55 protein-coding genes and 1 pseudogene (2 of these 56 cut by a window edge) are annotated in these 56577 nt (G+C 71.6%); 37 read left to right on the forward strand and 19 right to left on the reverse strand.

Annotated elements, in window-relative coordinates; genetic code table 11:
* The 5 genes from ACFZCP_RS26915 to ACFZCP_RS26935 all read right to left on the reverse strand — a co-directional run.
* Positions 1-697: the start of a hypothetical protein gene (locus ACFZCP_RS26915; RefSeq protein WP_391431583.1), read on the reverse strand. Its footprint begins 851 nt before the window's first position; only the first 697 of its 1548 coding nucleotides appear in the window; the start codon lies at positions 695-697; its stop codon lies beyond the left edge, outside the window.
* On the reverse strand, positions 697-2790 hold the full coding sequence (locus ACFZCP_RS26920; RefSeq protein WP_391431139.1) for a hypothetical protein: 2094 nt from the start codon (positions 2788-2790) through the stop codon (positions 697-699). Before ACFZCP_RS26920 ends, ACFZCP_RS26915 begins: the two co-directional genes overlap by 1 nt.
* Positions 2791-2878: 88 nt before the next feature.
* Positions 2879-4273 carry a condensation domain-containing protein gene (locus tag ACFZCP_RS26925; protein ID WP_391431144.1) on the reverse strand — a complete coding sequence of 465 codons (1395 nt, stop codon included), beginning with the start codon at positions 4271-4273 and terminating at the stop codon, positions 2879-2881.
* A gap of 130 nt (positions 4274-4403) precedes the next feature.
* Complete coding sequence (locus tag ACFZCP_RS26930) at positions 4404-5426, reverse strand: 2-oxoglutarate and iron-dependent oxygenase domain-containing protein (RefSeq protein ID WP_391431147.1); 1023 nt, start codon at positions 5424-5426, stop codon at positions 4404-4406.
* The gene (locus ACFZCP_RS26935; protein ID WP_362689533.1) at positions 5374-5823 is read right to left on the reverse strand and encodes a nucleoside deaminase; all 450 of its coding nucleotides are present in this window, start codon (positions 5821-5823) and stop codon (positions 5374-5376) included. The genes ACFZCP_RS26930 and ACFZCP_RS26935 overlap by 53 nt, the downstream gene beginning before the upstream one ends.
* A gap of 113 nt (positions 5824-5936) precedes the next feature.
* On the opposite strand from ACFZCP_RS26935, the gene ACFZCP_RS26940 reads away from it, so the two are divergent.
* Both ACFZCP_RS26940 and ACFZCP_RS26945 read left to right on the forward strand, forming a co-directional pair.
* Positions 5937-6704 (forward strand): CDP-alcohol phosphatidyltransferase family protein, encoded by a 768-nt coding sequence (locus tag ACFZCP_RS26940; protein ID WP_391431153.1) that lies wholly within the window; start codon positions 5937-5939, stop codon positions 6702-6704.
* A 255-nt stretch (positions 6705-6959) separates the two neighbouring features.
* Positions 6960-7406: an RICIN domain-containing protein gene (locus ACFZCP_RS26945; protein WP_391431156.1), complete on the forward strand. Its 447-nt coding sequence runs from the start codon at positions 6960-6962 to the stop codon at positions 7404-7406.
* Between the two features lie 130 nt (positions 7407-7536).
* Here the strand turns inward: ACFZCP_RS26945 and ACFZCP_RS26950 are convergent, their stop codons facing one another.
* Positions 7537-8139 (reverse strand): TetR family transcriptional regulator, encoded by a 603-nt coding sequence (locus ACFZCP_RS26950; RefSeq protein WP_391431159.1) that lies wholly within the window; start codon positions 8137-8139, stop codon positions 7537-7539.
* Positions 8140-8224: 85 nt separating this feature from the next.
* Between ACFZCP_RS26950 and ACFZCP_RS26955 the strand changes: the two genes are divergently transcribed.
* Both ACFZCP_RS26955 and ACFZCP_RS26960 read left to right on the forward strand, forming a co-directional pair.
* Positions 8225-8998: a hypothetical protein gene (locus ACFZCP_RS26955; RefSeq protein ID WP_391431162.1), complete on the forward strand. Its 774-nt coding sequence runs from the start codon at positions 8225-8227 to the stop codon at positions 8996-8998.
* A 268-nt stretch (positions 8999-9266) separates the two neighbouring features.
* The gene (locus ACFZCP_RS26960) at positions 9267-10214 is read left to right on the forward strand and encodes a DMT family transporter (protein WP_362689551.1); all 948 of its coding nucleotides are present in this window, start codon (positions 9267-9269) and stop codon (positions 10212-10214) included.
* Here the strand turns inward: ACFZCP_RS26960 and ACFZCP_RS26965 are convergent.
* The gene (locus tag ACFZCP_RS26965) at positions 10111-10992 is read right to left on the reverse strand and encodes a LysR substrate-binding domain-containing protein (RefSeq protein WP_391431169.1); all 882 of its coding nucleotides are present in this window, start codon (positions 10990-10992) and stop codon (positions 10111-10113) included. The genes ACFZCP_RS26960 and ACFZCP_RS26965 overlap by 104 nt on opposite strands.
* 30 nt (positions 10993-11022) lie before the next feature.
* Positions 11023-11337: pseudogene (locus ACFZCP_RS26970) on the reverse strand (PLD nuclease N-terminal domain-containing protein); the annotation flags it as partial.
* Between the two features lie 177 nt (positions 11338-11514).
* Between ACFZCP_RS26970 and ACFZCP_RS26975 the strand changes: the two are divergent.
* The 8 genes from ACFZCP_RS26975 (at position 11515) to ACFZCP_RS27010 (ending at position 18035) form a co-directional block, all read left to right on the forward strand.
* Entirely contained in the window at positions 11515-12966 is a 1452-nt protein-coding gene (locus ACFZCP_RS26975) for a menaquinone biosynthesis decarboxylase (RefSeq protein WP_391431173.1), read from the forward strand.
* Complete coding sequence (gene mqnP / locus ACFZCP_RS26980) at positions 12963-13865, forward strand: menaquinone biosynthesis prenyltransferase MqnP (RefSeq protein ID WP_391431176.1); 903 nt, start codon at positions 12963-12965, stop codon at positions 13863-13865. Before ACFZCP_RS26975 ends, mqnP begins: the two co-directional genes overlap by 4 nt.
* A 69-nt stretch (positions 13866-13934) precedes the next feature.
* Positions 13935-14609: a UbiX family flavin prenyltransferase gene (locus tag ACFZCP_RS26985; protein WP_362689563.1), complete on the forward strand. Its 675-nt coding sequence runs from the start codon at positions 13935-13937 to the stop codon at positions 14607-14609.
* Between the two features lie 70 nt (positions 14610-14679).
* The gene (locus tag ACFZCP_RS26990) at positions 14680-15135 is read left to right on the forward strand and encodes an Lrp/AsnC family transcriptional regulator (RefSeq protein WP_362689566.1); all 456 of its coding nucleotides are present in this window, start codon (positions 14680-14682) and stop codon (positions 15133-15135) included.
* An 83-nt stretch (positions 15136-15218) separates the two neighbouring features.
* Positions 15219-16382, forward strand: a complete 1164-nt coding sequence (gene mqnE / locus ACFZCP_RS26995) for an aminofutalosine synthase MqnE (RefSeq protein ID WP_362689569.1) — start codon at positions 15219-15221, stop codon at positions 16380-16382.
* A gap of 83 nt (positions 16383-16465) precedes the next feature.
* Positions 16466-16990: a GNAT family N-acetyltransferase gene (locus tag ACFZCP_RS27000; protein ID WP_391431182.1), complete on the forward strand. Its 525-nt coding sequence runs from the start codon at positions 16466-16468 to the stop codon at positions 16988-16990.
* Between the two features lie 75 nt (positions 16991-17065).
* The gene (locus ACFZCP_RS27005; protein WP_362689575.1) at positions 17066-17374 is read left to right on the forward strand and encodes a DUF4229 domain-containing protein; all 309 of its coding nucleotides are present in this window, start codon (positions 17066-17068) and stop codon (positions 17372-17374) included.
* Between the two features lie 10 nt (positions 17375-17384).
* Complete coding sequence (locus tag ACFZCP_RS27010) at positions 17385-18035, forward strand: TetR family transcriptional regulator (protein ID WP_391431187.1); 651 nt, start codon at positions 17385-17387, stop codon at positions 18033-18035.
* 301 nt (positions 18036-18336) lie between these two features.
* On the opposite strand, the gene ACFZCP_RS27015 is transcribed toward ACFZCP_RS27010, so the two are convergent.
* Both ACFZCP_RS27015 and ACFZCP_RS27020 read right to left on the reverse strand, forming a co-directional pair.
* Positions 18337-19209 carry a MaoC/PaaZ C-terminal domain-containing protein gene (locus ACFZCP_RS27015; protein WP_391431190.1) on the reverse strand — a complete coding sequence of 291 codons (873 nt, stop codon included), beginning with the start codon at positions 19207-19209 and terminating at the stop codon, positions 18337-18339.
* Between the two features lie 276 nt (positions 19210-19485).
* Positions 19486-19638: a hypothetical protein gene (locus tag ACFZCP_RS27020; RefSeq protein ID WP_391431194.1), complete on the reverse strand. Its 153-nt coding sequence runs from the start codon at positions 19636-19638 to the stop codon at positions 19486-19488.
* Between the two features lie 195 nt (positions 19639-19833).
* On the opposite strand from ACFZCP_RS27020, the gene ACFZCP_RS27025 reads away from it, so the two are divergent.
* The 5 genes from ACFZCP_RS27025 to ACFZCP_RS27045 all read left to right on the forward strand — a co-directional run bounded on the left by ACFZCP_RS27025 (position 19834) and on the right by ACFZCP_RS27045 (position 28011).
* On the forward strand, positions 19834-21762 hold the full coding sequence (locus ACFZCP_RS27025; protein WP_391431198.1) for an AMP-binding protein: 1929 nt from the start codon (positions 19834-19836) through the stop codon (positions 21760-21762).
* A 180-nt stretch (positions 21763-21942) separates the two neighbouring features.
* A complete protein-coding gene (locus tag ACFZCP_RS27030) occupies positions 21943-22878 on the forward strand; it encodes a LysR substrate-binding domain-containing protein (protein WP_391431201.1) in 936 nt (311 codons plus the stop codon).
* Between the two features lie 219 nt (positions 22879-23097).
* A complete protein-coding gene (locus tag ACFZCP_RS27035) occupies positions 23098-23916 on the forward strand; it encodes a hypothetical protein (protein ID WP_391431205.1) in 819 nt (272 codons plus the stop codon).
* A 112-nt stretch (positions 23917-24028) separates the two neighbouring features.
* Positions 24029-24823, forward strand: a complete 795-nt coding sequence (locus ACFZCP_RS27040; RefSeq protein ID WP_391431208.1) for a BTAD domain-containing putative transcriptional regulator — start codon at positions 24029-24031, stop codon at positions 24821-24823.
* A 143-nt stretch (positions 24824-24966) separates the two neighbouring features.
* Positions 24967-28011 (forward strand): BTAD domain-containing putative transcriptional regulator, encoded by a 3045-nt coding sequence (locus tag ACFZCP_RS27045; RefSeq protein ID WP_391431211.1) that lies wholly within the window; start codon positions 24967-24969, stop codon positions 28009-28011.
* A 123-nt stretch (positions 28012-28134) separates the two neighbouring features.
* Here the strand turns inward: ACFZCP_RS27045 and ACFZCP_RS27050 are convergent, their stop codons facing one another.
* From ACFZCP_RS27050 to ACFZCP_RS27065, 4 genes are all read right to left on the reverse strand, one after another.
* The gene (locus tag ACFZCP_RS27050) at positions 28135-28338 is read right to left on the reverse strand and encodes a hypothetical protein (protein WP_391431214.1); all 204 of its coding nucleotides are present in this window, start codon (positions 28336-28338) and stop codon (positions 28135-28137) included.
* Positions 28339-28514: 176 nt separating this feature from the next.
* On the reverse strand, positions 28515-29168 hold the full coding sequence (locus tag ACFZCP_RS27055) for a methyltransferase domain-containing protein (protein WP_391431218.1): 654 nt from the start codon (positions 29166-29168) through the stop codon (positions 28515-28517).
* Between the two features lie 140 nt (positions 29169-29308).
* Positions 29309-29623 (reverse strand): AzlD domain-containing protein, encoded by a 315-nt coding sequence (locus ACFZCP_RS27060; protein ID WP_391431223.1) that lies wholly within the window; start codon positions 29621-29623, stop codon positions 29309-29311.
* On the reverse strand, positions 29620-30270 hold the full coding sequence (locus tag ACFZCP_RS27065) for an AzlC family ABC transporter permease (RefSeq protein WP_391431586.1): 651 nt from the start codon (positions 30268-30270) through the stop codon (positions 29620-29622). The genes ACFZCP_RS27060 and ACFZCP_RS27065 overlap by 4 nt, the downstream gene beginning before the upstream one ends.
* Before the next feature lie 203 nt (positions 30271-30473).
* Between ACFZCP_RS27065 and ACFZCP_RS27070 the strand changes: the two genes are divergently transcribed.
* On the forward strand, positions 30474-31037 hold the full coding sequence (locus tag ACFZCP_RS27070; RefSeq protein ID WP_391431226.1) for a helix-turn-helix domain-containing protein: 564 nt from the start codon (positions 30474-30476) through the stop codon (positions 31035-31037).
* A 92-nt stretch (positions 31038-31129) separates the two neighbouring features.
* Here the strand turns inward: ACFZCP_RS27070 and ACFZCP_RS27075 are convergent, their stop codons facing one another.
* Positions 31130-31333, reverse strand: a complete 204-nt coding sequence (locus ACFZCP_RS27075) for a cold-shock protein (RefSeq protein WP_007490911.1) — start codon at positions 31331-31333, stop codon at positions 31130-31132.
* Positions 31334-31620: 287 nt separating this feature from the next.
* Here ACFZCP_RS27075 and ACFZCP_RS27080 point away from each other — a divergent pair, with 287 nt between their 5' ends.
* The 7 genes from ACFZCP_RS27080 (at position 31621) to ACFZCP_RS27110 (ending at position 41253) form a co-directional block, all read left to right on the forward strand.
* Entirely contained in the window at positions 31621-32469 is an 849-nt protein-coding gene (locus tag ACFZCP_RS27080; protein WP_391431230.1) for an MqnA/MqnD/SBP family protein, read from the forward strand.
* 56 nt (positions 32470-32525) lie between these two features.
* Positions 32526-34532 (forward strand): protein kinase, encoded by a 2007-nt coding sequence (locus ACFZCP_RS27085; RefSeq protein ID WP_391431234.1) that lies wholly within the window; start codon positions 32526-32528, stop codon positions 34530-34532.
* A gap of 532 nt (positions 34533-35064) precedes the next feature.
* Positions 35065-37437, forward strand: a complete 2373-nt coding sequence (locus ACFZCP_RS27090; protein WP_391431237.1) for a PQQ-binding-like beta-propeller repeat protein — start codon at positions 35065-35067, stop codon at positions 37435-37437.
* Positions 37438-37571: 134 nt separating this feature from the next.
* On the forward strand, positions 37572-38441 hold the full coding sequence (locus tag ACFZCP_RS27095) for a prepilin peptidase (protein ID WP_391431240.1): 870 nt from the start codon (positions 37572-37574) through the stop codon (positions 38439-38441).
* A gap of 72 nt (positions 38442-38513) precedes the next feature.
* Entirely contained in the window at positions 38514-39713 is a 1200-nt protein-coding gene (gene mqnC / locus ACFZCP_RS27100) for a cyclic dehypoxanthinyl futalosine synthase (protein ID WP_391431243.1), read from the forward strand.
* Positions 39714-39730: 17 nt separating this feature from the next.
* On the forward strand, positions 39731-40330 hold the full coding sequence (locus tag ACFZCP_RS27105) for a hypothetical protein (RefSeq protein WP_391431246.1): 600 nt from the start codon (positions 39731-39733) through the stop codon (positions 40328-40330).
* A gap of 227 nt (positions 40331-40557) precedes the next feature.
* Positions 40558-41253 (forward strand): demethylmenaquinone methyltransferase, encoded by a 696-nt coding sequence (locus tag ACFZCP_RS27110; protein WP_362689630.1) that lies wholly within the window; start codon positions 40558-40560, stop codon positions 41251-41253.
* A gap of 24 nt (positions 41254-41277) precedes the next feature.
* On the opposite strand, the gene ACFZCP_RS27115 is transcribed toward ACFZCP_RS27110, so the two are convergent.
* Both ACFZCP_RS27115 and ACFZCP_RS27120 read right to left on the reverse strand, forming a co-directional pair.
* The gene (locus ACFZCP_RS27115; protein ID WP_391431589.1) at positions 41278-41559 is read right to left on the reverse strand and encodes a PASTA domain protein; all 282 of its coding nucleotides are present in this window, start codon (positions 41557-41559) and stop codon (positions 41278-41280) included.
* 146 nt (positions 41560-41705) lie between these two features.
* The gene (locus ACFZCP_RS27120; RefSeq protein ID WP_391431250.1) at positions 41706-42212 is read right to left on the reverse strand and encodes a GNAT family N-acetyltransferase; all 507 of its coding nucleotides are present in this window, start codon (positions 42210-42212) and stop codon (positions 41706-41708) included.
* A gap of 47 nt (positions 42213-42259) precedes the next feature.
* On the opposite strand from ACFZCP_RS27120, the gene ACFZCP_RS27125 reads away from it, so the two are divergent.
* A complete protein-coding gene (locus ACFZCP_RS27125) occupies positions 42260-43594 on the forward strand; it encodes a geranylgeranyl reductase family protein (protein ID WP_391431253.1) in 1335 nt (444 codons plus the stop codon).
* 106 nt (positions 43595-43700) lie between these two features.
* On the opposite strand, the gene def is transcribed toward ACFZCP_RS27125, so the two are convergent.
* Both def and ACFZCP_RS27135 read right to left on the reverse strand, forming a co-directional pair.
* Positions 43701-44363 (reverse strand): peptide deformylase, encoded by a 663-nt coding sequence (gene def / locus ACFZCP_RS27130; protein WP_391431256.1) that lies wholly within the window; start codon positions 44361-44363, stop codon positions 43701-43703.
* Between the two features lie 128 nt (positions 44364-44491).
* Positions 44492-45313, reverse strand: coding sequence for a C40 family peptidase (locus ACFZCP_RS27135; RefSeq protein ID WP_362689645.1), 822 nt, complete (start codon positions 45311-45313; stop codon positions 44492-44494).
* A gap of 745 nt (positions 45314-46058) precedes the next feature.
* Here ACFZCP_RS27135 and ACFZCP_RS27140 point away from each other — a divergent pair.
* The 11 genes in view from ACFZCP_RS27140 to nuoK are tightly spaced (at most 15 nt apart) and all read left to right on the forward strand, a layout consistent with a single transcriptional unit that may run on beyond the window.
* Positions 46059-46418 (forward strand): NADH-quinone oxidoreductase subunit A, encoded by a 360-nt coding sequence (locus ACFZCP_RS27140; protein WP_003992243.1) that lies wholly within the window; start codon positions 46059-46061, stop codon positions 46416-46418.
* Positions 46419-46433: 15 nt separating this feature from the next.
* The gene (locus ACFZCP_RS27145; RefSeq protein ID WP_391431261.1) at positions 46434-46988 is read left to right on the forward strand and encodes an NADH-quinone oxidoreductase subunit NuoB; all 555 of its coding nucleotides are present in this window, start codon (positions 46434-46436) and stop codon (positions 46986-46988) included.
* Positions 46985-47749 carry an NADH-quinone oxidoreductase subunit C gene (locus ACFZCP_RS27150; RefSeq protein WP_391431264.1) on the forward strand — a complete coding sequence of 255 codons (765 nt, stop codon included), beginning with the start codon at positions 46985-46987 and terminating at the stop codon, positions 47747-47749. The genes ACFZCP_RS27145 and ACFZCP_RS27150 overlap by 4 nt, the downstream gene beginning before the upstream one ends.
* Complete coding sequence (locus tag ACFZCP_RS27155) at positions 47746-49086, forward strand: NADH-quinone oxidoreductase subunit D (RefSeq protein ID WP_391431267.1); 1341 nt, start codon at positions 47746-47748, stop codon at positions 49084-49086. The genes ACFZCP_RS27150 and ACFZCP_RS27155 overlap by 4 nt, the downstream gene beginning before the upstream one ends.
* Positions 49083-49865, forward strand: coding sequence for an NADH-quinone oxidoreductase subunit NuoE (nuoE, locus tag ACFZCP_RS27160; RefSeq protein WP_391431270.1), 783 nt, complete (start codon positions 49083-49085; stop codon positions 49863-49865). Before ACFZCP_RS27155 ends, nuoE begins: the two co-directional genes overlap by 4 nt.
* Entirely contained in the window at positions 49865-51211 is a 1347-nt protein-coding gene (gene nuoF / locus ACFZCP_RS27165) for an NADH-quinone oxidoreductase subunit NuoF (protein ID WP_391431274.1), read from the forward strand. The genes nuoE and nuoF overlap by 1 nt, the downstream gene beginning before the upstream one ends.
* Complete coding sequence (locus ACFZCP_RS27170; protein WP_391431278.1) at positions 51208-53736, forward strand: NADH-quinone oxidoreductase subunit G; 2529 nt, start codon at positions 51208-51210, stop codon at positions 53734-53736. The genes nuoF and ACFZCP_RS27170 overlap by 4 nt, the downstream gene beginning before the upstream one ends.
* Entirely contained in the window at positions 53733-55097 is a 1365-nt protein-coding gene (gene nuoH / locus ACFZCP_RS27175; protein WP_391431281.1) for an NADH-quinone oxidoreductase subunit NuoH, read from the forward strand. Before ACFZCP_RS27170 ends, nuoH begins: the two co-directional genes overlap by 4 nt.
* Positions 55090-55719 carry an NADH-quinone oxidoreductase subunit NuoI gene (gene nuoI, locus ACFZCP_RS27180; protein WP_391431284.1) on the forward strand — a complete coding sequence of 210 codons (630 nt, stop codon included), beginning with the start codon at positions 55090-55092 and terminating at the stop codon, positions 55717-55719. The genes nuoH and nuoI overlap by 8 nt, the downstream gene beginning before the upstream one ends.
* Positions 55716-56558 (forward strand): NADH-quinone oxidoreductase subunit J, encoded by an 843-nt coding sequence (locus tag ACFZCP_RS27185; RefSeq protein ID WP_391431287.1) that lies wholly within the window; start codon positions 55716-55718, stop codon positions 56556-56558. The genes nuoI and ACFZCP_RS27185 overlap by 4 nt, the downstream gene beginning before the upstream one ends.
* Positions 56555-56577 carry the beginning of an NADH-quinone oxidoreductase subunit NuoK gene (nuoK, locus tag ACFZCP_RS27190; RefSeq protein ID WP_073901863.1) on the forward strand. It continues 277 nt past the right edge of the window, so the window shows 23 of its 300 coding nt (coding positions 1-23); the start codon lies at positions 56555-56557; its stop codon lies off the right edge, out of view. Before ACFZCP_RS27185 ends, nuoK begins: the two co-directional genes overlap by 4 nt.

The following is a 56577-nucleotide window of genomic DNA, read 5'->3' on the forward strand; positions in this document are numbered from 1 at the left end:
CCTCGTCGGTGTTGGTCGGCGAGACCCGGGCGAGCCCCGGATAGGGGTCCTTGCCGCCCTGCCCGTTGGCCAGGTCGTCGGCGGTGATCGAGGAGCCGACCACCGGGATGCCGTGCCGGGTCAGTGCCCCGACGGCCTTCTTGTTGTTGTCGGTGCTCTGCCCGATGCCCGCCACGGCCCGCAGCCGGTCCGCACCCGCCGTCATCCGCACCAGCTGGTCCACGGTCTGCTGCCAGTGGTCCCCGGTCGCGCCCGGGTTGGCGAGCACCAGCCGGATCGCGGGCGCCTGCCCGTTGGAGTCGTGGTTGGCCTGGTACTGCGCCATGTAGGCGCCCTGCAGCTGGTGCTGGATGTCGTTCAGGCTGGTGCGGGAGGTGGACGAGTACGGCAGCATCAGCGCCACCGTCACCCAGGTGCCCGGCTTGAGCCGGTCGTTCTCCCGCGCGATCGCGCCGACGACGTCCCGCAGCTGGGTGTGGCCGAAGTCGTACGGCCCCGTCGCCACGCCCACGCACTGAGTGCTGTCCGGCGGCCGGGCCACCCCGGGCGCGCAGGAACGGTTCACGTGGGTGAGCGCCCGCACCCCGAACACCAGCCCCGCGATCAGGGCCGCCGTGACCAGCAGGGCCAGGTAGCGGCGCAGCGGGATCTCCCACACGCTCTCGCGCACCCATGCGCCCGCGCCTCTGCGTGCCATCATGCCTCCCCGCTGTGGTCGTCCGGGTCGTCGTCCGCATCCTCGGGGTCTTCCAACGGGCGCCCGGCGAGCGCCGCCGCCGGCCAGTCCCGGGAGGCCCGCCACAGCAGCGCGTTGCCCGCGGGCCGCAGGTTGGACAGCTGCTCCAGCTCGAAGCGGAGCCGCTGGCCCACCGTCGCGTCGGGCAGCGCCAGCGGGTCGGTGAGCTGCCACACCGCCTGCAGCAACCGCTGTATGCGCAGGTGCAGTACGGCGTCCACGCCGTCCGGCGGCTGCCGGCCGGCGTCCGTGTGCCCGAGCGCGACCGCGGTGCGCCGGTCGCTCCGGCCGCCGAAGTCGCGGCCCTCGTCGTCGTGCGCGTGGAAGTACGGCGCGGACGCGACGAAGCGCAGGGTGCGCAGCCAGGTGCCGGTCCCCAGGGTGGGGAAGGTGTCGCGCAGATGGGCGACCGCCGACTCCGTTATGCCGAGGGCGAGTTCGTGGTGGAGCCGGTAGCGGGCGTGCTCCGGGTCCGGGTAGTGCGCGATCAGCGTCTCGTGAGCGGTGCGCCAGGACGCGTGGTCGGCGTCCCGCAGGTGCAGCCGGAGCAGCAGCAGGGTGCGGACGAAGGGGTCGCCGACGAACTGGCCCGGCACGGTCGCCAGCCCCTCCCCGGCCAGCCGCATCTGCAGGGCCCGTACGTCCGCCGGGCCGAAGGTGTCCGGCAGCAGGGCCGCGGCCAGCGCGCAGGCCGAGTCGTGGTCGTGGGCGGCGGCCAGCACGGTCAGCTCGTCCAGGTGCTCGGCGGGCACCAGCCGGTCCAGCAGCGCCCGGTAGGCGGGCACGGCGGGCTGGTCCTCGGCGGGCCGCACGTCCGCGGTGAGCAGTTCGCCGAGCGAGGCCGACTCCGGCAGGTTCTGCGCGGCGGACTCGGCGAGCAGGACGATGCCCAGGGGGTTGCCCGCCGTCAACCGGTGAGTGGCGTGCGGCAGTTGGGGCGGGACGGGGGTGTCCTCGCAGACGGCGCCGATGATGTGCAGGGTGTCGTCCGGGCTCAGCGCGGGCAGCGCGACCAGCAGCGCCCGCGAGGAGGGGGCCGCGTCGGGGGTCCAGTCGCTGCGCCGGGCCACCTCGGGCAGCTCCCGCCGCACCGCGTTGCGCAGTTCCTCGCGGCCCTCACCGCGCCGGGCCGCGATGAACGCCACCTGGTCCGCGACGCCCTCGGCGCGGTCGCGCAGCACGGCCTCCACAAGTCCGGGGCCGGGGGAGGACTGGGTGTTGTCGAGGAGCACCAGCGGCCGGCCGAGGCGCTGCATGCGCGGCAGCACCCCGGTGTACGCCTCCGTCAGATCGGCCAGCAGCGCCCGCACCAGATACCGCTCCGCGTGGTCGCGGGAGGTGCCGCCCGCCCGGAAGTGCCCGGACAGCAGGATGAGTCCGCGCTGGGCGTGGCCGCCCGCGTTCGGGTACGTCCGGTACCACACCGACGCCTTGTGGTGCCGGCGGCTGGTGAAGCCCTCGGCGACGGACTCCAGGGTCGCCTCGATCGCGCCCGACACCAGCGGCCCGGTGCCGGTGGCCGCGGCGACCACCTTCGCCGCCACCTTTCCGGCCCAGCGCCCCGCGAACCCGCTGATCCACGAGCCGCTCTCGTTCAGCAGCAGGATCCGCTCGACCTCCCGGCGGATCCGCTCCGAGTCGGCGTCGCCCCAGCCGCCCGCGGCCACCGCCACCAGGCCCGACATCAGCCGCGGAAAGGTGATCCGCCCGGCCCCCGTCACCGGCTCCGCCAGCTGCTCGGCGATCACCAGCAGTGCCTGGGCCACCGGCGACCACGACTCGGCCGGCCGTCCCTCGGGCGGCCCTGCGAACTGCTCCTCGTCGCAGTCGACCAGCGCGACCGGCGTGTGGCCCTTGTAGGCGTCCCGTAGCTCGGTGAGCACCGCGCTCTTGCCCAGGCCGCGGGCGCCCGTGAGCACCACGAAGGGCAGTTCGCCCGGGTGCTCGAACGGATGACCGCGATGCTGGTGGGGGCGCAGGCCCACGAGGCGCGGCGCGAGACCGGCCGGATCGACGTCGAACAGCGCTGCGCGCCCGTGCAACCGTCTGTGCACCGCATCTCCCCCTCAACAGCAGTGTAAGAAGGGGGAGTTGCTCCGGACCAGAGTCAGTGATGTCCGTTGGGTTACGAAATTGCCCGGGTCACGTATGCGGCGAAAGGACCAGATCCCGCAGTCGCTCGACGTACAGCCGCATGTTCTTCGCCGCCGTGTCGGTGTCGGGGTGCCGGCTCGCCAGCCACAGGCCGTCGTGCAGCCGGTTGACCCACACGCACACCTGGTCCCCGTACGACACCCGCAGCAGTCCGTACGCCTTCTGCCCGGCCCACTGCCCGGCGCCGGGGATGCCGCGGGCGTCCACGAACGAGACGATGGAGTACAGGTCGGGCGAGACCGGCCGGAAGTCCGCGCCGAGCAGGCTCAGTACCCGGGCGAGCGGCATCCGGGCGAGGGGCCTGTTCGCCTGCAGTTCGGCGCGCACGGCCCGCAGGGCGCTCGGCAGATCGGGGGTGCGGGCCACCGGCACCTCGATCGGTGCACCGCCCACGAACCAGCCCACGGACCCGGACCACCGTGACTTCAGCCGGGTGTGGAACGGCACCACCGTCCGGTACACGGACTGCCCGCCGAGTTCGTGGACGATCAGGCCGGTCGCTGCCAGCAGCCCCACCAGGCTGCCGCCGTACGGCCGGCAGTACGCCTCGAACGCGGCTGCCGCATCCGCGTCCACGAGCGGCTCGCAGATCATCGACTGCCGCGGCAGCGGGCCGCCCGGTTCGATGCCCAGGCCGACCGGGAAGCCGGGCAGCGTCCCGCCGCACCGCCGGATGAACTCCCGCCAGCGGGCCACGATGTCGTGACGGTCGTCGAGGCGGTCCGCGTCCGACCGCTCCAGCTCGCAGAAGTCGACGTAACTGGCGGGCGGGGTCCGCACCACGGCCGGTCGCCCCTGGAGGCCCGCCGTGTACAGCTCGTGGATCTCGGCGGGGATGCCGTGCAGGGAGTAGGCGTCCACGTTGCTGTGGTCGAAGGCCATGTACACGCTGGTCGAGTCGGGCCGTACGACCGCCGAGTAGATCAGGTTCGGCCAGCGCAGGGCGTCCGCGACGGCGTCGAAACGGTCCTGGAGCCGCCCGGCCAGGGAGGCGGCGTCGACGAAGTCGCCGACGGTCTCCTGGTGCAGGTGGACATCACCGGCGTCCAGCGTGAACCGGTGCAGCCGGTCCTCCTCCCCGCCCGCCCAGCGGAAGCCGCTGCGCAGCGTCTCGTGCCGCACCGTCCAGGCGCGCAGGGCCTCCTGGAGCACACCGAGGTCGGCGGGGCCCGGGAGGTCGAAGGCGGTACCCAGCCAGGTCGGCACGAACAGCCCGCCGTCGCGCACGGACCTGGCGGTCCTGATGTGCGCCTCCTGGATGTACGCGGGTGGCCGGGAGTCCTCCGGCAGCCCGGCCGCCGCCGCGACGGTCGCCGGACTCAGCGTCCATTCGACGAGCCGTCCCGGTCGTACCTCGCAACGCTGGATGTCAGTGATTCGCACGCGTCTCCGATCGCAGAAAGGGGCCCCCGATGGCGGGCCCCCTTCCAAGGGCAATCCCGTCGGACGCGGCCGGGACATGCCCGCCCGGAGCATTTCAACGGAACGGGTGGCGGACCGAACGCGGAACTGATTAACCGACGGTGATCGAGTCGAGCTTCTCCCGCAGGTAGACGTGCGAGTCGACGGGCGGGTACGCCACCCTGCCCACCGGCGCCGGCACGGACTCCACCAGGGTGCCCGGGGTGCACTCGCCGAAGTACACGAGGGACATCAGCTCCTCGGCGGGCGCGTCGGAGGGCGGCGGCAGCACCCGGTGGCGGCCCGACCGCCACCGGTCCCCGGTCCAACGGGCCATCAGATCCCCGATGTTGACGGTGAGGGCGGCCGGGTCGAAGGGCGCGTCCCGCCACCCGTCACCTCCGTCCGCAGGGTCCGTGTACACCTGCAGGCCGCCCTTGCCCGCCTGCCGGTCCAGGACGGTGACGGTCCCGAAGTCGGTGTGCGGGCCGATCCGGAACTGCCCGGGCGCCGGCTCGCCGACGACCTCGGTCCCCGGGTACCAGTTGATGTTGAAGCCGTACGTCGGGTGGTCCATGTGCCGGGAGAAGAAGTCGGGTTCGAGGCCGAGGGCGTACCCGAGGAGGGTCAGCAGCTCCTTCTCCAGCGCGGCCATCCTCGCGAGGTACTCCTCGCACAGCGGGCGCAGCGCGGGAACCTCCGCCGGCCACACGTTGGGCCCGTACCACTCGGCGTTGACGACCGGGTCGTCGAAGGGTTCGTGCGTGGCGAAGGTCAGCGACTCCTTGAGGTCGGGCGGCGTCTCGGTGCCCTCCGCGTACCCGTTGGCCTCGGCGCCCGGCCCCAGCCACCCGCGCCCTCCCACCCTCGCCCCGTAGCGCCGCTTGACCTCCTCGGGCAGCAGGAAGAAGTCCCGGGCGGCCGCACGGATCCGGGCGCGCAGCCCCGGGTCGACGCCGTGCCCGGTGACGAGCAGGAATCCGGCGCGGCGCAGGGCCTCGTCGACGGTGCGGGCGAGGGCGGCGCGGGCCTCGGCGCCGCCCTCCAGCCAGGGCCCGAGATCGATGGTCGGAATGCTCGTGCTACTCACCGATGTCCTCGTTCCACAGAGCCGGGTTGTCGCGGATGAAGGCATGCATCAGGCCGGCGCACCCGGGGTCGTCCAGGAGCACGATCTCCACGCCGTGGGCGGCGAGCCAGTCCTGCCCGCCGCGGAAGGTGGCCGCCTCGCCGACCACCACCCGCGAGATCCCGAACTGGCGGACCAGACCGCTGCAGTACCAGCAGGGGGAGAGGGTGGTCACCATGGTCGTGCCGCGATAGCTGCGCCGCCGTCCCGCCGCGCGGAACGCGGCGGTCTCCGCGTGCGCCGAGGGGTCGCCGTCCTGGACGCGGCGGTTGCGGCCGCGCCCCAGCAGCGCGCCGTCGGCACCGTAGAGGGCGGCCCCGATCGGGATGCCACCCTCGGCGAGCCCGCCGCGGGCCTCGGCGACGGCGGTGGCGAGCCAGGCGCGGGCCAGTGCCTGATCCATACCCTCACTGTCCCCCGGCGAGGGCCCCGGAGCAACGTGCCGCGCCCCCGTGCGGGCGGTCCGGACCGCGTCGGTACCCTGGCCCGATCACATCGCGCGGGAGGGAAACGCCCATGGTCGCTGCCCCGGTTCTTCAGGACCTGCGGGAGGTCTGCCAGCCGCATGCCAAGCTGGCGAGCCGCAACGGGGAGCACTGGGCGGGGCGGCTGTACATGCGCAGGATCTCGCTGCGGTGCACCCGGCAGCTGGTGCGTACGCCCGTCACGCCGGACCAGCTGACCTGGACGATGGTCGGGTGCGGCATCGCCTCCGGTGCGGCCCTCCTGGTGCCCGGTCCCACGGGTGCCGTGCTGGCCGTCGTCCTCATGCAGCTGTTCCTGCTCTTCGACTGCGTGGACGGCGAAGTCGCGCGCTGGAAGGGGCAGAACAGCGCGACGGGGATCTACGTGGACCGGCTGGGGGCGTATCTGGCGGACGCGGCGCTGATGGCGGGGATCGGGTTCCGGGCGGCCCACGACGGGTTCGGCGGCTGGCTCTCGCTCGGTATCGCGACCGCGCTCGGGGTCGTCCTGCTGAAGGCCTCGACCGACCTGGTGGACGTGGCCCGGGCCCGGCGCGGACTCGGGGTGGCCGACGACGAGTCGACCCGGCCGCGGTCGCAGGGCGTGGCCACGGTGCGGCGGCTGGCGGCCGCCTTCCGGATCCACCGGGTGACCAACGGCATCGAGGCGTCCCTGGTCCTGCTCGTGGCCGCCGCCGGGGACACGGTCACCGGCGGCGTCGAGGTGACCCGCTGGGCGCTGGTCGCCCTGGCCGCGATCACCTGGCTGATGGTCCCGGCCCACCTGCTGTCGATCCTCGCGTCGTCGCGCCTGCGCTGACCGCTCGGCTCCGCCGTCGAAGGGCGGACGGCGGGCGGCGGTTGCGGGCGGAAACGGCGTTGCACGCGAAGATCGGGCCGCAGTAGCGTGCACCGACCTTGATGCTCGATCCGGTACGTCGACACCGCTGTCACCACTGCGTGAACTCGGCCACGGGGGCCATGAACACGCATGCCGCGCACGGGGTGCTGCGGCGAGGGGGCGCCGGGCTCGTCGTCGCCGGACAGGGCATTCGATCTTCGAAGGGGGAACTTCATGAAGACACGCCTGATGGGTACGTTCGCCGCCGCAGCCGTTCTCGCCCCGGTGCTGGCCCTCGCGGGTACGGGCCAGGCATTCGCCGCAAGCAGTGCCGTCACCTGGAAGAACAAGCAGAACCACCAGTACCTGGCGTACTTCAACTACAAGGTGCGTACGACGTCCGCCACCGGCGCGTCCATGAAGTGGGACGAGAACAAGCAGTCCGACGGCACCTACACCATGAAGCACCACGGCACCGGGAAGTGCCTCGACAGCAACGCCAACGGCGACGTCTATCTGCTCGCGTGCAACGGCGGCAACTACCAGAAGTGGTACGAGATCAACGACTCCTCGGGCTGGCGGCTGAAGAACAAGGCCACCGGGCGGGTCCTCGGGGTGGCGATCAGCGGACAGGTCCGCACCGACGGCGACGCGGGCGCCGCGCGGCAGCGCTGGAGCTGATCCCCGGCTCGCACGCGCAGCGGCACTGCCTCTTCTGCTCGTGCCGGCACTGCAACTCCTGCCCGGGCCGGTGCCGCACCCGTTTCACGCGGGTGCGGTGCCGGCCCGCCGCTGTGCGTGGGCCGCTGCCTCAGGCCGGATCAGCGCGCACCGACCGCCAGATCCTCTCCGGCAGGATCAGCGCCGCCTCGTCGAGGTCGACGTCGTCGATGCCGGAGAGCCAGCGGCGGGAGACGCCGACCACCGGGCCGAGGATGAGCGATTCGAGCAACGGGTCGGGCAGCGGCGCGAGTTCACCGGACTCGACGTACGCCCGGGCCCACTGGGCGAGGGGCGACAGCCGGGCCTCCTGGGCGTCGCGCAGCCGCTTGCCGTCGGCCATGCCCTGGCGGTCGGCGTAGGAGGAGTGCAGGAGCCGGGAGGCCACCGGGTGCTTCTGGAGGAAGTCCAGATAGGCGCCGACCAGGGCCCGGATCCCGGTGTGGGCGGTCCGGGTGCCCTGCACGGCCGTGAGCAGCTCGCCCAGCAGCCGCTCCAGCCAGCGCATCAGCAGCGCGTTCAGCAGGCCGTCGATGCTGCCGAAGTGGTGGTAGAGGCTGCCCAGGCTCACCCCGCTCGCCTTCGTGACGGCGCTGACCGTCAGGCCCTGGTCGCCCGCCTCCTCGTACACGCGCAGCGCGGCGTCCAGGAGCTGCTCGACGGTTGCTTCGCCCCGCTGTTGTTTCCGACTCATTCTGGAATACTTTTCTAGAAATATTTTTTAGAACAGTGGTCTGCTGCACCAGACTGGTACCCATCCTCACACCCAGGAGCCGCCGGTGTCGTCGCCCGAGTCGTCCGAGATCCACATCTCCCTCACGCCGCAGCAGGCCGCCTCCGGGACGGTCCTCAGGCTGCCGTCGGCGGCCGGGGTGCCGCCGGTCCGCATCCCGCCCGTCCGCGACGGGGATCTCTTACGGCTGCGGGCGGGCGAGCGGGAGCTGCTGATAAGGGTCCACGTCACCGCGTCGGGCACGCCCGCCGTGGCCCGGGGCGGCGCGAAGGGCGGCGTGGCCTGCCTGGGCGTGCTCGGTGTCGCCGTCGTGATCGTGCTGCTGCTGGTCCTGACCAACAGGGGCGGGGTCGGCGACAGTTCGTCCGACGACTACGCGGGCGGCTCCTCGTACTCCCCGTCCGCGCCCGCCACCACCTACGACCCGTACACCCAGGATCCGGCCACCGGCTCTCCGTACGAGAGCAGCGATCCGTACCGGAGCAGCAATCCCTACGAGAGCAGTGATCCCTACGGGAGCAGTGATCCCTACGGTGGCGCGAGCGCGGAGCCGAGCCCGTTCACGTCCGGCACCTGCCTCAACGGGACCCTGCCGAACTCCACGACCGCACAGGAGGTCAGCGGGGTCGAGGAGGTGTCCTGCTCGGCCTCCGACGCGCACTACAAGGTGATCCAGACCTTCCCGTTCAGCTCGGACATGAGCCGCTGCAACAGCAACCCCCGTACGCAGTACGCCTTTTCGTACCGCTACACCCTCAACGGTGCGGCCGTGAACGAGTACGTGTACTGCCTGGTGGGCCTCGGCTCGTACGCGCGCTGATGCGGGGGAGAGAGTTGAACGGGGGACACGGGGAACACAACGGGGTCGAGCCGCTGGAGGACGACGACCCGCGCCGGATCGGTCCGGCCCCGAGGACCCGCGACGGACCACCGGACCAGAACCTGCCTCAGGCTCCGAGACCGGCCACTGGGCCGGGACCTGCCGCAGGGCCGGGACCTGGGCTCATCGGCACCGCCGATGAGCCCATCGGCAGGACGCCCCACCAGCCCGTGGACCAGGGCACACGCCGGTTCGTAGCGTCGTCGGCATGAACCCGGAGCACAAGGGCACGGCCCAGCTGACCACCGCGATGATGCTGTCCGGCACCCTCGGCGTCTTCGTCGTCGAGTCCGGCGCCCCGCCCTTCGACGTCGTCTTCTTCCGCGTCCTGTTCGGCGCCCTCGCGCTCGGCGGCTACGTCGCCGCCCGCGGCTGGCTGCGCGAGCACGGCTTCACCCCGCGCACCCTCGCGCTCGCCGTCCTCGGCGGGGTGTTCATCGTCTTCAACTGGGTGCTGCTGTTCCAGTCGTACCGGAACACGTCCATCTCGGTCGCCACGGTGGTCTACCACACGCAGCCCTTCTACGTGGTCCTCCTGGGGGCCCTGCTGTTCCGCGAACGGCTCACCGCGGCCCGGGTCGGCTGGATCGCCGTCGCCTTCGCGGGCCTGATCCTCGTCTCCGGGGTGACCCCCGCCGACTTCACCGGCGGCGGCGCCTATCTCACCGGCATCGGCCAGGCCCTGCTCGCCGCGCTCCTGTACGGCCTGTCGACCCTGGTCACCAAGCGGATCACCGGTGTGCGCCCGCACCTGATCGCCCTCGTCCAGGTCCTGGTCGGCATCCCACTGCTGCTCCCGTTCACCGACTTCGGCGCGATGCGGGGCACCGGCTGGGGCTGGGGCTGGCTGGCGGGCCTCGGCCTCCTGCACACCGGGGTGATGTACGTCCTCATGTACGCCGCCTACGCGCAGCTGCCCACCGCGAAGATCGCCGTCCTCGCCTTCGTCTACCCGGCGGTCGCCATGGTCATGGACTGGGCGGTGTACGGCCACCACATCGGGCTGGTCCAGACGCTCGGTGTCCCGCTGATCGTGACGGCGAGCCTGAAGGTCACGCTTGCTCGGCCACGAGCCGCCGCGCCTGCTCCACGAACAGCAGGGCATGGGCGGGAAGCCGCTTCCCGGCCCGCCACGCCAGCTGCGTGCGAAGCGTGAACGGGGGCTCCCAGGCGAGTCGCACCAGGGAGCCCGCGGCGAGTTCGGCGGCGACGGTCACCTCGGGCAGCAGCGCGATCCCGAGGCCGGCCGCCGCCGCGCGCTTGGTCGCCTCGATCGTGCCGAACTCCATGAACTCCACCGGCTTCAGCGCCGTCAGCTCCCGCTCGAACAGGTCCCGGTAGGCACAGCCCGGCTCGGTGGCCAGCAGGGACTGCCCGGTCAGGTCGGCCGTGACCACGGGCCCCGCGGCGAGCGCGTGACCGGGGGCCGCGACCAGCGCCAGCGGTTCCACCGCCAGCACCACGCTCTGCAGCCCCGGGTGCTCGGTCTCCTCCTCCATCAGGAACCCGACGTCGTACGTCCCCTGCCGCAGCGCCTGCCGGGTCTCGTCGCCGATGGTGGTGCGCAGGGCGAGCCGCACCTTCGGGTGGCGGTGGTGGACGTACTCCAGCAGCGGCGGCAGCCGATAGGAGGTCAGGGACTCCATGGTGCCCACGGTGAGGGTGCCGGAGGGCTCCTCGGTGCCGGTGACCGCCGCCCGGGCCTCCTCGGCCAGCTCGATGATCTGCCGGGCGTAGGGCAGCAGCCGCTCGCCCGCCCCGGTGAGCCGGATGCGGCTGCCGAGCCGGTCGAACAGCTCGACGCCCAGGGAGGACTCCAGGGCGCGGATCTGGCTCGTCACACTGGACTGCGCGTACGACAGTTCGGCCGCCGCCCGGGTGAAGCTGAGCACCGTCGCGACCTTCTCGAAGGTGACGAGCAGTCTGAGTTCCACGGGTCAGCCGCTCTTCGGGTCGTCCGTGTCGTCGTCCCTCTTGCCGAGGGACTTCAGGAACTCGGGGTTGTCGTCGGGGGCGACCCAGTTCGCGGCGGTGGTGCGGTGCCACCCGGAGGGCGTGGAGCCTCCCCCGGAGGGGGTGCCCCCGGCCGGCGCGCGCCGCACCTTTCCGGTGATCAGCCAGGCGATCGGGCCCACCAGGACCCAGCCGAAGACCAGCACGATGATCACCCACACCACCTTCGGCAGGTGGCGAACCTCTTCCTCGGGGGTGTTCAGACAGTCCACGAACGCGTAGATCCACAGCGCCAGGACCAGCAGGGTCGGCAGATACCTGAGCATGGCCGTGCGAGCTCCCGAAGGTGTGAGTCGGCCCCGGTGACGGGGTCAGGCTATCGGGTGGCCGCCGTGCCCTCCCGGGGGACGCCGCATCCCGCAGCCGCTCCGCGACGGGCCGGAGCCCCGGACGCGCAGGGGTGGGCGCTCGGACAAAGCGGCCCGTCGGCGATACTTGGCCCCATGGCTTACGACGATCTTCGCTCCCTGCTGCGCGCGCTGGAGCGCGAGGGGGACCTCAAGCGCATCAAGGCCGAGGTGGACCCTTACCTGGAGGTCGGGGAGATCGTCGACCGGGTGCAGAAGTCCGGCGGTCCGGCGCTGCTCTTCGAGAACGTGAAGGGCTCGGCGATGCCCCTCGCCATGAACGTCTTCGGCACCGACCGGCGGCTGCTGAAGGCGCTCGGCCTGAAGTCGTACGGCGAGATCTCCGAGAAGATCGGCGGGCTGCTGCGGCCCGAGCTGCCGCACGGCTTCGTGGGCGTGCGCGAGGCGTTCGGCAAGCTGGGCGCGATGGCGCACGTGCCGCCGAAGAAGGTCAAGGAAGCCCCGGTGCAGGAGGTCGTGCTGCACGGGGACGACGTCGACCTCGACCGGCTGCCGGCGCTGTTCACCTGGCCGAAGGACGGCGGCTCCTTCTTCAACCTCGGGCTCACCCACACCAAGGACCCCGAGACCGGCATCCGCAACCTGGGCCTGTACCGCCTGCAGCGCCACGACAAGCGCACCATCGGCATGCACTGGCAGATCCACAAGGACAGCCGCAACCACTACCAGGTGGCCGCCAGGCGCGGCGAGCGGCTGCCCGTCGCCATCGCCTTCGGCTGCCCGCCCGCCGTCACCTACGCCTCCACCGCCCCCCTCCCCGGCGACATCGACGAGTACCTCTTCGCCGGGTTCGTCGCGGGCCGGCGCACCGAGATGGTCGACTGCAAGACGGTCCCGCTCCAGGTCCCCGCGAACGCCGAGGTCGTCCTGGAGGGCTGGCTGGAGCCCGGCGAGATGCTCCCGGAGGGACCCTTCGGCGACCACACGGGCTTCTACACCCCGCAGGAGCCGTTCCCGGCACTGAAGATCGACTGCGTGACGATGCGCAAGCGCCCGCTCCTCCAGTCGATCGTGGTGGGCAGGCCGCCCACGGAGGACGGCCCCCTCGGCCGCGCCACGGAGCGCTTCTTCCTCCCGCTGCTGAAGATCATCGTCCCGGACATCGTGGACTACCACCTCCCCGAGGCCGGCGGCTTCCACAACTGTGCGATCGTCTCGATCGACAAGAAGTACCCGAAGCACGCGCAGAAGGTCATGCACGCGATCTGGGGGGCCCACATGATGTCCCTCACCAAGCTGATCGTGGTCGTGGACTCCGACTGCGACGTCCACGACCTGCACGAGGTCGCCTGGCGTGCCCTCGGCAACACCGACTACGCCCGCGACCTCACGGTCGTGGAAGGCCCCGTCGACCACCTCGACCACGCCTCCTACCAGCAGTTCTGGGGCGGCAAGGCGGGCATCGACGCGACCAGGAAGTGGCCCGAGGAGGGCTACACGCGCGACGGCGGATGGCCGGACATGGTGGAGTCCGACCCGGATACGGCGGCCCTGGTGGACCGCCGCTGGAAGGAGTACGGCCTGTGAGCAGCGCCTCCGCGGCACTCCCGCGGCCGGGACGCACCAAGGCGTTCCTGCGCCTGGTGATGATCGAGCACTCGGTCTTCGCGCTCCCCTTCGCCTACATCGCCGCACTCACCGCGATGTACCAGTGGGACCACAACATCCACTGGGGCCGCCTGCTGCTGGTCACGGTCTGCATGGTCGGCCTGCGCACCTTCGCCATGGCGGTGAACCGGATCATCGACCGCGAGATCGACGCCCGCAACCCCCGCACGGCCCACCGTGAACTCGTGACCGGCGCGATGTCGGTGAAGCACGCCTGGACCGGCGCCCTGATCGCGCTGGCGGTCTTCCTGGGCGCGGCGGCCCTGCTGAACCCCCTGTGCCTGGCCCTGGCCCCCATCGCGGTGATCCCGATGGTGGTCTACCCCTACGGCAAGCGGTTCACGAACTTCCCGCAGGCCATCCTGGGACTGGCCCAGGCGATGGGCCCGGTCGGCGGCTGGCTCGCCATCTCGGGCTCCTGGTCCTGGGACGCGGTGATCCTGGGCCTGGCCGTCGGCATCTGGATCGGCGGCTTCGACCTGATCTACGCCTGCCAGGACGTCGAGACCGACCGCGAGATCGGCGTCATGTCGGTCCCGGCCCGCTTCGGCATCCCGGCGGCGATCTGGGGCGCACGGGCCTGCCACACGGTCACGACGGCCCTGTTCGTCTGGTACGGCCTGCTCACCCACGCCGGCGCGTTCTTCTGGCTCGGTCTGGTGATCGTCGCGGGCGCCTTCGTCTACGAGCACCGCATCGTCCGGCCCCACGACCTTTCCCGCCTGAACAGGGCGTTCTTCAGCGTCAACGGATTCATCGGCATTGCCCTGTTCGTGTGCGCCCTGCTCGATCTCCTGGTCCGCGGTCTGACGGTCTGAGTACGGTGCGGTACCGCGCGTGGCCGGGCCCGGCCTGAGCACCTTTTCGGCCGCCGGTACGCTCAAGGTGTGAACGCAGGAGAAACGCAGCGCGCGCCTTGGATCGTGGGGGTGTCCGGAGCTTCCGGTACGCCGTATGCGGCGGCCGTGCTGCGGGGGCTGCTGGACGCGGGGGAGGCGGTCGACCTGGTCGTCAGCCGGGCCTCGCGACTGACCCTGCTGGACGAGACGGGCATCTCGTTCCGGGACGCGCACTGGCAGGAGGACCTGCGGGAATGGCTGGCGCTCGGCGCCGACGGAAAGCCCGGGACCTTCGACGTGGACATCAGCGGCGTGCGGTACTGGAGCGCGGGGGACCTCGCCGCTGGGCCGTCCTCGGGGTCGTACCCGGCGCGGGGGATGCTCATCGTCCCGGCCTCCACGGCCTGTGTCGCCGGTGTCGCCCTCGGCCTGTCCAAGGACCTGCTCCAGCGAGCGGCGAGCGTCACACTGAAGGAGCGGCGGCCGCTCGTCGTGTCCGTACGGGAGACCCCCCTGAACGGCCAGACCCTGCGGCACCTCGTCGCGCTGGACGACGCGGGGGCGAGCGTGGTGCCGGCCTCACCCGCCTTCTACGCCGGCGCGACCCACATCCAGCATCTGGTGGACTTCGTCGCGGGCCGCGTGCTGGACGCGGCGGGCGTCGGGCACGGGCTGTACCGGCGCTGGAAGGGCGAACTGGGCAGCGGCTCAGCGGCCCGGTAGCCGAGCACGTCGCAGTACCTCTCATCACTTCGGGAACTTTCAGAACTTTCCAGGGGAAGGCTTCGATCGCATGGACGCGGTGGACAGGCAGCTCATCCAGGCCCTGAGGGAGAACGGCCGGGCCTCCTACGCGGAGCTGGGACGCCTCGTCGGCCTGTCGGGACCCAGCGTCACCGACCGCATCAACCGGCTGGAGGCGGCCGGTGTCATCACCGGCTACCGCGCCACCGTGAACGCCGCCTCCCTCGGACTCGGCGTGACCGCGCTGATCGGCATCTCGCTGTCGGACGCGGCCGACCACGAGGACGTGGCCCAGCGGGTGAAGGAGCTCAACGAGATCGAGGACTGCTGGTTCATCGCCGGTGACGACTCCTACATGCTCAAGGTGCGGGCGACGGACGTGGACGGGCTGGAGCGGATCATCCGGCGGCTGAGCGGGACCAAGGGCGTGTCCCGGACCCGCACCACCATCGTGCTCTCCACGAAGTGGGAGAACCGGGTCGGGGAACTCCCCGAGGAGGTCTAGGCGCGACAGCGCCGCATGGGGGCTCCGCCCGCCACGAAGGCGGGGGAGTAAGTTTGGTCGGGCTGTCGTAGAAAGGTGTTGGCATGGACGTCGGGCTCAAGCGCGAGCTGGAGGAGAAGGTCCGCTCCGGTGAGCGGCTGACCCGCGAGGACGGCATCGCGCTGTACGAGTCGGACGACCTGGCCTGGCTGGGCGGTCTCGCGCACGAGGTGCGGACGCGCAAGAACGGTGACGTCGTGCACTTCAACGTCAACCGGCACCTGAACATGACCAACGTGTGCACGGCCTCCTGCGCCTACTGCTCCTTCCAGCGCAAGCCGGGCGAGAAGGACGCGTACACGATGCGCATCGAGGAGGCCGTCAAGCTCGCCAAGGCGATGGAGTCGGAGAGCCTCACCGAGCTGCACATCGTCAACGGCCTGCACCCGAACCTGCCGTGGCGGTACTACCCGCGCTCCCTGCGCGAGCTGAAGGCAGCCCTGCCGAACGTGTCGCTGAAGGCCTTCACGGCGACCGAGATCCACCACTTCGAGACGATCTCCGGGCTGTCGGCCTCGGAGATCCTCGACGAGCTGATCGACGCCGGTCTGGAGTCGCTGACCGGCGGCGGCGCCGAGATCTTCGACTGGGAGGTCCGCCAGCACATCGTGGACCACCGCACGCACTGGGAGGACTGGTCCCGCATCCACCGCCTGGCGCACGAGAAGGGGCTCAAGACCCCCTGCACGATGCTCTACGGGCACATCGAGGAGCCCCGCCACCGCGTGGACCACGTCCTGCGGCTGCGTGAGCTGCAGGACGAGACCGGCGGCTTCCAGGTCTTCATCCCGCTGCGCTACCAGCACGACTTCGTGGACATGAAGGACGGCAAGGTGCGCAACCGCCTCCAGGCGCGCACGCAGATGGCGACCGGCGCCGAGGCCCTGAAGACGTTCGCCGTCTCCCGTCTGCTGTTCGACAACGTCCCGCACGTGAAGGTCTTCTGGGTGATGCACGGCGTGCAGACCGCCCAGCTCGCCCTCCAGCACGGTGCCGACGACATGGACGGCTCGGTGGTCGAGTACAAGATCACGCACGACGCGGACAACTACGGCACCCCGAACAAGCTGACCCGCGAGGACCTGCTGGACCTGATCCGGGACGCGGGCTTCCGGCCGGTGGAGCGCAACACCCGCTACGAGATCATCCGCGAGTACGACGGCCCGGACCCGATGCGCCGGGAGTCGCCACAGCCGATGCGAGTCTGAGGCCCCTCCCGCCCCGCACCGGGCCCGCCCCATACCGGCGAAGGCAGCTGCACGAGCGTGTAGGTAATGGATAGCATCCCACCATGCCCCTTACCTTCACGCTCGACCCGACCGTCGACCGGCCCCTGCGCGACGGCATCCTCGACCTGTGGACGGACGTCTCCAACGCGGGCGGAGCCGTGGGCTTCGTGCCCCCGGTGACGCGGGAGGAGGTCCGGCCGGAGCTGGTGCGGCACTTCGCGCAGATGGCCGAGGGGCACACCCGGCTGCTCGTCGGGCACGACGAGGACGGGCGGGTGGCCGCGACGGCGTTCTTCGCCTTCAACACCCACCGGCTGATGGTGCACTGGCTGTGGCTGTACACGGTGATGGTCCACCCCAAGCACCAGGGCCAGGGCTGCGGCCGCGCGCTGCTGACCGCCGCCGCCGACGCGGCCCGCACCTTCGAGGGCATCGACGCGATACGCCTCACCTGCCGGGGCGGCCAGGGCCTGGAACGGTTCTACGGCTCCTGCGGCTACCAGGAGGTCGGCCGGGTGCCCGGTGCGATCCGCGTGGCCCCCGGCGACGACCGGGACGACATCTTCATGCTGCTACCACTGGCCTGACCCGCCTGCAAGATCGGGGCCGCACCGTGCTTCACTGGACGATGCCCCCTTTTGGAATCGGAAGAGTGGATTGAGATGCTCCGCTACACGCTGATGCGCCTCGGTGTCTTCGCCGGCTGCCTCGTCGTCGTCTGGGGTGCCGTCTACTCCGGCATCTTCCCGCGCGGCTTCGGCGACTCCAACTTCCTGTGGGTCCTCCTGCTCGCGCTGGTGCTCTCGGCGCCGCTCAGCTGGGTGCTGCTGAAGGGGGAGCGGGACCGGGCCTCCGTGCAGATCGTCGGCAAGGTCGACCGGATGAAGGCCAACCTGGAGGCCAACCGCAGCCAGGAGGACGCCGTGGACGACTCCGTGCGGACGCAGGGCGGGGCAGCCGCGCCCAACTAGTCTTGCCCTCATGGGTGCCGTGAAGACCAAACGGATGCCGAGGGCCGTGCGTGAGCAGCAGATGCTCGATGCCGCCGTGCAGATCTTCGGACAGCGCGGCTACATGGCCGCCTCGATGGACGAGATAGCCGAACTCGCCGGTGTCTCCAAGCCGTTGGTCTACCTGTACCTGAACTCCAAGGACGACCTCTTCACCGCCTGCATCCGCCGGGAGGCCGACGCTCTCACCGCGGCCGTCCGCGCCGGCGTGAGCCCGGGGCTGCCCGCCGACCGCCAGCTGTGGGACGGACTGTGCGCGTTCTTCGCGCACACCGCCGAGCACCCCGACGGCTGGTCGGTGCTGCACCTGCAGGCCCGCACCCATGGCGACACCTTCGCCGCCGAGGTCACCGCGATGCGCGAGGAGATCGTGGCCTTCGTCACCCAGCTGATCGTGGTCGCGGCCCGGGAGGCGCACCGCGATCCCGACCTCCCCGAGCGTGAGGTGGCCGGGCTGGCCGAGGCGCTGGTCGGCGCCGCCGAGGCCCTTGCCGTGTGGGCCAACACCACCCCCGGCGTCACGGCCCGCCAGGCCGCGGCCACCCTGATGAACTTCGCCTGGTCCGGCCTGGGTGCCCTGATGGGCGGCCGGGTGTGGACCCCACCACCGGCAGAGACCTAGGTCGCAGAGGCCCAGGCCGCAGGGGGGGTGCCTCGCCGTTGCCGGGTGCGGCTGGGTGGGGGTGCGCCGCGCAGTTCCCCGCGCCCCTTGGGCAGGCGGGCTGCAGTGTGCTCCGCCGTTGCCGGGTGCGGCTGGGTGAGGGTGTGCCGCGTAGTTCCCCGCGCCCTTTGAGTGGGCGGGCTGCAGCATGCTCCAGGGGCGCGGGGAACTGCGCGATCAGCCCCGAACTACCCGCACCCGGCAACGGCGAGGCCCCCGAACGGCGAAGCCCTTGGCAGCGGCGCGGCTCCCCCAACGGCTCCTAGCCCCGAACCGTGCCGGACAGCGGAAGCACCTCCCCGGACAGGTGCAGCCTCCCGCCCGGGCCCCGCAGGGAGAATCGGCCGGTGCCGTCCGCCCCGTACGCCACCGTCCCCGGCAGCAGCACCGGCGCGCGGAACCGGGCCCGGACCACCGCCGCGCCGGGCGTGCCGTGGGCGGCCAGGCAGCGGGCCACGGTCCACATGCCGTGTGCGACGGCCCGCGGGAAGCCGAAGAGGCGCGCGGTGAACGGGTGCAGATGGATGGGGTTGCGGTCGCCGGAAGCCGCCCCGTACCGGCGTCCCACGTCCCCGGCCGGCCGCCACTCGGCGACGGTGGGCAGAACCGTGTCGTCCGAGGGCGCCCCGGGTGTCGTGGCGCCCTCGGTGCGATGCCGTGCCAGATAGGTGCTGCTGGACTGCCAGACGAGGTCGCCGCCGGAGCGCAGCCCGGTCACCACGGTGGCCTCGGTCCCGCGCCGGTGCGGGGCGAGGCCGTCGACATGGACGGTGAGTTCGTACGTGCCGGAGGCGGGCAGGTCGGTGTGGCGGACGATCTCGATGGACGTGTGGACGAGTCCCAGCAGCGGCAGCGGGAAGTCCCGGCCGCTCATCAGCCGCATGGCCAGCGGGAAGCCGAGGACGTGCGGGTAGGTGACGGGCAGCGCGTCCTCGGCGTCGGCCGTGCCGGCGGCGAACCCGCACACCCGCTCGTAGGCGGCCAGTCCCGCGACGTCGACGCGCAGGCCCGGCAGTACCAGCCGGGTGCGCGGGAAGTCCGCCTGCGGGTAAGGCCGCTTGAAGAGGGAGCGCAGGGCGCCACGGGCCAGCAGCGGGCCCAGCGCGGGGGCGGCGGCCAGCGTGACGGCGGTCATCGCACCCCCCGCAGGCTCTGGCCGCAGACGCGGACGGCCTGGCCGCCGGCCGTGCCGGAGAAGCTCGGATAGCGGTCGGCCATGTCCCACTCCCACGGTCCCAGTTGCTTACTCTGGAGTAAGGTTACCGGAGGTAAGGCGTCGCGGGTGAGGAACAGGTCGAGATGAGCCCTCTTGAGCCACCCCGGGCCCGGCGGGTCGCGGTGATCGGCGGCGCGCGCATCCCCTTGGCCCGCTCCGGTGCCCCCTGCATCACCGAGGACGGCCGGAAGATGCTCACGCCGGACCCTCGGCGCCCTCGCCGGGCGGTTCGCGCTCCAGGGGTCGGGCGCCGTCTTCGAGTTCGGTGCCGGCGCCGTACCCGGGCACGGCCGGGACTCCAGCCCGGGCGGGTGGCCGGGTGGCCTCGGGAAGCTGAAGGGATGTCACGGAATTTCCCGGGCTGCACACCCCTGGCCCCGGACCACCCCCGAACCCGCACAAGCCCCCCACAGCCGCCCCGTACGATCGCCTCCCTAACTGGCGGTAACCCCCTTTCGCGGTCCACGCCGGTGAACGCCTCGCCGCACGAGGCACGTACGTCATGCAGCAAGCAGTCACCGCTGCACGCCCCAGGAGCCGCCCGTGTCCTCTGCTCAGGTAGTCCACCCCACCGACTACGACGGCGTCCCGGTCCTCGTGGAACCCGAGGTCCGGCGGCTGGACGGCGCCGTACGGGAGGCGTACGTCCCGCCGTTCGCGCCGACCGTGCGTCACGGCTCGCTCGCGGACCTGCCGTTCGACAACGCCGAGGCGGCCCCCGGGGCCGTCGTGCTCAGCCGCAGGCTCGCCGACGGGCGCTGGACGGACGTGACGGCGGCGGACTTCGCCGGGCAGGTGCTCGCGGTCGCGAAGGGGCTGATCGCCGAGGGACTGGTGCCGGGCGACCGGATCGCGGTGATGGCGCGCACGACGTACGAGTGGACGCTCCTCGACTTCGCCGCCTGGGCGGCCGGCCTGGTCACGGTCCCCGTCTATCCCACCTCCTCGGTCTTCCAGACCCGCTGGATCCTGCACGACTCCGGTGCGGTGGCCCTGGTCACGGAGACCGCCGGGCAGGCCGCCGCCGTCGGCCCCGAACTGGAGCGCATACCCGACCTGCGGCATCTGTGGGTGATGGAGAAGGGGCATGTGGAGCGGCTGGCGGAGCTGGGCGCCCCGGTGCCGGACGGCGAAGTGGGCGTACGCCGCGGCATGCTCGGCCCCGACACCCTCGCGACCCTGATCTACACCTCGGGCACCACCGGCCGCCCCAAGGGCTGCGCCCTCTCGCACGGCAACTTCTTCGCCGAGGTGGACAACGCCATCGAACTGCTCCACCCGATCTTCAAGGCGAAGTCCGGCGAGGACGTCTCGGTGCTGCTCTTCCTGCCGATGTCCCACGTCTTCGGGCGGATGGTGGCGATCGCGTGCGTGCGGGCCCGGGTGCGGCTCGGGCACGCGCCCAGCCTGAAGGCCGAGGACCTGCTGCCGGACCTGGCCGCCTTCAGGCCGACCTGCCTGCTGACCATCCCGTACATGCTGGAGAAGATCTTCAACTCCGCCCGTGCCAAGGCGGAGTCGGGCGGCCGGGTGGCCGTCTTCGACCGGGCGGCCACGGTGGCCGTACGGTACGGGGAGGCGCTGGAGGCCCGGCAGACCGGCACCGGCGGCGGCCCCGGCCGCGCCCTGAAGACGGCCCGTTCCTTCTACGACCCCCTCGTCTACCGGCGCATCCGCACCGCCATGGGCGGCAGGGTCAAGTACGCCATCTGCGGCGGCTCACCGCTCGGCCGGCGCATGGCCGCCTTCTACGCCGGCGCCGGCATCGAGATCTTCGAGGGGTACGGCCTGACCGAGACCACCGCCGCCTCGACGGTGACCCCGCCGCTCAAGCCCCGCCTCGGCACCGTCGGCTGGCCGCTGCCCGGCACCCGGGTGCGGATCGCCGCGGACGGCGAGATCCTGCTCTCGGGCGACCATGTGCTGCGCGGCTACTGGGACCCGCAGGCGGGCGGAGTCGTCCCCGCGACCCGGGACGGCTGGCTGCCCACCGGCGACCTCGGCGAGCTGGACGACGAGGGCTATCTGACCATCACCGGCCGCAAGAAGGAGCTGCTGATCACCGCGGGCGGCAAGTCGGTGGCCCCGGCGCCGCTGGAGAACTGGCTGCGCCAGCATCCGCTGATCTCCCAGTGCATGCTCGTCGGTGACGCGCGGCCCTACGTCGCCGCCCTCATCACCCTCGACCCCGACGGCATCACCCACTGGCGCCAGATGAACGGCAGGCACCCGGTGCCGCCGGAACTCATGGTCGGCGACCCGGAGCTGAACATGATCCTGCAGCGGGCGCTGGACGAGGCCAACAAACTGGTCTCCCGGCCCGAATCCATCCGCCGCTTCGCGGTGCTGCCCGTGGACTTCACCGAGGAGGCGGGGCACCTCACTCCCTCGATGAAGCTGCGGCGCGAGCAGATCATGCGGGACTTCGCGGCGGACGTGGAGGGACTCTACGAACGCCGGGACGAGCGCTGACGGCTGCTGGGGGACGGTCGGCACCCGCTCCTGCCGGTCCCGCCTCGGTCCGGACTCGGCGGGGGCGCGGAGCGGGTTGCCGCCTGGGTCGGTTGCGGCCCGCCACCGATCCTCGTACGGGCACCGAGCCCAGTCAATCCTAAGGTTTTCTCCGTAAACCCCAGTGTTAGCTTGGGTGTTGTGACCCTCGACGACCTTCGTGTGTTCGTGGCCGTGTGCCGGGCGGGCAGCCTCAGTTCCGTCGCCCGGGAGCTGGGCTGCACCCAGTCCGCCGTCAGCCAGCACGTCAGACGGCTGGAGCGGGAGACCGGCGTGGCACTGCTGGAGCGGCAGCCCCGCGGGGTCGTGCCCACCCAGGCGGGCCGGGTCCTCGAAGCCGCGGCGGCCGAGGGGATAACGGGCCTGGATCTCGCGGTGCGGCAGCTGCGCGATCTCGTCGACGGGCACAGCGGGTACGTCCGGGTGGCCACCGGCGCCACCACTGTCCGGCACTTCATGTCCGACGCCGTCGTCACCTTCCGGCGCCGCCACCCGCAGGTCAACCTCGAATTCCGGACCGTCAGTTCGGGCCGGGGCAGCTTCGACGCGCTCACCGACGGAACCCTGGACCTCGCGTGGATCACCCTCGGCCCCGCGGTGCGCGGCATCGAGCAGCGGGCCGTGGTCGAGCTGCCCTGGGTGCTCGCCGTCCCCGCCGACGACCCGCTGGCGGCGCACCCCCGGCTCGACGCGGCCGACCTGGCCGACGTACGGCTCATCCGGCTGCCGCCGAACTCCGCCTCCGCGGCCCATCTGGACGCCGCCTGCGCCGAGGCGGGCGTCCGGTTCGCCTACGACACCAGCGTCGCCGACTGGGACACCGCCCTGCTGCTGGCCGAACTGGGGGCGGGGCGGGCCGTCGTCCCCGCCGTGCCGGGGCTGCCCGTGCCCGGCGAGGGGGCGCTCAGGCTGGTACCGCTGCCCGGGCTGCGGCCGCTGCCCGTCGGCTGGGCGGTGCGCCGCTGGGACGCGCTCAGCCCGCCGGCCCGTGCCTTCGCGGACACCGTGGTCGAACGCTGCGGCCGGCCGGGCGGCGAACCACCCCCGTCCCGGCGAAACCGCCGGACAGCGGCATAAACCGGCTGTTCTGTTTTTGCCGTGAATCCGCCCGCGGCAAGTGACGGAGAGCGGGTAGCGTTCTAGATGGCGATCCAACCGAGTCCATGGTTTGTCACGCACGCGGAAGAAGTGAACGTCTTGGGTCAACGCCCTCGGGAACCGGCCGGGATCGGATCGGTAACGCCCACTCGTAGCCTGCCTTTCCACCCTCGCCGACTCCGTCCCCCGAGCAGAGGCATGAAAGAAGACAACGACGTCCGCCGGATCTTCCTGCTGAACCCGGACCCGCGCCTGCTCCGCGAGGCCGCGCTCGCGGGTGCCCAAGTGCGTTCCGTCCGGGCCGACGTGACGGACGAGTCGGCGCTGCGCGAACCGCTCGCCCAGGCCGCCGAGGCCGGGCTGTGCGTCAACCCGGCCCGCGCCCTGAAGGTGCTGTCCGATCCGGAGGCCGTACAGCGTCTGGTCCGTGACAACCGCCTGTCCCCCGACGGCATCGCGGCGGCCCCCGGTGATCTGCGGCTGACCGTGGAGACGCTGAGCGTGCACGGCATGCACCAGGCCGTCGGCATCACCGCCCGGATGCCCTACGGGCTGCTGCATCCCGCCCCGCTCACGGACGACACCGCCGCCGAGGTGCGCGCGGTGGTGACCGCCCTGCTGGACCTGGCGGGCTACCAGTACGGGCCGGCCCACGCGGAGGTCACGCTCACCCCCAGCGGGCCGGTGATCACCGGCTGCCAGGCGGGGCTCGGCGACGACCCGGTGCCGGAACTGGTCAAGGTGGCCGGCGGGTTCGACCTGGCGGCCGGAGCCATCGAGGTGCTGTCCGGCCGGCTGGTCCACGCGGCCCGGCCGAATCGGTTCGCCGCCGCTGCCGTGCTGGCCCCGCCCTGGCTCCTGGAGAGCACCGAGGTGGGCGTCATGCCGCACGTCGGCTTCGTCGCGCCGCCCGGGACACTGCGCCCCGGGCACCTCGTCGTGCACGCCGACTCGCCCGAGGTGGCGGCCCGGCGCGTCGCCTCCCTCAGGGCCCTGGTCGTCGGCGACAACCGCTGACCGGCCACCGGGAACGGATCGGGAACGATTCGGTACGGGACGACCGCACTGTTGATACGTCGCCGGGAGAAGGACGACGACGCCAGCGACATCAACAGGAGGCGGAGTCAGGATGCTGAAGTTCTCGATCCTCGGGGCACTGCAGATCCGTACCGTGTCCGGCCCCGCGGAGATCTCCGGCGATCTGCAGCGCACCCTGGTGCAGACCCTGCTGGTCAGCGAGGGCCAGCCGGTCTCCGGGGAGAGCCTGGTCGAGGAGATGTGGGGCGACGCCGTCCCCGACAACCAGGCCAACGCCCTGCAGGCACACGTCAGCAGGCTGCGCCGCAAACTGCGCGGCCTGGAGCCGGGCCGGCCGGACTCCAGGGTGACCATCCACCCCTCCGGCTACCGGCTCACGGTGGCGGAGGGCGAACTGGACGCCGGCGAGTTCGTCCGGACCGTACGGCAGGCCGAGGCCGCCTCCCCCGTCGACGCGGCCCGCACCGCCCGGCTGCTCGGCGCGGCGCTGGCGATGTGGCGCGGTCCGGTCTTCGGCGGGTTCGCGGCCGGGACCCTGTGCCAGCTGGCGGGCGCCCGCTACGAGGAGTACCGGATGCGCGCCATGGAACTGCGCTTCGACGCCGAACTGCGGCTCGGCCGGCACGCCGCCGTCCTCGCCGAGCTGGCCGAGGCCCACACCAACCACCCCCTGCGGGAGCACTTCTGCGAGCAGCTGATGATCGCCCTGTACTGCTCCGGACGGCAGGCCGACGCCCTCGACGTCTTCCGCCGGATGCGCCGCCATCTCGACGACGAGCTCGGTATCCAGCCATCTCCGGCACTGCGCCAAGTGGAAAGCGCCATCCTCTGCCATGATCCGGCCCTGGCGGGTGATGCACGATCTACGCTGCTACAGCTGGCGTGAACGTGGTTAGCTGTGTCCGTGGAGGACTTGCCTCGCGGGTAACGTGAAGTCGCCTTCCCGTGTGGCTCGTTCGGGTACAACCTAGGATTGGCCCGAATGACTCGGGGCTGGCCTGGGCAACGGGGCGGGGGGACGGGTTTGTGGTGTCGGCGGCATCCGGTCTGCCTGTCGTACGGTTCGACATCCTCGGCGCATTGGAAGGCTGGCACGGCGAGCGGCGGCTGAGGCTCGGCAGTCCGACCCAGGAACGCGTGCTGGTCACCCTGCTGCTGGAGCCGGGACGCATGGTCCCGATGGCCCGGCTGGTGGCCGCCGCCTGGGACGAGGAACCTCCGCAGACCGCCGGCCACCAGATCCGCAAGGCCGTCGCCGCGCTGCGCACACGCATCCCGGGCGGCGCCTCGCTGATCGTCACCGACGGCGCCGGCTACCGGGCGGTCCTGGAGGACCACCAGCTGGACCTCCACGAGTTCACCCGGCGCGCGCAGGAGGCCCGCCGGGCGGTGGCCGCCGGGCAGTCCGCGGAGGCGGTCGGGCACCTGCGGGCCTGTCTGGACCTGTGGCGGGGCCCGGTCCTGGCCGGCACCGGCGGCGCCGTGATCTCCGCGGCCTCCGCCGCCCTCGAAGAGCGGCACATGGCGGTCGCCGAGCAGTACTTCGAGCTGCAGCTCGAACTCGGGCAGTCCGGCGAACTCGTCGGTCCGCTACGCGAGTTGATTACCGCCCACCCGCTGCGGGAAACCCTGCGCGGGCGGCTGATGCTCGCCCTGTACCGGGCGGGCCGGCAGGCGGAGGCGCTGGAGGAGTTCGGCCGGGTGCGCGAGCTGCTCGTGGAGGAGCTGGGCATCGACCCGGGCGCCGAGCTGACCCGGCTGTACGAGGCCATTCTGCGCGACAGCCCCGAGGTGGCCCCCCGGGTGCCGCAGTCCGTGGCCGACCGTGCCGCCCTGCTCGTACCGGCCCCGCTCGCACAGCCGGACGAGTCCGAGCCGGCGCCCTGCACCCTGCCCTACGACCTGCCGGACTTCACCGGCCGGGACGCGGAGCTGGCCCGCCTCATGGAGGTGGGCCGGGACCCGGCCGCCGGCAGCACCCGGATCGTGGGCGTGGACGGCATGGGCGGCAGCGGAAAGACCGCCCTCGCCGTGCACGCCGCCCATCTGCTCACCGACGCCTACCCCGACGGCCAGCTCTTCGTCGACCTGCGCGGCTTCAGCCCCGGCGAGAAGGCGCAGGACCCGAGTGCCGTGCTGCACTCCCTCCTGCGCACCCTCGGCGTCCCGGACGACCGGATACCGGACGACCTGGAGAGACGTACGACCCTCTGGCGAACCGTTTCCGCCCAGCGCAAGCTCCTCCTCCTGCTCGACAATGCCGCCGACGTCGCCCAGGTACGGCCCCTGCTGCCCGCCTCCGAGGACTGCCTGGCCATCCTCACCGGCCGGGTCCGCATGCTCGAACTCGACGGCGCCGAGTGGCTCTCCCTCGGCCTGCTCTCCGCCGAGGACAGCACCACGCTGCTCACGCGGACGCTCGGCGCCGACCGCACCGCCGCCGAACCCGAGGCCGTCGACCACCTCGCCCGGCTGTGCTGCGGCCTGCCGCTCGCCCTGCGCATCACCACCGCCCGGCTGCGCAACCGGCCCCGCTGGACCGTGCAGTACCTGGTCGACCGGCTGGCCGACGAGACCCGGCGGCTGCGCGAGCTGAGCGCGGGGGAACGCAGCGTCGAGGCCACGCTCCGGCTGTCGTACCAGGGGATGGAGGAGGGCCAGCGCGCCGCGTTCCGGCTGCTGGGGCTGCACCCGGGCAGCGCCATCGACGTCTACTCGGCGGCCGCGCTGCTCGACACCGACGTCCACGAGGCCGAGGACTTCCTCGAACGCCTCCTCGACGCCCATCTGCTGGAACAGCACGAGGCGGGGCTGTACGGCTTCCACGACCTCGTGCGCACTTACGCGATGACCGTCCGGGAGGCCGAGGACGACGAGGAGTCCGCCATCGAGCGACTGGTCTCGTACTACACCCTGGCCACCAACGTGGCCTGCGACGTCCTCTTCCCCGGCCGCAACGCCTACGGTGACGCGCCCGGCCGCGGATCACCCGAGTTGCCCGTGCTGGGCGGCGGTGACGGGGCGCTGCGCTGGTTCGACCGCGAGTACGACGCACTTCTCGCGGTCGTCGCCCAGGCGGCAACGCAGGGCCTGCACCGCTCTGCCGCGCTTCTCGCCCGGAACCTGCTCTTCTACCTGGACCTGCGGGGCAACTACGAGGAGTTCCGGGTGGTCGGCCGCATCGGCGTCGACGCCTGCCGACAGCTCGGCGACCAGGCCCTGCTCAGCCTCAGCCTGGGCAATCTGGCCGTGGCCCACTGGTGGCTCGGCGACTTCCAGGACGGGATCACCACCGCCCAGGAGGCCCTGGAGTTCGCCCCCGCCGAGGATCGTCGGGGCGAGGCGCTGTGCACCGGCGTGCTCGGTCTGCTGCACGGGGCGCTCGGCAACTTCGACGAGGCCCGCAACTATCTCGGCAAGGGCATCGCCCTGCACCGGGAGCTGGGTTCGGCCCGGATGGAGGCGCAGGCGCTGGACAATCTCAGCACTGTGGAGACCTGGTCGGGCCACTTCACCGAGGGAGCCCGGTACGCGGCCCGGGCCACCGAGATCAACCGGCGCCTCGGCGATCGCAACAACGAGATCTCCTCGCTGACCTGGCTGGCCCTGGCCCATCTCGCCACCGATGAGGACGAGCGGGCGCGGGCCTGTCTGGCCCAGGCCCTGGAGCTGTGCGACGAGTCCCGGAAACCCGCGAACGTGGCCGTGGCGCTCGCACACTGGGCGCAGGTCTGCCAGCGCCTGGGCGAAGTGCACTCGGCCGTCGAACACGCCGAACACGCCCTGGACCTGGTGTCCGCCGAGGGCACGGCCCTGCGCCAGGCCGGCGTGGTGAACGTCGTGGCCCTGGTACACCTGCGCCGGGGCGCGCCCGACCGGGCGATGGAACTGCACCGCCATGCCCACGAGTTGGCTTCCCGCCTCGGCTACCGCATCGAGATGGCCCGTGCCCTGCTGGGCATGGCGGAGGCGGCGCGGGCACTGGGCGACGAACCGGCGGCAATCCGGCACCAGCAGGAGGCGGAGGCGCTGTACGACGCGATGGGGGTGGCGGCGGCGGGGCGTCGCCTGTAGGTGCCGGCCCTGCCGGCGGGACCTCGTGCGGAGGCCGTCGCGCACGACAGACGGCACCGACGGGGCGCGAGCCCGGCCGGTGCCGTTCATCTGTCGCCGTGCACGATCCGGGAGCCGTCCGGGTCAGGCCCGGACACGGCCGGGGCCGTGGCCGTTCGCCAGATCCGACCCGGACTGCGCCTGGTGCCCCGAGAAGTCGGAGGTGACGCGCACCAGGGCGTCCTGCATGCCGGTCGCCGGAAGCGCCGCCGCGGTGCCGAGCGCCAGAACACCCGCGCCGGTGAGCGCGGCCAGAACCGTCTTCGTACGCAGTGTGGTGGTGCGCATAGGTAAGCCCCCCAGAAGAGACGGATCGTGATCCGGTCGCCGGGCCTCTCCCCGACGCCGCAACCGATGCTCGGGGCGAGCGATCCTGATGCCGTCCCCGCCGGTTCCCGTCCCGGGGCGGTCCCCCGGTACTCCTGGTTTCAACCGCCTCGCGCGGGCCGGCCGGGCGTCCCGGGTCAGGCGGGCCTGCGGGCGAACAGGAAGGCCTGCGGGACGGATTCGCCGAACCGTTCGTCGGGCTCGCGGACCGTGCGGGAGCCGAGGGTGAAGCCGGCGTCCGTGAGCAGCCGGGCCAGCTGTTCCGGGCGGCGGCGCTGGAAGTCCAGGGTCACCGGGTGGCCCCAGGGACGCTCCAGGCGGAGGGGCTCCTCGCCCGCCTGGAAGGCGAGCAGGAGATGGCCGCCGGGGGCCAGGACCCGGCGGAACTCGGCGAGGAGCGCGGGCAGCCGGTCCACCGGGGTGTGGATGGAGGAGTACCAGGAGACGACACCGGCCAGCTCGCCGTCGGCGAGGTCGAGGCCGAGCATGGAGCCCTGCTCGAAACGCAACTCGGGATGCTCGCGGCGGGCGATGGCCAGCATGGACTCCGAGAGGTCGAGCCCGAAGACGTCCAGGCCGAGGGAGGCGAGGTGTGCGGTGACCCAGCCCGGTCCGCAGCCGAGGTCGGCCACCGTCCCGCCCGGTCCGACGAGTTCGGCGAAAGCGCCGAGCAGGGCACGCTCCAGCGGCGTGCGGGTGGCGGTCTCGCCCCGGAAGCGCTCGGCGTAGTCCTCGGCGACGGCGTCGTAGAAACCGCGGGTGGCGGCGAGGAAGTCGTGGGTGTCGGTCATGGGGAGCGACCGTAGCCGGGGGCACTGACAGGCGCTGCGGCCGCTTGCCGGCCGACCGGGCCGGGGGGCCGGCAGGGATCCGGGGCCGGGGACGGCCGGGAACTCGGCCGGCCCCCTGCCGGGTGCCCGGCCCCCGCGGGCTATGCCACCCCGGCCAGCCGCAGCAGTGCCGTGGTCGCGGCAGCGCCCAGCACCACCACCGGGAACGGCGCCCGCCGCCACGCCAGTACGCCGGCCGTCAGCACCCCGGCCGGGCGGGCCCAGCCCGCGAAGCCCCCGCCCTCGGTCAGCGCGCCGGTCGCGAGCAGGGCCACGAGCAGGACGACCGCCCCGGCCGACGCCAGTTCCTGCACCCGGGCCGGGATCGTCACCCGCCCGTGCAGCAGCGGGCCCACCAGCCGGAAGGCGTACGTCCCGACCGCCAGGGCCAGGATCACCGCGACCGTGGAGTTCATCCGGCGGCCTCCTGCGGCCGGCGGTGCAGGACCAGCCCCGCCAGGGCGAGCAGCACCGGCACCCCGGCCGGTACCGCGGGCGTCACCGCCAGGGCCAGGGCGGCACCGAGCAGCGCGCACCGGCGTACCGTCGCGTCCGCACGGACGGCCGGGAGCACCAGGGCCACGAGGACGGCGGGGAAGGCCGCGTCGAGGCCGAAGCGGGCGGTGTCGCCCAGGGCGCTCCCGGCGAGCGCTCCGGCCAGCACGCCCGTGTTCCACACGGCGAACAGGCCGAGACCGGAGATCCAGAACGCCCTGCGCCGCCGTACCGGGTCGCTCTGGGCGAGGGCGAAGGCCACCGTTTCGTCGGTGACCAGATGCGCGCCCAGGAACCGGGTCGTGCGACCGGTATCGAGGAGGTCCGCCACCGCCAGGCCGAAGGCCGCCGTGCGGGTGTTGAGGAGCAGCCCGGTGGCCGCGGCGGCGACCGGGTCGCCGCCGGCGAGCAGGACGCCGACCGCGCTGAACTGGGCCGATCCGGCGTACACCACCAGCGACATCACCACCGGTACCCACACCGGCAGCCCGCCGGCGACGGAGACCGCGCCGAAGGAGACCCCGACGATCCCGCTGGCCAGCCAGACCAGGGAGCTGTCGCGGACCAGGGAGCTGTCGTGGACCGGCGAGTTGTCAGGGACCGGGGAGCTGTCACGGTCCGGCGGGCCGGCTCCGGGTGTTCGCGGCGGCGGTGTCCGGTGCGACAGTTTCCGGAAAGGCAGTGTTCGGAGTGGCGAACGCATGTTCTCTATAGTGGACAGCAAGCAATCCGTCCGTCAAGGCGAACGATCGTACCGATGGAGCGAACGGCATGACCGAGACCCCCGCCCGGCTCCCGCTGGAGTGGATCGCCGCATCCCTGAAGCGCGAGCGCACCCGCACCGGGCTGTCCCTGTCCGAGCTGGCCAAGCGCGCCGGGATCGCGAAGTCCACGCTGTCCCAGCTGGAGGCGGCGAGCGGGAATCCGAGCATGGAGACGATCTGGGCGCTGGCGGTGGCCCTGGAGGTGCCCTTCAGCGCGCTCGTGGAGCCACCCGCGTCCGCCGTCCAGGTGATCCGGGCCGGCGAGGGACCCAAGGTGCACTCCGAGCAGTCCAGTTATCTGGCGACGCTGCTGTCCGTGAGCCCGCCGGGCGCCCGCAGGGATATCTATTACGTCTGGCTGGAGCCGGGGTCCGTACGGGATTCCGCGCCGCACATTCCCGGGACCACGGAGCACATCGTGGTCGCCGAGGGGAGAGTCAAGGCGGGGCCGCGCGGGGAAGCGGTCGAGCTGGGTCCCGGTGATTACCTCTCGTACCGCGGGGACGTTCCGCACGCATACGAGGCGCTCGCCGCCGGGACGAAGTTCGTACTGATCATGCAGCACATGTGAACCGGAAATGAACGCAAAAAGGCAGGAGCCCCATCGCCTTGCGGCGCGGGGCTCCTTGGGTACTGCACTCAGGTTCTGCGATCAGGCAGTGATCAGACGGGGGTGACGTTCTCCGCCTGCGGACCCTTCGGGCCCTGCGTCACGTCGAAGCTCACCTGCTGGTTCTCCTCAAGAGAACGGAAGCCGTTCGCGTTGATCGCGGAGTAGTGAACGAAGACGTCGGGGCCGCCGCCCTCCTGGGCGATGAAGCCAAAGCCCTTTTCGGCGTTGAACCACTTCACGGTTCCGGTAGCCATAAGCCCTCCTTGGGCTCAAAAGGGTTGCCCTGCTCCAGAACCTGCACGTGCGAAACGGTGCTGCACAACTGCATTCGTCTGAAAACGACGAGAGCCCGCGGTTACATGCTCCGCAGGCTCTGTACTGCAAGGGAAACCAAACTGCAACTTGCGGCGAGCCTAGCACGAGGGCAGCCGAAAGCAATAGAGGCCAAGATCACGTCACCCGAATGTTTGAATCATCGGAGGGGCGGCTTGACGGTGGGGTCGGTCCCGGCACGGTACAGCACGGGGTCTAGTCTCGCGATGTGGACAATTCCCGCACCCGGCCGCGCGTCGGCCACATCCAGTTCCTGAACTGCCTGCCCCTCTACTGGGGGCTCGCGAGAACCGGCACGCTCCTGGACTTCGAGCTGACCAAGGACACTCCGGACAAGCTCAACGAGATGCTGGTACGGGGTGAACTCGACATCGCGCCCATCACCCTCGTCGAGTTCCTGAAGCACGCCGACGACCTGGTCGCCTTCCCGGACATCGCCGTCGGCTGCGACGGCCCGGTGATGTCCTGCGTGATCGTCTCGAAGGTCCCCCTGGACCGGCTGGACGGCGCGACGGTGGCCCTCGGCTCGACCTCGCGCACCTCGGTCCGCCTCGCCCAGCTGCTGCTGGCCGAGCGGTACGGCGTGCGTCCCGACTACTACACCTGTCCGCCGGACCTGAGCCTGATGATGCAGGAGGCGGACGCCGCCGTCCTCATCGGCGACGCCGCCCTGCGCGCCAACCTCGTCGACGGCCCCCGCTACGGCCTTCGGGTACACGACCTGGGCGCGCTGTGGAAGGAGTGGACGGGCCTGCCGTTCGTCTTCGCGGTGTGGGCGGCCCGGCGCGACTACCTGGAGCGCGAACCGTCCATCACCCGCCAGGTCCACGAGGCCTTCCTCGCCTCCCGCAACCTCTCCCTGGAGGAGGTCACCAAGGTCGCCGAGCAAGCCGCCCGCTGGGAGACCTTCGACGAGGCGACCCTGGAGCAGTACTTCACCACCCTCGACTTCAGCTTCGGCGGCCCGCAGCTGAACGCGGTGGCCGAGTTCGCGCGCCGGGTCGGCCCGACGACCGGATTCCCGGCGGATGTGAAGGTGGAACTGCTCCAGCCGTAGTCACTACGCTTCGGGCAAGTGAGGCGTATCGGGGGGACCGGGGGAAGGTGGACGCCATGCAGCCGCTCGGAGCCGACGAACCGGCCGCCGTCGGGCCCTACCGGCTGCTCGGCCGGCTCGGCTCCGGCGGCATGGGCCGGGTCTACCTGGGCCGCAGCACCGGCGGCCGTACGGTCGCGGTGAAGATCGTGCACCCGCACTTCGCGCTGGACGAGGAGTTCCGGGCCCGCTTCCGGCGCGAGGTCGAGGCCGCCCGCCGGGTCGGCGGCGCCTGGACCGCGCCCGTCCTCGACGCGGACCCTCAGGCCGCCGTGCCCTGGGTCGCCACCGCCTACGTGGCCGGCCCCTCCCTCGCCGCGGCCGTCGCGGACCACGGCCCGCTGCCCCCGCACACGGTACGAGCCCTGGGCGCGGGCCTCGCCGAGGCGCTGGCGGCCGTGCACGAGTTGGGCCTCGTCCACCGGGACGTGAAGCCCTCCAACATCCTGCTGACCCTGGACGGTCCGCTCCTCATCGACTTCGGCATCGCCCGCGCCACGGACGGCACGGCGTCCCTGACCTCGACCGGCGTCTCCGTCGGCTCGCCCGGCTACATGTCTCCCGAGCAGATCCTCGGCAAGGGCGTCACCGGGGCGGCCGACATCTTCTCGCTCGGCGCGGTGCTCGCCTACGCGGCGACCGGCGAGCCCCCCTTCCCCGGCGACTCCTCGGCCGCGCTGCTCTACAAGGTCGTCCACGAGGAGCCCGAACTCGGGCACCTCACCGACGGGATGCGGGAGGTCGCGGCCGTCTGCCTGGCCAAGGACCCGGCCGCCCGCCCGGCCCCCGCCGAGCTGGCCCGCCGGCTCGCTCCCGAGGGTGCCGCCCGCCTGGTCGCCGGCGGCTGGCTGCCGGGCGCGCTGGTGGAGCAGGTCAGCCGTGCCGCCGTACACCTCCTCAACCTGGAGACGACCCAGGCGGCGCCGTCGGGCCCGGTGGCGTTCAGCAGCCCGGCCGTGGGCGTGGGGCCGGGGACGAGGACGACGGGGACGGCGACGGGAACGGAGGCAGGGACAGGGGCGGAGCCGGAGACGGGGACGGCGACGGGTTCGGGAGCGGGGCGGGAGAGCCGGGAGTCCGCCCCTGCTTCGGGCGAGGTCCGCGCGACCGCGGGGGAGTTCGGACCGGCTCCGCTCATGACACCGCCGGGGGCGCCCGCCGGGCCGTCGGGGGCTCGCCCGGTCATGCCGTCCGGCGCTCCCGGCGCGCAGCCGGCCGCCCCGGGTTCACTGCCCGGCATTCCGGGCTCGCTCCGGGGCGTTGCGGGGGTGCAGCCGGGCATTCCGGGTGTGCCGTCGGGTGCCTCGGCCGTGAGCGCCGGGTCTCCCGCCGGGGAGGCGGCTGCCGTGCCCGGGCCCCGGGACGCGACGCCGGCTCCCGGCAAGGTCAGCGTCAGCGTGGCCGCGGTCTCCGCACCGGGGGAGAACGGGCGCGGGCGACGGCTGAGTTGCACCGTGGCACTCGCCGTGGCGGGGGCACTGGCCGCCGGCGCGGTGGGGCTCGGAGCCCTGCTGCAGCCCTGGGCCGGCGGGGGGCAGGACACGGCGGGCAGCGCCCCGGCCGCCTCCCACCCGGCCGCGTCGACGCCGGCCGGCGGCGCCCACTCGCCCGGGCCCAGCGACCCTGCGGACGCGGAGTCCCGTTCGCCCGGCGCGGGCAGCGGCACGGCGGCCGCGATCCCGGCCCGCTATCTCGGCACGTGGGAGGGCCAGGCCACCGGACTCGGCGGCAGCCTGCCCATGGGCACCTTCCGGCTCACCGTCCACCAGGCGGGCGTCGGCGAGGAGTTGGGGCGGCTCACCCAGACCGATCAGCTCGGCGCCGTCTGCACCGACATCCTCACCCTGAAGAAGGTGACCGGAAACCGGATCGTGGCGACGTCGGTGGGCGACAAGCACAACCACCCGGGCTGCGACCCCGCCCCGCACCCCGTGCAGTTGACCCCGACCGGCGACGACCTGACGTACACATCGGACAGTTCGGCCGAAGGCAATCCGGTGTCGCGGATGTCGAAGGCCGATTAGGGGATGTCGAAAGCCGACTGGAGGCCGCCTGGCTGCCTTTCGGATCCTGCCGAGCTTTCGGATCCTGCCGAGGTCGCGGGGTCCGGCACGCCCCCCCTGCCTCAACGGCGTGGGGGCACCCCCAGCCAAGTCGTCGTCACTCCCCGACTTCCCCCGCACCCGGCTTCGCTCGCGTGGGGGCACCCCCCCTCGCGTCGACTCCCTCCTCCCCTCTTCCCCTTCCCCTCCTCTCCTTCCCCTCCCTCCTCCGCCTTGCGGCTGTACGCACCGGACCCCGCTCGGGTACGGCGTGAGGCGCCCCGCCCCGAAGCCGGCCCGATCCGGAAGAAGGACCCTGGCGCGACAGCCCCCCCGCCCCCGTCAACTCCCCCTACCCGGGTGTCATTACTGTGTCTGCGTCGGCGAACGCCGACCGCGCACCGCCGAGCCCGGTCACCGGCCCGGCAAGGCGTCACAAGGCAGCACGACGCGGCACAACGCAGAGCAAGGCAGTGCAAAGCGTCGCAACGGGGAAGGACGGGGAACACCCGCCATGGAGACACTGCAGCCGGACGACCCACGGGAGTTGGGTGCCTACCGCATGCTGCGCAGGCTCGGAGCCGGCGGCATGGGCCGGGTCTACCTGGCCCGTTCGCCCGGCGGCCGGACCGTCGCCGTGAAGGTCGTACGCCCCGACCTCGCCGCCGACGCCGACTTCCGCCGTCGTTTCCGGCACGAGGTGGAGATCGCCCAGGCGGTCTCCGGGCAGTACACGGCCTCGGTCGTGGACGCCGACCCCGACGCGCCGCTGCCCTGGCTGGCGACGTCGTACGTGCTCGGCCCGGACCTGACGGACGTCGTGGACGCGCACGGCGCGCTCCCGGAGCCCACCGTGCGCGCGCTGGGCGCCGGGCTCGCGGCCGCCCTCCAGGAGATCCACGCGGCGGGACTCATCCACCGTGACCTCAAGCCGTCGAACGTCCTCCTCGCCGCGGACGGCCCCCGCGTCATCGACTTCGGCATCGCGCGGGCGGTGGACGGCAACCGGATGACCCAGACGGGGGTCGTGGTCGGCTCGCCCGGCTACATGCCCCCGGAACAGGCCCAGGGCAAGGACGTCGGCACGGCGGGCGACGTCTTCTCGCTGGGTGTCGTCCTCGCCTTCGCGGCCACCGGCCGCAACGTCTTCGGCGACGGTGCCGCCTCCCACGCGGCGATGCTCTACCAGGTCGTGCACGGCGAACCGGACCTGACCGGCGTACCGCAGTCCCTGCTCGGTCTGCTGCGGGCCTGCCTGCTGAAGGACCCGGCCGGCCGGCCCGCCCCCGCCGAGATCGTGGCGGCGCTGGCCCCGCAGGGCGTCGAGGGTGTGCTCAGCGACTGGCTGCCCTCCGCGGTGGCGTCCACCATCGCCACCCACGCGGCCGGAATCCTGGACCTGGAGGCGCCCGACGAGCCGGCGGCTCCGGCCGCCGCCTCGTTCGGCCCGGCGCCCACGATGCCGGCCGGCGCACAGACACCGCCGGCCACCCCCGTGCCGGGGTACGGCTATCCGCAGCCCGGCGCGCATCCGCCGGCCCCTGCACCTGCTGCGGGGTACGGCTATCCGCAGCCTGGTACGCCCGCCACGCCGGCCTACGGGACGCCCGGCCACGGCGCTCCCCAGCCCGGCACCGTCCAGCTGGGTGCCACGGACGGCTCCTTGCCGGCACCCACCCGCCGCCGCGCCCTCACCTACGCCCTCGGCGGCGCCGCCGCCGTCGCCGCGGTCGGCGGGGGCACCGCCTGGTGGTTCGGCCGCAAGGACGGCGGCACCGGCGCATCCACGGGGGCGGGCGGCCGCTCCGGTTCGGGCACCCCGGTCGGCGAGTCCTTCACGACCCCGCCCGCGGGGGTGGCCCCGCAGCCGCTGTGGCACCAGAGCGCCGCCGAGGACAGCACCGCGGCGGGCGTACCGATCCTCACCTACGACGGGCTGCTGCTGGTCAGCGGCGACCCGCTGGTGGCGTACGACGTGAGGACGGGCAAGGCGCGCTGGTCCAGGAAGGGGATCTGCCCCCCCGGAGCCCAGCTCCTCTTCCACGGCGGCAAGGTGTTCCTGAGCGACGGCGACTACGACGGCGTCCTGGTCGCCTACGACGTCACCACCGGCAAGGAGGCCTGGCGCAGCCGGCTCGGCAAGCAGCTGAACATCGAGCGCACGATCGCCATCGACGACAAGAACGTCTACGTCACGCTCACCGACTACGGCCAGGCCAAGAGCGCCACCAAGTACCGCACCGCCGTCGCCGCGGTCAGCCACTCCACCGGCAAGACGGTGTGGCTGCAGCGGCGCGACTGGGGCACCAAGGACTACGACGTCGAGGGCACGGTCTGGGGCAAGTACCTCGTGTACGCCGACTCCAGCTACAACCTCACCGTGCGCGACACCGCCACGGGCGCGCAGCTGTGGACCAAGAAGATCGGCGACGACTGGAGCTGGCAGCCCACGGCCGCCGACGGGGTGGTGTTCCTGCCGGGCGAGAAGCTGACGGCCGTGGAGCTCGAGACGGGCAGGACGCGCTGGACGCTGTCGCCCAACGGCCGCCGCGGCTTCAAGAACCCCACCGTGATCGACGGCGTGGCCTACGTCTGCGACTACGACCACGGCATCTGGGCCCTGAACGTCAAGGACGGCAAGCGGATCTGGCTCTGCGAGGAGGGCAACCGGGCGTCGAGGGAGTCGTTCCTCAAGGCCGGCAGGACGCTGTACGCGGCCGCCGGAGCGCTGGGCGGCGGCATCATCGCCCTGGACGCCGGGACCGGCAAGGTCCGCTGGACCTGGGTCGACAGCACGGACGCCACCGACTACTGGCAGATCGCGCTGTCGGGCAGCCGGCTGCTGGTGACCGGCGGTCAGGAGGTCTACGCGATGCCGGCCGTCTGAGACCGGCCGCACCGACCGCGCCCACTGACGCGGCTTCACCGACCGGCTTCACCCACAGGCCTCCCGGACCGGCCGCACCGACCGGCTTCGGCGATCGGCCGCGCTCATCGGCCTCGCTCCCTAGGATTTCCGCCATGAGCATGGGCGTGCTGGTCCTCCTCGCCGCGCTGTGGGGCGCGGTCGCAGGGGCGCTGCTGCCCCGAGCCGCGTACCGCTTCGCCGTCCCGGAAGGGGAGCCGTGGCGTCGGTGGTGCCCGGCCGGGCACGCGATCCGCGGGTGGCTCGGCGGGGCGCGGTGCGGACAGTGCGCGGGGGGTGCGAAGGACCGGGCGCGCGCGGAAGTACGGCAGCCGATGCGGACGGATGGAGAAGAGCGCACGCGGGCGGATGCAGAGGAGCCGGCGCTGACGGAAACGGATGCGGAGCAACCGGCGCCGGCGGAAGCCGAGACGCACACCTCGTACCTCCCCTCCGCGCTCCTCCTCGCCACCGTCACCGCCCTCGCCTGCGCCGCCCTCGCCACCGCCACCGGTACCCGGCCCGAGCTGGGTGTCTGGCTCCTGCTCGCGCCGGCCGGGGTGCTGCTGGCCGCCGTGGACCTCCGGGTGCAGCGGCTGCCCGACCCGCTGACCCTGCCGCTCGCGGCCGCCGCCCTCGGCCTGCTGGGTGTCGCCGCGCTGGTGCCCGAGCACGCCGGCCACTGGGCCACCGCGCTGTACGGCGCCCTCGCCCTCGGCGCCGGCTACTTCGTGCTCTTCCTCATCAACCCGTCCGGCATGGGCTTCGGCGACGTGAAACTGGCGCTCGGCATGGGCGCCGTCCTCGGCTGGTACGGCTGGCCGACGGTGCTGCTCGGCACCTTCGCCGGGTTCCTGCTCGGGGCGCTCTACGGCGGCGCACTCGTCGTCGCCCGGCGCGCGGGGCGCAGGACACACATCCCCTTCGGGCCGTTCCTCGTCGCGGGCGCCCTCGCCGGGCTGCTGATCGGCGCGTACGCGGCCTGAGCGCAGGCGGCCGAAACCCCTGGCGTAGGCTGGATCAGTCCGTCCACAACCCTTGACGAAAGGGACGCCCTGGTGACCGAGAAGGCCGACCTCCAGTCTGTCCTCGACCGTGCCGCCGCCGGTGGGCGGATCACCCCGCAGGAGGCACTCGTCCTCTACCGCGACGCCCCGCTGCACGCGCTGGGCGCCGCCGCCGATGCCGTACGCCGCCGCAGGTACGCCGGTATCGAGCACATCGCGACGTACATCATCGAGCGCAACATCAACTACACGAACGTGTGTGTCACGGCGTGCAAGTTCTGCGCCTTCTACGCGGCCCCCAAGGACACCGCCAAGGGCTGGACCCGCGACCTCGACGACATCCTGCGCCGCTGCGCCGAGACCGTCGAACTGGGCGGCACCCAGATCATGTTCCAGGGCGGCCACCACCCGGACTACGGCGTCGAGTACTACGAGAAGCACTTCAAGGCGATCAAGGACGCGTTCCCGCAGCTGGTGATCCACTCGCTCGGCGCCTCCGAGGTCGAGCACATGGCGCGTATCTCCAAGGTGTCGGTCGAAGAGGCCATCGCCCGGATCCACGCGGCGGGCCTCGACTCCTTCGCGGGTGCCGGCGCCGAACTGCTGCCCGCCCGCCCCCGCAAGGCCATCGCGCCCCTCAAGGAGAGCGGCGAGCGCTGGCTGGAGATCATGGAGACCGCGCACGGGCTGGGCGTGGAGTCGACGTCCACCATGCTCATGGGCACCGGCGAGACCAACGCCGAGCGCATCGAGCACCTCCGGATGATCCGGGACGTACAGGACCGCACGGGCGGCTTCCGCGCCTTCATCCCGTACACCTACCAGCCCGAGAACAACCACCTGAAGGGCCGCACCCAGGCGACGCTCTTCGAGTACCTGCGGATGATCGCGATCGCCCGCCTGTTCCTGGACAACGTCCAGCACATCCAGGGCTCGTGGCTGACCACCGGCAAGGAGGTCGGCCAGCTGTCCCTGCACTACGGCGCGGACGACCTCGGCTCGATCATGCTGGAGGAGAACGTCGTCTCCTCGGCCGGCGCCAGGCACCGTTCCAACCGCCTGGAGATCATCGACCTGATCCGCAAGGCGGGCCGCGTCCCGGCACAGCGCGCCACCACCTACGAGCACCTCGTCGTGCACGACGACCCGGCGAACGACCCCGTCGACGACCGCGTGGTCTCCCACATCTCCTCCACCGCGATCGAGGGCGGCACGGCCCATCCCGAGCTGAAGCTGCTCACATCCAACTAGAGCGGACCAGGGGTACCGTGCTGACACTTCACGTCGCCGAGCATTCGCCCGAAGCGGCAGTTCTGGTCGACGGGGCGTCCGTCGCCGCCGTCGGCCGCTACCAGGAACTGGCCGTCGCCCACCTGCGGGCGAGGGTGCGGCGCTGGCCCGGCATCCTGACGCCGGGACTGCTGAACCCGTACGGTCCGGAGCTGCTGGAGGCCACCTACCATCCCGACCCGCGCGAGGCCGATGCCCTCGGTACCGAGCCCATCGGCGGGGAGCGGGCGCGGGAGATCTTCCGCGCCGATCCCGCGCGTCTCGGCGCGAGCGCGCGGCGCGGGGTGCAGCGGATGCTGGCGCACGGCACCGTGGCGGTGGCCGGGGAGCTGCGGTCGCGGGCCGTGGTCGACGCGGTGCGCAGGGCCGGGCTCGCGGTGGGTCAGCGGCCGGACCGCCTCCCGGGCCCGGTGGCGCTGTCCCCGAGCCCGCTGATCCTGCTGCCGGGGCTGGTGCCGGGCGGTCCCGCCCGTTTCGCGGTGTTCGACGTCGCGGACCGCGCCGAACTGGTCCGACGCGGCGCCGGGACCTGCGTGGCGACCGTGATCGGCGGGCGGCTGGTGTACCGCGCCCGCTGATTCCGGCTCAGCCCGCGAGAGTCCCCGAACCCGCGGTCCCGCTGCTCGGCCGGTTCGGGGACGTGCCCGCATTCGAGACGTACCTGCCGCTCGACAGCCAGTGTTCATGTCCGGCGCGGCCGGGTCCTGATCGCCGTCTTCGTCCTGGAGTGCGGCTGGGCAAAGGGCGCGGTCGCGAAGACGCAGCCGCGACCGGTCCCGGAAGGCCGTGCTGCAAGAATGGGCGGGTGACCCGCGCTTCCCTGAACAAGCAGCCGCACGAAGTCGCCTCGATGTTCGACGACGTGGCGGAACGGTACGACCTGACGAACGACGTGCTGTCGCTCGGCCAGGACCGGCTCTGGCGCAAGGAGGTCGCGAAGGCGGTCGACGCGCGCCCCGCGCAGAAGGTCCTCGACCTCGCGGCCGGTACGGCGACCTCCTCGCTGCCCTTCGCGCAGGCGGGTGCGTACGTGGTCCCGTGCGACTTCTCGATCGGGATGCTCCGGGTCGGCAAGAGAAAGCACACCTGGCTGCCGCTGACCGCGGGCGACGCGACCCGGCTGCCGTTCAAGGACGACACCTTCGACGCCGTCACGATCTCCTTCGGGCTGCGCAACGTCCAGGACACGGACGCGGCCCTGCGCGAGATGTACCGGGTGACCCGGCCCGGCGGGCGGGTGGTGATCTGCGAGTTCTCGCACCCGACGTGGGCGCCCTTCCGGACCGTCTACACGGAGTACCTGATGCGGGCGCTGCCCCCGGTCGCGCGCGCCGTGTCCTCGAACCCGGACGCCTACGTCTACCTCGCCGAGTCCATCCGTGCCTGGCCCGACCAGCCCGCCCTCGCCGGGCGGCTGCGCGAGGCGGGCTGGTCGAAGGTGGCGTGGCGCAACCTCACCGGCGGTGTGGTCGCGCTGCACCGGGGCTTCAAGGAGAGCTGAGCCCGCCCGGCGGGTGCCGGCGTCTCACCGGTTGATCATCTCGAACGCGTCCCCGGGCTCGCCCAGTTCGCGCCGCACGCCGCCCGAGGGGGGCCGTGGGATGCGCGGCTCGCGCACACCCCCGCCGCCCTCACCCTCGCCGAAGTCGAACCACACGTACACCAGGGAGTCCGGCGGCACCTCGGCGCCGGGCTGCGGGTACTGGCGTACGACGTAGTCGACGACCGTGCGGTGGAAGTCCGGGCGGTCCGGGGCATGGAGGAACAGGCCCCGCGCCCGGGCCGTTTCGCGCGCGTCCATGGCCATCAGGCCGACCAGACGAGGAACGCACACTTCGGGTGTTTTGGGTGTTATGCGCACAGATGTCACCCCCAGCGGTACTGGCAGGGTAACGCGGGCGCGAGCCACCCGGAAGCTCCATGTGGCTTTCTGTGACAGTCGATTACTGTGAGTCACAGATCGAGTCGGTAGCAGTGCCCCTCCCGCCCCGCGGACGGCGTCACGAACGTCTCCGCGTGCCGCATGCCCAGCCGCCGGACGACCGCGAGGGAGCGTTCGTTGCGCGCGTCGACCATCGCCACCACCTGCGGCACCCCCGCCGCCCGCAGCCGTGCGAGCGTCTCCTCCGCGGCCGCCGTGGCGTACCCCCGGCCCCAGTGCGCCCGGCCGAGCCGCCAGCCGATCTCGATCTCGCCCGCCGGCCCCCACGCGTGCGGCCACGGCTGGGCCCCGGTGAAGCCGACGAACTCGTCGCGGTCGTCCATGATCGACCACAGGCAGAATCCCCGCTCCGCGTCGTGCCGGCGCTGGCGCGCGGTCAGCTCCTCGTAGACCGAGAGTTCGGCGGCCCTGCCTCCCTGGAACTCCATGACCTCGGGGTCGGAGAAGGCCCGGTGCCAGGCGAACGCGTCCTCGTCGGTGGGCACACGCAGCCGTACTGCGGGAAGAGCGTCGTTCACGGGGCAACCCTTCAGCCGGGTGATCAATTCTGCTGAATAGACTGCCCATGTCCAGTGCCGGTCGGCACGCAGATTTCGAGCCTTGGGGAGATCCCGCCGTGACCGAGCCCCTCTCCGACCACACCGCCGATGTGATCGTCGTGGGCGCGGGGCCAGCCGGCTCCACCACCGCCTACCACCTCGCCAAGGCCGGACTTGACGTCCTCCTGCTGGAGAAGACCGAGTTCCCGCGGGAGAAGGTGTGCGGCGACGGCCTCACCCCGCGCGCAGTCAAACAGCTCGTGGCCATGGGGATCGACATTTCCGAAGAGGCCGGCTGGCTGCGCAACAAGGGCCTGCGCATCATCGGCGGCGGCTCCCGGCTCCAGCTGGACTGGCCGGATCTCGCCTCCTACCCGAACTACGGACTCGTCCGCAAGCGCGACGACTTCGACGAGCAGCTCGCCCGCCAGGCCCAGAAGGCCGGAGCGCGGCTGTACGAGCACTGCAACGTCGGCGGCCCGGTCGTCGACGACCGCACCGGCCGCATCACGGGCGTCACCGCCAAGCTCGGCGACGAGAAGCGCGAGGTCACCTTCCGTGCCCCGCTCGTCGTCGCCGCCGACGGCAACTCCACCCGGCTGTCCCTCGCGATGGGCCTGCACCGCCGCGAGGACCGCCCGATGGGCGTCGCGGTGCGCACGTACTTCACCTCCCCGCGCCACGACGACGACTACCTGGAGTCCTGGCTGGAGCTGTGGGACCGCCGCGGCTCCCAGGACCGCCTGCTGCCCGGCTACGGCTGGATCTTCGGCATGGGCGACGGCACCTCCAACGTGGGCCTCGGCGTGCTCAACACCTCCGCCGCCTTCAAGGAGCTGGACTGGCGCGAGGTCCTCAAGGCCTGGTGCGCGTCCATGCCCGAGGACTGGGGCTACACCCCCGAGAACATGACCGGCCCCATCCGCGGCGCCGCCCTGCCCATGGCCTTCAACCGCCAGCCCCACTACACGCGCGGGCTGCTGCTCGTCGGCGACGCCGGCGGCCTGGTGAACCCCTTCAACGGCGAAGGCATCGCCTACGCCATGGAGTCCGGCCAGATCGCCGCCGACGTCATCGTCCAGGCCCACGCGCGGGCCACCCCCGCCCAGCGCGAGATCGCCCTCCAGCGCTACCCGCGCGTCCTCAAGGACACCTACGGCGGCTACTACACGCTCGGCCGCGCCTTCGTGAAGCTCATCGGCAACCCGAAGGTCATGCAGATCGCCGCCCAGCGCGGTCTGACCCACCCGATGCTGATGAAGTTCACGCTGAAGCTGCTGGCGAACCTCACCGACCCCACGGGCGGTGACGCGATGGACCGCATCATCAACGGCCTGAGCCGGGTGGCCCCGAAGGCGTGAGCGGGGGCCGCGGCCCGTCCGGCAGGATCCACCGGACGGGCCGGGCCCGTCTCGGCTCCTGGGCTCCACAGCGTGTGGTTCCCCGGCCGCCCGGCCCCTCGGCTCCTCAGCGCGCCGGCCCTCGGCTCCTCAGCGTGCCGGCTCCCCGGCCGCCCAGCTCCTCGGCCCTGGCGGCGCGACGGGCGAACACCTCGTCCCGCCGCGCCGCCATCTGCCGCAGGGCGTCCTTTTTATCCCGCTTGGCGAGCCGGTCCAGGTAGATGTACCCCTGGGTGTGGTCGGTCTCGTGCGCGAGGCAGCGGGCGAAGTACCCCGTGCCCTCGACGACGAGCGGACGGCCGTCCTTGTCCTGCCCGCGCACCACGGCCCTGTCCGGCCTCGGTACGGCCATCACGGCGCCCGGCACCGACAGGCACCCCTCGCCCTCGTCGATCAGTCGGCGCCCGGCCGAAGCGGACTCCAGTACGGGATTGATGATGTGTCCGACATGCCGGATTCCGTCGTCATCGGGGCAGTCGTACACGAACAGGCGCAGATCGACACCGACCTGATTCGCCGCCAGTCCCGCCCCCTCGGCGACGTACATGGTCAGGAACATGTCGTCGATGAGCGCGGCGAGGTCGGGCCCGAACTCCGTGACGTCCCGGCACGGCTTGTGCAACACCTCCTCGCCGACCTCGGTGATCCTGCGCACCGCTCCGCGCCCGGCCTCGGGGGCGTGACGCGGGTAGTGGTCGGCGGGGCTTCCCTGGACGAACACGCGTGGCATCGCGCTGTCTCCCTCACTCGTGGACGGACCGCCGGCCAGCGGCCCGCACAGAGCATGTCAGCAACGACGCAAGGGCCGCTGCCCCCGAACGGCTGCGGCCCTACGCGTGTGTCAGACGTACCGAGTGCTCAGAGCACCCGCACGGCGCCGGTCGGCGGGTCGTACGACAGCGGGTGCTCCCCGACACCGCTGGACGGGTTCTGCGCGCCGACGAACATGCCGTCGCCCACGTACACCGCCACGTGGTACGCGCTGCCCGCGCTGCCCCAGTACAGGATGTCGCCCGGCTGCAGGTTGCTCAGCGACACCTGGGTGCCGGCCGTCGACTGGTCCTGGGAGACACGCGGCAGGCTGATGCCCACCTGCTTGAAGGCCGTCTGCACCAGGCCCGAGCAGTCGTAGGCGGAGGGACCGGTGGCGCCGGAGACGTACGCCTTGCCGATCTGCGCCTTCACGAACGAGATGACGGCCGCGGCCGAACCGGTCGCGGTGGACGTGCTCGTCGAGGTGCTGGTGGAGGTGCCGGTGCTCGCCTTGGTGGAGAGCGTCGTGCGCTCCGCGTTCCGGGAGGCGCGCGCAGCGGCCTCCTTGCGGGCGGCCTCCTGGGCCTTCTTCTTGGCTTCCGCCGCCTTCTGCTTCGCGTCCGCGAGGTCCGACTTGGCCTGCTTCGCGGCGTTTGCGGCGGCCTGGTCACGCTCGGCCTGCAGCTGGTAGTTCGCGGCCGCCTGCTGCGTGGCGTCCGCGGACTGGGCGACCTGGGACGCCAGGTCCGCCGTCAGGGTGGGCAGTTCGAGGGTCTGCGTCACCGGCTCGGCGGCGTTCGCCGAGCCGGACGCCCCGGCGACTGCCAGGGTGCTGAGGACGCCACCGGCAACTCCAGCCCGCACGGCGATGGTCGACGCGCTGCGGCGGGGCTTCCGGTGGCTGCGTATGTGAGCGGTGTGGGACATGGGGATAAGCGGTACCAGGGGCTCCTTCATATCTTCAAGAAACGTGTGCTGCGCCACAGTTGTTCAATCGAGACCTCGAAGCCCGGGCGCGTCACTCTTTATTGACGCCGTAACGGACATTGCGGACGCCCGTGATCAAGCCCTTGATCACGGTCTTTGATCATTACGTCCGAATTGCCCCGCACCTACCACCGGTTCCGGTGGATGGCCAAGCCCGGTTCTCAGACCGCTCTCATGAATGTGGCGGAGGTCACGGAACGGTTACCGGAATGACAGCGTCCCGCGCGGGCAGGAGTTCGTGAACGCGTGCACGCGCCCGGGGGGTGTCCACATCCCGCCCCGGAGCTACCTCTGATGTGTGAACGCGCCCCTCTATCAGGACTCCGGGCCCAGTGCCAATTTGCATGCAGGCGAACTCTCTTGATATTGAGACGCCCCCTCCGGCCTGCGATGATGAACGAAATTGTCACTTCTGGTGATCAACTGAACGCTTCGCGTATGAAGATCACCCATCATCCGACTTCATGATCCTTCGTCAGGTGGTGGAGATCACAAAGCTTGTGTAATACCCCGTGTCGCAGATCACAGAGCGGCGGGCATAAGATGCGAGGCAGTTGGGCTTGTGACCTGCTTCACATGTTCTCGATCTTCGCCCGGGACGAGCGGGGCTCGTGGGACCGGTGGGGCGGATGTGAGCCCAGTGCAACCGCCACCAGTCAGTGCCGACTGAGAGGAGCGAGGAGCGGTGAACGCGTATGCGCCCATCCTCGTACTGGGAGCCCTCGGGGCAGGCTTTGCGATCTTCTCCGTGGTCATGGCCACGCTGATCGGTCCGAAGCGGTACAACCGCGCCAAGCTCGAAGCCTACGAGTGCGGTATCGAGCCGACCCCCACGCCGGCCGGCGGCGGGCGCTTCCCCATCAAGTACTACCTGACGGCGATGCTCTTCATCGTCTTCGACATCGAGATCGTCTTCCTCTACCCCTGGGCCGTCACCTTCGACGCCCTGGGGATCTTCGGGCTCGTGGAGATGCTGCTCTTCGTGCTCACCGTCTTCGTCGCGTACGCGTACGTATGGCGGCGCGGCGGCCTGGAATGGGACTGAGGGGCTTTTAGGGACATGGGACTCGAAGAAAAGCTGCCGAGCGGCTTCCTGCTGACCACCGTCGAGCAGGCCGCGGGCTGGGTGCGCAAGGCGTCCGTCTTCCCCGCCACCTTCGGCCTGGCCTGCTGCGCCATCGAGATGATGACCACCGGCGCCGGACGCTACGACCTCGCGCGCTTCGGCATGGAGGTCTTCCGCGGTTCGCCGCGCCAGGCGGACCTGATGATCGTCGCCGGCCGGGTCAGCCAGAAGATGGCGCCGGTCCTCAGGCAGGTCTACGACCAGATGCCCAGCCCCAAGTGGGTGATCTCCATGGGCGTCTGTGCCTCCTCGGGCGGCATGTTCAACAACTACGCGATCGTCCAGGGCGTCGACCACATCGTCCCGGTCGACATCTATCTGCCCGGCTGCCCGCCCCGCCCCGAGATGCTGATGGACGCGATCCTCAAGCTCCACCAGAAGATCCAGGGCTCCAAGCTCGGCGTGAACGCGCAGGAAGCGGCCCGCGAGGCGGAGGAGGCGGCGCTCAAGGCCCTGCCCACGATCGAGATGAAGGGGCTGCTGCGGTGAGCGACGCGAACGGCACCAACGGCGGGAACGGGTCCGCGAACGGGGTGAACCCCGAAAAGGACCTCGCCGCCTCCAACCTCCCCGGCCAGCGCGGCCAGGGCGGCGAGGAGATCCGCGTACAGCGCGGCATGTTCGGCGCCTCGGGCGGCGGCGACACCTCCGGCTACGGCGGTCTCGTCCGCTCGCTCCGGCTCCCGGGACCGGCGAGCCGGCCCTACGGCGGCTGGTTCGACGAGGTCGCCGACGAGCTGGAGGGCGCCCTGGAGGAACAGGGGCTCCTCCCCGAGAACGCCATCGGGAAGACGGTCGTCGACCGCGGCGAGCTGACCTTCCATATCGAACGCGAGCACCTGGTCCGCGTCGCCCGCACGCTGCGCGACGACCCGGCCCTGCGCTTCGAGCTGTGCACCGGTGTCAGCGGCGTCCACTATCCCGAGGACAAGGGCCGCGAGCTGCACGCCGTCTACCACCTGCGCTCGATCACCCACAACCGGCTGATCCGCCTCGAAGTGAGCGCCCCCGACAGCGAGCCGCGCATCCCGTCGCTGGTCCCCGTCTATCCGACGAACGACTGGCACGAGCGCGAGACCTACGACTTCTTCGGGATCGTCTTCGACGGTCACCCGGCCCTGACGCGGATCATGATGCCGGACGACTGGCAGGGCCATCCGCAGCGCAAGGACTACCCCCTCGGCGGCATCCCCGTCGAGTACAAGGGCGCCCAGATCCCGGCTCCGGACCAGCGGAGGTCGTACTCGTGAGCACGCAGTCAGCATCCGAGGCCTCCGCCGCTTCGGCGCGCGAGACCACCGAGGGCACCGTATATACGGTCACCGGCGGCGACTGGGACGAGGTCGTCCAGTCCGCGGCCCGCGCCGACGACGAGCGCATCGTCGTCAACATGGGTCCCCAGCACCCCTCCACCCACGGGGTGCTCCGCCTGATCCTGGAGATCGAGGGCGAGACGGTCACCGAGGCCCGCTGTGGCATCGGATATCTGCACACCGGCATCGAGAAGAACCTCGAGTTCCGCACGTGGACGCAGGGCACCACCTTCGTCACGCGCATGGACTACCTGACGTCCTTCTTCAACGAGACCGCCTACTGCCTCGCCGTCGAGAAGCTCCTCGGCATCGAGGACCAGATCACCGAACGCGCCAAGATCATCCGGGTGCTCCTGATGGAGCTGAACCGGATGTCCTCCCACCTGGTGTGCATCGCCACCGGCGGCATGGAACTGGGCGCCACCACGATCATGATCTACGGATTCCGTGATCGTGAAATGATTCTCGACATCTACGAGCTCATCACGGGCCTGCGCATGAACCACGCGTACATCCGGCCCGGCGGACTCGCCCAGGACCTGCCGCCCGGCGCGGTGGACCAGATCCGCGAGTTCGTGAAGAAGATGAAGAAGAACCTCCCGGAGTACGACAAGCTCGCCACCGGGAACCCCATCTTCAAGGCCCGCATGCAGGACATCGGCCACCTCGACCTGGCCGGCTGCATGGCTCTCGGCGCGACCGGCCCGATCCTGCGCTCCACGGGCCTGCCGCACGACCTGCGCAAGGCACAGCCGTACTGCGACTACGAGACGTACGACTTCGACGTCCCGACCGCCGACAGCTGCGACGCCTACGGCCGCTTCCTCGTCCGCCTGGAGGAGATGCGCCAGTCGCTCAGGATCGTCGAGCAGTGCCTGGACCGGCTGCAGCCCGGCCCGGTCATGGTCGCCGACAAGAAGATCGCCTGGCCCGCCCAGCTCGCCCTGGGCCCGGACGGACTCGGCAACTCCCTCGACCACATCAAGAAGATCATGGGCACCTCCATGGAAGCCCTGATCCACCACTTCAAGCTGGTCACCGAGGGCTTCCGCGTCCCGCCGGGACAGGCGTACGCGGCCGTCGAGTCACCCAAGGGCGAACTCGGGGTGCACGCGGTCTCCGACGGCGGCACCCGCCCCTACCGGGTCCACTTCCGCGACCCGTCCTTCACCAACCTGCAGGCCATGGCGGCGATGTGCGAGGGCGGCCAGGTCGCCGACGTCATCGTCGCCGTCGCATCCATCGATCCCGTGATGGGAGGCGTCGACCGGTGACCACCTCTTCTTCGGAGCGGGGCGTCAGCCTGGGCATGCCCGAACTGCCCGCGCCCGCATACCCGGACGACGTCCGGGCCCGGCTGGAGGCGGACGCGCGCGAGGTGATCGCGCGCTACCCGGACTCCCGGTCCGCCCTGCTCCCGCTGCTCCACCTCGTGCAGTCCGAGGAGGGCCATGTCACGCGCACCGGGATGCGGTTCTGCGCGGACGTGCTGGGCCTGACCACGGCCGAGGTCACCGCGGTCGCCACCTTCTACACCATGTACCGGCGCAGGCAGTCCGGCGACTACCAGGTCGGGGTGTGCACCAACACCCTGTGCGCGGTGATGGGCGGCGACGCGATCTTCGAGACCCTCCAGGAGCACCTGGGCGTCGGCAACGGCGAGACCACCGACGACGGCAAGGTCACCCTGGAGCACATCGAGTGCAACGCGGCCTGCGACTTCGCACCGGTCGTGATGGTCAACTGGGAGTTCTTCGACAACCAGTCGCCCGCCAGCGCCAAACGCCTGGTCGACGACCTGCGCGAGGGACGGCCCGTCGAGCCGACGCGCGGTGCGCGGCTGTGCACGTTCAAGGAGACGGCGCGGATCCTGGCGGGCTTCCCCGACGAGCGGCCAGGGGCCGTCGAGGAGAGCGGCAGCGCGGGACCCGCCTCGCTGGTGGGCCTCCGCCTGGCAAGGGGAGAGGCCGCACCCGCGCGCGTGGTCCACCCGCGTGCCCAGGAACCTCAGGACGCGCCCTCCGCGGGCCACGCCGAAGAGGAGGGGGAGTGATGACCGTGACACCTGAACTCAAGGACACCAGCCCCGAGAAGCTGCTCGCACCCGTGCTGTCGGCCTTCTGGGACGAGGACCGGTCCTGGACCCTGGACGTCTACCGGAGGCACGAGGGGTACGAGGGGCTCCGCAAGGCGCTCGCCATGTCGCCGGACGACCTGATCGCGTACGTCAAGGACTCCGGTCTGCGCGGGCGCGGAGGGGCGGGATTCCCGACCGGGATGAAGTGGCAGTTCATTCCGCAGGGGGATGGAAAGCCGCACTATCTGGTTGTCAACGCCGACGAATCGGAGCCCGGGACCTGCAAGGACATCCCGCTCCTCTTCGCGAACCCGCACAGCCTCATCGAGGGCATGGTGATCGCGTGCTATGCCATCAGGTCGTCGCATGCCTTCATCTATCTGCGGGGTGAAGTCGTCCCCGTTCTGCGGCGGCTGCACGAGGCCGTGCGCGAGGCCTACGCGGCGGGCTACCTCGGCGAGAACATCCTGGGCAGCGGACTCGACCTCGAACTCACCGTGCACGCCGGCGCCGGCGCGTACATCTGCGGTGAGGAGACCGCACTGCTCGACTCGCTCGAAGGCCGCCGTGGTCAACCGCGGCTGCGTCCCCCCTTCCCTGCTGTCGAAGGGCTCTATGCCTGCCCGACTGTTGTGAACAACGTCGAGTCGATCGCGTCGGTTCCCGCCATCCTGAAAAACGGCAAGGAATGGTTCAGGTCGATGGGGAGCGAGAAGTCGCCCGGCTTCACGCTCTACTCGCTCAGCGGCCACGTCGCGAGCCCCGGCCAGTACGAGGCGCCGCTCGGCATCACACTGCGCCAGCTCCTCGACATGAGCGGCGGCATGCGGCCCGGGCACCGCCTCAAGTTCTGGACGCCGGGCGGCTCCTCGACGCCGATGTTCACCGACGAGCACCTCGACGTCCCTCTCGACTACGAAGGAGTGGGCGCCGCGGGTTCCATGCTCGGCACCAAGGCCCTGCAGTGCTTCGACGAGACGACCTGCGTGGTGCGGGCGGTGACCCGCTGGACCGAGTTCTACGCCCACGAGTCCTGCGGCAAGTGCACGCCCTGCCGCGAAGGGACCTACTGGCTGGTGCAGCTGCTGCGGGACATCGAGGCCGGCAAGGGCGTCATGTCCGACCTCGACAAGCTGAACGACATCGCCGACAACATCAACGGCAAGTCCTTCTGCGCCCTCGGCGACGGCGCGGCCTCACCGATCTTCTCCTCGCTCAAGTACTTCCGCGAGGAGTACGAGCAGCACATCACGGGCCGGGGCTGCCCCTTCGACCCGGCCAAGTCGACGGCCTGGGCGGACCGCCCGGAGGTGAACGCATGACCGTACAGCAAGCTGACAGCGGCTCCGCCGCGGGCCAGCGCGCCTCCGGCTCGGGAGAGGCCGCGGTCCCGCCGGAGGACCTCGTCACGCTGACGATCGACGGCGCGGAGATCAGCGTGCGCAAGGGCACCCTGGTCATCCGGGCCGCCGAGCAGCTCGGCATCGAGATCCCCCGCTTCTGCGACCACCCCCTCCTCGACCCGGCCGGCGCCTGCCGCCAGTGCATCGTCGAGGTCGAGGGCCAGCGCAAGCCGATGGCGTCCTGCACGATCACCTGTACGGACGGGATGGTGGTCAAGACCCACCTCACGTCCCCCGCCGCGGAGAAGGCCCAGCACGGGGTGATGGAGCTGCTGCTCATCAACCACCCGCTGGACTGCCCGGTCTGCGACAAGGGCGGCGAGTGCCCGCTGCAGAACCAGGCCATGTCGCACGGCAACGCCGAGTCCCGCTTCGAGGGCCGCAAGCGGACGTACGAGAAGCCCGTCCCGATCTCCACGCAGGTCCTGCTCGACCGCGAGCGGTGCGTGCTGTGCGCCCGCTGCACCCGCTTCTCCAACCAGATCGCGGGCGACCCGATGATCGAGCTGCTCGAACGCGGCGCGCTCCAGCAGGTCGGCACCGGCGAGGGCGACCCCTTCGAGTCGTACTTCTCCGGGAACACCATCCAGATCTGCCCGGTCGGCGCGCTCACCTCGGCGGCCTACCGCTTCCGCTCCCGCCCCTTCGACCTGGTCTCCTCGCCGTCGGTGTGCGAGCACTGCTCCGGCGGCTGCGCCACCCGCACCGACCACCGGCGCGGCAAGGTCATGCGGCGGCTCGCCGCCAACGACCCCGAGGTCAACGAGGAGTGGATCTGCGACAAGGGACGCTTCGCGTTCCGCTACGCGCAGCTCAAGGACCGCCTTGAGACCCCGCTCGTGCGCAGCGCCGAGGGCGTCCTGGAGCCCGCCTCCTGGCCTGAGGCACTGGAGGCCGCCGCGCGCGGGCTCGGAGCCGCCCGCTCCCGGGCCGGGGTCCTCACCGGCGGCCGCCTGACCGTCGAGGACGCCTACGCGTACAGCAAGTTCGCGCGCGTGGCGCTCGACACGAACGACATCGACTTCCGCGCGCGCGTGCACAGCGGCGAGGAAGCCGACTTCCTGGCGGCCCGGGTGGCCGGCCGCGGCCGTGACCTCGACGGTACGGGCGTCACGTACACCTCCCTGGAGAACGCCCCCGGCGTCCTGCTGGTCGGGTTCGAGTCGGAGGAGGAGGCGCCCGGCGTCTTCCTGCGGCTGCGCAAGGCCTGGCGGGGGCACAAGCAGCAGGTGTTCGCGCTGGCCACGCACACCACCCGGGGTCTGGAGAAGGCGGGCGGCACCCTGCTGCCGGCAGCTCCCGGCACCGAACCCGAGTGGCTGGACGCCCTCGCGGCCGGCGCCGGCCTGGAAGGGCCCGGCGCGCGGGCCGCGGAGGTCCTGCGCGCCGAGGGCGCGGTGATCGTCGTCGGAGAGCGGCTCGCCGCGGTCGCCGGTGGCCTCACCGCCGCCGTCCGGGCGGCCGCCGCGACCGGCGCACAGCTGGCGTGGATCCCGCGGCGCGCGGGCGAGCGCGGGGCCGTCGAGGCGGGTGCGCTGCCCTCGCTGCTGCCGGGCGGCCGCCCGGCGACCCACCCGCGCGCGCGGGAGGAGGTCGCCGCCGCCTGGGGGCTCGCCGAACTGCCGGTGAGCTACGGCCGTGACACCCGCCAGATCGTCGAGGCCGCCGCCACCGGTGAACTGTCGGCGCTCCTGGTCGCCGGTGTGGAGGTCGCCGACCTGCCCGACCCGGCACGCGCGCGTGAGGCCCTCGACAGCGTCGGCTTCCTGGTGTCGCTGGAGCTGCGGCCCAGCGAGGTCACCGAGCACGCCGACGTCGTCCTGCCGGTCGCCGCGGCAGCCGAGAAGGCCGGCACCTTCCTCAACTGGGAGGGCCGCGTGCGCTCCTTCGACGCCGCGCTCAAACCCGACCAGATGCCCCGCCGCCTCGCCCCGCCGGACGCGCGCGTGCTGCAGATGCTGGCCGACGCCATGGACGTCCACCTGGGGCTGCCGGACCTGCGCACCGCGCGCGCGGAGATCGACCGGCTCGGTGCCTGGGAGGGCCCGCGGGCCACCGAGCCCGGGGAGTCCGGGGGGCTGCTGCCCCGCCCCGCCGCGGGGGAGGCCGTCCTCGCCGGGCACCGGCTGCTCCTGGACCAGGGTGTCCTGCAGGAGGGCGACGAGGCACTCGCCGGCACCCGGCACGCGGCACGCGCGCGTGTGTCGGCCTCGACGGCCGCCGAGGCGGGTGTCAGGGACGGCGGCATCCTCGCCGTCACCGGACCGGCCGGCACCACCGAGATCCCGCTCCAGATCACCGAGATGCCCGACCGGGTGGTGTGGCTCCCGCTGAACTCCGTCGGCGCGGGCGTCGCCTCCGACACCGGCGCGCAGCCCGGATCCCTCGTCCGTATCGGCCCGGCGGCGCTCGCCGAAGAGGCCCCCAAGGAGGTGGAGGCATGAGCCCGTACCTCGCTGCTGAAGACCTCTCGATGTTCGGCCGTGACCCCTGGTGGCTGGTCGTCGTCAAGGCGGTGTTCTGCTTCGCCTTCCTCATGGTGACCGTGCTGTTCTCGATCGTCTGGGAGCGCAAGGTCGTCGCCTGGATGCAGCTGCGCATCGGCCCCAACCGGCACGGCCCCTGGGGCATGCTCCAGTCGCTCGCCGACGGCGTGAAGCTGATGCTCAAGGAAGACATCATCGTCAAGCGCGCGGACAAGGTGGTCTACGTCCTCGCGCCGATCGTCGCGGCCATCCCCGCCTTCATGGCGATCGCGGTGATCCCCTTCGGCCCCGCCGACAACGAGATCTCGATCTTCGGGCACCGCACCACGATGCAGCTCACCGACCTGCCGATCGCGATGCTCTACGTCCTCGCGGTCGCCTCCGTCGGCATCTACGGCATCGTCCTCGCGGGCTGGAGCTCCGGATCCACCTACCCGCTCCTCGGCGGCCTGCGCTCCTGCGCGCAGATGATCTCCTACGAGATCGCCATGGGCGCCGCGTTCGCCTCCGTGTTCCTCTACTCGGGGTCGATGTCGACGTCGACGATCGTCGAACAGCAGCAGGACCGCTGGTACATCCTGCTGCTGCCGGTCTCCTTCATCCTCTACATCGTCACGATGGTCGGCGAGACCAACCGCGCCCCCTTCGACATGCCCGAGTCCGAGGGCGACCTGGTCGGCGGCTTCAACACCGAGTACTCGTCGATCAAGTTCGCGATGTTCATGCTCGCCGAGTACGTGAACATGGTGACGGTCTCGGCCGTCGCGACCACGCTGTTCCTCGGCGGCTGGCGGGCCCCGTGGCCGATCAGCAGCTTCTGGGAGGGCGCGAACCACGGCTGGTGGCCGCTGCTCTGGTTCGTGATCAAGGTCCAGTTGCTGCTGTTCTTCTTCATCTGGCTGCGCGGCACGCTCCCGCGGGTCCGCTACGACCAGCTGATGAAGCTCGGCTGGAAGGTCCTCATCCCGGTCTCCGTGACCTGGCTGATGCTCGTGGCGACCGTGCGGGCCCTGCGCAACGAGAACTACGACTTCGCCGACATCGCTCTCTACGTCGGCGGCGGCGTCCTCGCCCTGCTGCTGATCTCCTTCGTCGCCGACATGTTCCGCGAGAAGAACAGGACGGCCGGGCAGGCCGCCGCCCAGCAGCCCGGATTCGACCCGATGGCGGGCGGGTTCCCCGTACCGCCACTGCCCGGACAAGAGCTTCCTCCGGTGCCCAGGCGCCGCCCGAGCCGCGAGCGGGAGCTGATTGTCAGTGGTGGGACGGACACTGTCAGTGACGGATCTTCGGATGGAAAGGAGGCGTCCGATGGCTGAGGAGCCCAAGGAGACCAAGCCCGGTTTCCAGAATCCCGTGGCCGGCTTCGGCGTGACCTTCAAGGCCATGTTCAAGAAGCGGCTGACCGAGCAGTACCCGGAGCAGCACAAGACCACGGCTCCGCGGTTCCACGGACGGCACCAGCTCAACCGCCATCCGGACGGCCTGGAGAAATGCGTCGGCTGTGAGCTGTGCGCCTGGGCCTGCCCCGCCGACGCCATCTACGTGGAGGGCGCCGACAACACCGACGAGGAGCGCTACTCGCCGGGCGAACGGTATGGCCGCGTCTACCAGATCAACTACGCCCGCTGCATCCTGTGCGGCCTGTGCATCGAGGCGTGCCCCACGCGCGCGCTGACGATGACCAACGAGTTCGAGCTGGCCGACTCCAGCCGCGCCAACCTCATCTACACCAAGGAGCAGCTGCTCGCCGGGCTCGAAGAGGGCATGGTCGACACGCCCCACGCGATCTTCCCCGGGACCGACGAGCAGGACTACTACCGGGGCCTGGTGACACAGGCCGCGCCGGGCACGGTCCGGCAGGTCGCCGTCTCCCAGGGTGAACAGCCGCCGACGACGGGCCCCTCTCAGGCGCCCGAGGGCCAGGAGGTGGAAGCATGAGCCCGCAGCTCGCCGCCTACACCACCTCCACCGGTGAGGCCTTCCAGTTCTGGGTGCTCGGCACGGTCGCGGTGATCGGCGCCCTGTGCACCGTCTTCATGAAGAAGGCCGTGCACAGCGCGCTCTGCCTCGCCGGGACCATGATCGTTCTGGCGGTGTTCTACCTCGCCAACGGCGCCTACTTCCTCGGGGTCGTGCAGATCGTCGTCTACACCGGCGCGATCATGATGCTGTTCCTGTTCGTGGTGATGCTCGTCGGCGTGACGGCCGCGGACTCGCTGAAGGAGACCATCAAGGGCCAACGCTGGCTGGCCCTTCTGTGCGGGGTCGGCTTCGGTGTCCTGCTCCTCGCAGGCATTGCGAACGCCTCCCTGAAGGACTTCGACGGGATCGGCCAGGCGAACGCGAACGGCAACGTGGAGGGCCTCGCGTCCCTCATCTTCACCAAGTACGTCTTCGCCTTCGAAATCACCGGCGCCCTGCTGATCACCGCGGCCGTCGGCGCCATGGTGCTCACCCACCGCGAGCGCACCGAGCGGGCCAAGACCCAGCGCGAGCTGGCCGAGGAGCGCGTCCGCGAGGGCAAGCACCTGCCGCCACTGCCCGCCCCGGGCGTCTACGCCCGGCACAACGCGGTGGACATCGCGGGCCTGCTGCCCGACGGCACCCCGTCCGAGCTGAGCGTCAGCAAGACGCTGCGCGAGCGCGGCCAGATCCGTGACGTGTCCGCGGAGGCACTGGGCGACCTGCGGGCGCTGGAGCAGCGCGCGGAGGAGCGCCTGGAGCGCACGGAGATCGAACCGACGCACTTCAAGCGGGCCGAGGAGGCGTCGAAGTGAACCCCGTCAACTACCTCTA

The organism is Streptomyces sp. NPDC007971, assembly GCF_042958635.1.
Classification (GTDB): Bacteria; Actinomycetota; Actinomycetes; order Streptomycetales; family Streptomycetaceae; genus Streptomyces.

Coding starts and splice junctions, on each gene's coding strand:
- ACFZCP_RS27095 (WP_391431240.1), top strand. CDS start 37,572: ATGAGCATGGGCGTGCTGGTCCTCCTCGCCGCGCTGTGGGGCGCGGTC.
- ACFZCP_RS27010 (WP_391431187.1), top strand. CDS start 17,385: ATGGGTGCCGTGAAGACCAAACGGATGCCGAGGGCCGTGCGTGAGCAG.
- def (WP_391431256.1), bottom strand. CDS start 44,363: ATGCCACGCGTGTTCGTCCAGGGAAGCCCCGCCGACCACTACCCGCGT.
- ACFZCP_RS26950 (WP_391431159.1), bottom strand. CDS start 8,139: ATGAGTCGGAAACAACAGCGGGGCGAAGCAACCGTCGAGCAGCTCCTG.
- nuoH (WP_391431281.1), top strand. CDS start 53,733: ATGAGCCCGTACCTCGCTGCTGAAGACCTCTCGATGTTCGGCCGTGAC.
- ACFZCP_RS27015 (WP_391431190.1), bottom strand. CDS start 19,209: ATGACCGCCGTCACGCTGGCCGCCGCCCCCGCGCTGGGCCCGCTGCTG.
- ACFZCP_RS27060 (WP_391431223.1), bottom strand. CDS start 29,623: ATGAACTCCACGGTCGCGGTGATCCTGGCCCTGGCGGTCGGGACGTAC.
- ACFZCP_RS27170 (WP_391431278.1), top strand. CDS start 51,208: ATGACCGTACAGCAAGCTGACAGCGGCTCCGCCGCGGGCCAGCGCGCC.
- ACFZCP_RS26935 (WP_362689533.1), bottom strand. CDS start 5,823: ATGGATCAGGCACTGGCCCGCGCCTGGCTCGCCACCGCCGTCGCCGAG.
- ACFZCP_RS27005 (WP_362689575.1), top strand. CDS start 17,066: ATGCTCCGCTACACGCTGATGCGCCTCGGTGTCTTCGCCGGCTGCCTC.
- ACFZCP_RS26930 (WP_391431147.1), bottom strand. CDS start 5,426: ATGCCTTCATCCGCGACAACCCGGCTCTGTGGAACGAGGACATCGGTG.
- ACFZCP_RS27145 (WP_391431261.1), top strand. CDS start 46,434: ATGGGACTCGAAGAAAAGCTGCCGAGCGGCTTCCTGCTGACCACCGTC.
- ACFZCP_RS27040 (WP_391431208.1), top strand. CDS start 24,029: ATGCTGAAGTTCTCGATCCTCGGGGCACTGCAGATCCGTACCGTGTCC.
- ACFZCP_RS26990 (WP_362689566.1), top strand. CDS start 14,680: ATGGACGCGGTGGACAGGCAGCTCATCCAGGCCCTGAGGGAGAACGGC.
- ACFZCP_RS26945 (WP_391431156.1), top strand. CDS start 6,960: ATGAAGACACGCCTGATGGGTACGTTCGCCGCCGCAGCCGTTCTCGCC.
- nuoI (WP_391431284.1), top strand. CDS start 55,090: ATGGCTGAGGAGCCCAAGGAGACCAAGCCCGGTTTCCAGAATCCCGTG.
- ACFZCP_RS27185 (WP_391431287.1), top strand. CDS start 55,716: ATGAGCCCGCAGCTCGCCGCCTACACCACCTCCACCGGTGAGGCCTTC.
- ACFZCP_RS27090 (WP_391431237.1), top strand. CDS start 35,065: ATGGAGACACTGCAGCCGGACGACCCACGGGAGTTGGGTGCCTACCGC.
- ACFZCP_RS27085 (WP_391431234.1), top strand. CDS start 32,526: ATGCAGCCGCTCGGAGCCGACGAACCGGCCGCCGTCGGGCCCTACCGG.
- ACFZCP_RS26975 (WP_391431173.1), top strand. CDS start 11,515: ATGGCTTACGACGATCTTCGCTCCCTGCTGCGCGCGCTGGAGCGCGAG.
- ACFZCP_RS26960 (WP_362689551.1), top strand. CDS start 9,267: ATGAACCCGGAGCACAAGGGCACGGCCCAGCTGACCACCGCGATGATG.
- ACFZCP_RS27035 (WP_391431205.1), top strand. CDS start 23,098: ATGAAAGAAGACAACGACGTCCGCCGGATCTTCCTGCTGAACCCGGAC.
- ACFZCP_RS27050 (WP_391431214.1), bottom strand. CDS start 28,338: ATGCGCACCACCACACTGCGTACGAAGACGGTTCTGGCCGCGCTCACC.
- ACFZCP_RS26940 (WP_391431153.1), top strand. CDS start 5,937: ATGGTCGCTGCCCCGGTTCTTCAGGACCTGCGGGAGGTCTGCCAGCCG.
- nuoF (WP_391431274.1), top strand. CDS start 49,865: ATGACCGTGACACCTGAACTCAAGGACACCAGCCCCGAGAAGCTGCTC.
- ACFZCP_RS27000 (WP_391431182.1), top strand. CDS start 16,466: ATGCCCCTTACCTTCACGCTCGACCCGACCGTCGACCGGCCCCTGCGC.
- ACFZCP_RS27125 (WP_391431253.1), top strand. CDS start 42,260: ATGTCCAGTGCCGGTCGGCACGCAGATTTCGAGCCTTGGGGAGATCCC.
- ACFZCP_RS27135 (WP_362689645.1), bottom strand. CDS start 45,313: ATGTCCCACACCGCTCACATACGCAGCCACCGGAAGCCCCGCCGCAGC.
- ACFZCP_RS27075 (WP_007490911.1), bottom strand. CDS start 31,333: ATGGCTACCGGAACCGTGAAGTGGTTCAACGCCGAAAAGGGCTTTGGC.
- mqnE (WP_362689569.1), top strand. CDS start 15,219: ATGGACGTCGGGCTCAAGCGCGAGCTGGAGGAGAAGGTCCGCTCCGGT.
- ACFZCP_RS27055 (WP_391431218.1), bottom strand. CDS start 29,168: ATGACCGACACCCACGACTTCCTCGCCGCCACCCGCGGTTTCTACGAC.
- ACFZCP_RS27115 (WP_391431589.1), bottom strand. CDS start 41,559: ATGGCCATGGACGCGCGCGAAACGGCCCGGGCGCGGGGCCTGTTCCTC.
- ACFZCP_RS27070 (WP_391431226.1), top strand. CDS start 30,474: ATGACCGAGACCCCCGCCCGGCTCCCGCTGGAGTGGATCGCCGCATCC.